We start from the raw sequence: 54,173 nt of genomic DNA, 5'->3' as shown, positions 1-54,173 counted from the left end.
CCTTTGGGAGTTTCACCGTGTTCCCACTACGTTGTTGCGCTAATTTATAAGGTACCTACATTACCGCATTAACGCGCCTAGTATTGAAAACACGGTGAAGCTCTGAAACACGGATCTTCAAGTTGAATGGGTATAATAAAAACGGCGAGAGTTTTCGCATCATAATAAAGGGGACAGTATTATGGAAAAAGTTTGGCTAGAAAAGAGTTATCCGCCTGGGGTTGAGTTTGAAATCGATCCAGATAAATACAACTCGTTAGCAGAATTGTTTTTGAAATATACCAAGCAGTATGCAAGTAACACGGCATTTATCAATATGGATGTCAGCATTACTTATCAACAACTCGAACAACAAGCAAAAGAGTTTGCGGCTTACTTGCAAAACGATTTAGGTTTAGTCAAAGGCGACAAGTTTGCCATTATGATCCCAAATGTACTGCAATATCCTATCGCCTTATTTGGCGCATTAATTTCAGGCTTAACCGTTGTTAACGTTAACCCTTTGTACACCGCGCGTGAATTAGAACACCAACTTAAAGACTCTGGTGCAAAGGGCATTCTTATATTAGAAAACTTTGCCCATGTATTGCAGGCTGTTATCAATAAAACAGATGTTAAACATGTCATTACCACCAGTGTTGGTGACAGGTTGGGTATGATTAAAGGTGCGTTAATTAACGGCGCCATTAAGCACCTTAAAAAACAAGTCCCGCCTTTTGATTTACCCAACGCAGTTAAGTTTAATGACGCAATGGCCAAAGGCAGTAAAAGTCAGTTTACGCCAGTCGACGTAGTGGGGGCTGATTTAGCCTTTTTACAATATACCGGCGGTACTACAGGTCCTTCAAAAGGTGCCATGTTGACGCACCGTAATATGGTTGCCAACCTTGAACAATCAAATGCAGTAACCAAAAACGTATACGAAATCGGCAAAGAGTTTATGGTTACGGCACTGCCGCTTTACCATATCTACGCATTAACCTCTAATTGCTTGGCATTTTTACCTTTTGGCGGCCAAAATCTACTGATCACTAACCCACGCGATATGCCGGGGTTTGTTAAAGAGTTAGCCAAGTATAAATTTACCGTTATCACAGGGGTAAATACCTTATTTAACGGCCTACTTAATACCCCAGGTTTTGATCAATTGGACTTTAGCGCACTTAAAATGGGCTTTGGTGGCGGTATGTCGGTACAACGTCCAGTCGCTGAACATTGGGAGCGTGTAACTCACTCTAAATTGTTAGAAGGTTACGGTTTAACTGAATGTGCACCATTGGTGACAATGAGTCCGTATAATCAAGAAAAATATAATGGTTCTATTGGCTTACCTGCATCATCGACTGACATTCGTTTGGTTGGCGCTGATGGCGAAGATGTTGCCTTAGGCGAACCTGGCGAAATGTGGGTTAAAGGTCCACAGGTGATGAAAGGCTATTACAATCGCCAAAAAGCCACCGACGAAGTATTAAGAGACGGTTGGTTAGCCACCGGCGATATTGCCACCATGGATGAAAATGGTTTCTTTAGGATTGTAGATCGTAAAAAAGACATGATTATTGTGTCTGGTTTTAACGTATTCCCTAACGAAATTGAAGAAGTCATCGTATCTCATGAAGGCGTGCTCGAGGCTGCTGCTGTGGGTGTTTCTTGCGATGCGACTGGTGAGCGCGTTAAAGTTTACATTGTGCGTAAAGATCCTAATCTGACTGAGCAAGATATTTTTGATCATTGCGCCGAAATGCTAACTAATTATAAACGCCCTAAAATCATTGAATTTATGGATGAATTACCTAAAAGTAATGTCGGTAAAGTATTACGCAAAGACTTGCGTAGTCAGGCATAGCTTATCAACAGCGCTGAGTCAGCTTTATAGCGACTCAGCGTGTCTTTACACCAAAATCAACATCAGTTATCACAATGCAATAGGTCATCTAAGTGTTAATCACATTCACTTTGCCATTGAGTCGCTGTAAGAGTAAGTAATCATTATTTTATGTTAGAAATTTATGCCGGTAACACGGCCTTAAAAACAATCCAACAACGGGGATTTTCACCAGAGCTATTTAGCTCTTTTTTGGGTGCCAGTGGCGGCCCTAAATGGTTTACATTGTTGGGGTTAGATAAATATTTATTTGGCGAATTTTTTAAAGACAGACAACAGCCATTAAACCTTATCGGCTCAAGTGCTGGGGCATTTCGTGCTGCATGTTTTGCACAAAACGACCCTGTTGCAGCAATACAGCGTTTGGCTAAAAACTACAGCGAAACTGTGTATTCAGATGATAAAAAGCCGCAGCCATTAGAAATCACCACCAAGGCTTTTGAATTACTTGAGGTGTTATTTGGCGCAACAGGCGCTGATGAAATCGTCAATAACCCCGTATTTAAAGCGCATTTTATTGTGGCGAAATGCAATGGCTTGGTGGCTTCAGAAAACAAGCTTAAACAAGGGGTTGGGTTAACTAAGAGTTTTATCAACAATGCGTTGAGCAGACCATTACTTAAAAGTCAGTATGAACGGTTTATTTTTCAACATCATCAAAGTGATTTGTTGTTAAACGATCCAGATAACTTACCGACAACTTCGGTGAACTTGAACTCAAATAATATTAAACGGGCCTTGTTAGCATCGGGGTCTATCCCGATGGTGATGCAAGGGATTAAAGATATTCCTGATTGCCCACCGGGTATGTACCGTGACGGCGGCATTATTGATTACCACTTTGACTTTGATATTCAAAATGCAGGCTTAACCTTATATCCTCATTTTAGTTCAACCTTAAAAGCAGGTTGGTTTGATAAAAATTTGTCGCGTAAGGTGAGGTTGCAACATTACGATAAAACGGTGTTGCTTTGTCCCTCTGCCGAGTTTGTTGCGTCATTGCCTTATCAAAAAATTCCCGACCGCAAAGATTTTATTGAATTAACACCCGAGCAACGAATCAAGTATTGGCGACAAGTGTTTGTTGAAAGTGAAAATTTAGCGCTGCATTTTAAACATTTTTATCGTCACCAAGATATCAATAGCATTAAAAAAATTAGCCAGCTTGTGAGCTAAAAAACCTATAAATAACGCCTGATATTGGCGCCTAATCAACTAAAAATGAGAGTGTACACATGAGCACATTTACCGCAATTAACCTTATCGCTCGCCCACAAGGCGGCCCAGTAGGCCCAGAATTATTTGAAGTAGTGCAAAAGCCAATGCCAACGGTTGCCGATGGACAATTCCTTGTTAAGCAAAGCCATATGTCGTTAGACCCAGCCATGTTTGGCTGGATGAGCCCTGATACAGAAAGTTATATCCCGCCGGTTGAGTTAGGCGAGGTGATGCGCAGCTCAGGGATTGGTGAAGTCGTTGAAAGCAAGCACCCAGATTTTAAAGTGGGTGATCGGGTAATGGGCATGATGGGGTGGCAAGAATACTTTTTAAGTAATGGTCCAGGGTTAAACAAAGTGACCGCGCCTTTACCCGATGAAGCCATATTATCTGTGTTTGCGTTACCCGGTTTAACAGCTACCCAAGGGCTTTTTAATGTTGGTAAACCTCAAAAAGGTGAAACCATTGTTGTGTCTGGCGCCGCTGGTTCGGTGGGCTCAATTGTGGGGCAGTTGGCCAAAGCCGATGGCTTAACGGTAATAGGTGTTGTCGGTAGCGATGAAAAAGCAGATTGGATTGTTAATGAGTTAGGTTTTGACGGGGCGGTTAATTACAAAACCGATGATATTGAAGCCAAACTCGCTGAGTTAACGCCAAAGGGTGTTGATATTTATTTTGAAAACACCGGCGGTCCTATTCAGCATCATGTGTTTGCCAGAATGAATGCCCATGGCCGTATTGTGGTGTGTGGCATGATTGCCGATTACCCAAAAGCGGTACCTGATTTAGGCCCAAATTGGATTCAGGTGATTAAAAAGCGTTTGACTATTCAGGGCTTTACTATGCCAGACCACTTTGGTGACGTACCGGCGTTATTACAAAAGCTGACGCCCTATGTCATGAACGGACAAATTAAACATCGCGCGCATGTGTTAGATGGGCTTGAATCAGCTATGACCGGACTTAATTTGTTTTTTACCGGTGCCAACAAAGGCAAATTAATCGTTAAAATTTAACCGTTAATCCATCAGCACAATTTTACAGATTGTGCTGTTTTTTTATGTCTGGCCGAGCAGGTAAATAATATGAGCGAAATCAATACCCATTATCGAAATTGCAATATCTGTGAGGCCATGTGTGGCTTAGAAATTAGCTATCAAGATAAGCAAATTATCTCTATTAAAGGCGATCAACTTGACCCATTTAGTCAAGGTTACAATTGCCCCAAAGCATTAGCGTTAGAAGACTTTTATACCGACAACGATCGATTAAAAACCCCAATTAAACGCACCGCAACGGGTTGGCAAGCGATCAGTTGGGATGATGCCTTTAGCGAAATCGTCAACAAAATTAAAACTATCCAACAGCAACATGGCAATAATGCTCAGGCCGTTTATTTAGGTAACCCTAATGCCCACAGTTTAGGCAATGCGTTATTTCTAAAACCGTTTATGAAGTCACTTGGCACCCTTAATCGGTTTAGCTCCGCTTCTGCTGACCAATTACCACACCATGTGGCCGCTAATTTTATGTTTGGTGCAGGCATGTTAATCCCGGTGTCTGATATTGACCGAACCGATTTTATGTTAATTATTGGCGCGAATCCTGTCGTCTCTAATGGCAGTATGATGACCGCGCCTAATGTGATTGGCCGCTTAAAAGCCATCCAAAAACGAGGTGGCAAAGTGGTGGCGGTTGACCCACGCAAAACCCGCACCGCAAAAATAGCCGACCAACATGTGTTTATTCGCCCTGAAAAAGACGCCTTTTTATTGCTGGCACTCATTCATTGCGTGTTTGCTGCTAATAAAGTCAATTTGCGTCATTTAAGCGATAAGGTTGATGGGTTAGATGAAATCGAAAATTTAGCAAAAGATTTCTCGCCACACGTGGTCAGCCCGTTAGTAGGTATTGAGGCTGAGGTGATTGAAACCTTATCAGCGCAAATGCTCGCAGCAGACTCTGCGGTGTGTTACAGCCGCATGGGCGCATCTACCCAATCGTTTGGCGGCATTTGTTTATGGCTCACCAACGTGCTTAATATTATTACCGGTAACTTTGACCGTGCAGGCGGGGCAATGTTTCCTCAACCAGCATTTGATTTATTGCGTAATCACCAAGCGGGTCATAAAAGCTCATTTGGTCAACATCAATCACGCGTGCGCAAATTACCGTTTTTTAATGGTGAGTTTCCGGTCGCAGCGCTAGCGGAAGAAATCCAAACCCCGGGTGAAGGCCAAATTAGAAGCTTAATTACCGTTGCAGGTAATCCGGTGTTATCTGCACCGAGTGGTCACCAACTTGCGGCTGCATTTAGTGAGCTTGATTTCATGGTGTCGATTGATATTTACCTCAACGAAACCACCAAATACGCAGACATTATATTACCGGGCACGACTGGCGTCGAAAATTCACATTTTGATATTTTCTTCAACTCATTTTCGGTGAGAAACACGGTTAAATATTCAGCACCATTATTTGAAAAGCACAGCGAACAACGCAGTGATTGGCAAATACTCAAAGAGATTTCAGCGCGCATGCTCAATGTGCCTGCTGACGACCCAATGCAGCAGGTTACCCCTGAAATGATATTGGATATGGAACTTAAAAAAGGGCCATATGGCAAACAGGGCATGAGTTTACAAAAGTTAATTGATAATCCACACGGCATTGATATTGGTCCGCTTATGCCGTGTTTGTCTGAGCGGATTAAAACCGCGAATGGCAAAATTGATTTGTTTCCTGCTGTTTATCAAGATGATTTACCGAGATTAAACGCTGTCATGACGCAAAGCGCTCGTGATAATCAGTTTCCATTTGATTTAATCAGCCGCCGTTTAGTGAAAAGCCATAACACCTGGACTCAAAATTCACAGCGGCTAATCAAAGGTAAAAATCCGTGTACTTTAGAAATACACCCACATGATGCACAAGCCCTGGGGGCCAAGACTGGCCAGCAGGTAATCGTCAGCTCAGCGGTTGGTGAAATTAAAATAGACATTGTGATTACCGATGACGTGCAACCCGGTGTGGTTACCATGCCGCAAGGTTGGGGTCATAATCAACAGGGCACCAATATGTCGATAGCAGCCACTCAACCCGGTGTGAGTATTAATGATTTAACAGATGCTAAACGAGTTGATATGCTGACAGGAAACGCGGCTTTCAATGGCACACCGGTAGCGATTAAGCTTGCTTAATGATTGAACGTATTATCAAAAATAACGAATAAATAGAAAGGCTAACCATGTTTAAAAGTACCCAAAACTACATTGCATCAAACGATCTCACATTAGCGGTTAATGCAGCCATTGCACTCGAAAAACCGTTATTGATAAAAGGGGAGCCAGGTACAGGTAAAACACAGTTAGCAGAAGAGTTAGCGCGCTCGCTTAATTGTAAACTGTATCAATGGCACATTAAATCGACCACCAAAGCCCAACAAGGTTTGTATGAGTACGATGCAGTATCACGCCTGCGTGACAGTCAATTAGGTGATGCTAGAGTGCATGATATTGGCAACTATATCGTCAAAGGTAAGCTATGGCAGGCGTTTGAAGAAGAACAACGCCCCATTTTATTAATTGATGAAATTGATAAAGCTGACATTGAGTTCCCTAACGATTTACTGCAAGAGCTCGATAAGATGGAGTTTTATGTTTATGAAACTCAGCAAGTGATCAAAGCAAAACAGCGTCCCATTATTATCATCACGTCTAATAATGAAAAAGAGCTGCCAGATGCGTTTTTACGTCGCTGTTTTTTCCATTACATTAAGTTCCCAACCAAAGCGGAAATGGAAAAAATCATCGATGTGCATCATCCAGATGTAAAGCAAACCCTGTTAACTCAGGCTTTAGATGTGTTTTTTGATTTGCGCGAAGTTAATGGCATTAAGAAAAAACCTTCAACATCTGAGCTCATTGATTGGTTAAAACTACTGATCTCCGATGACATTTCGCAGCAGACATTACTCGATAAGCAATCTGATATTATTCCGTTATTTGGCGCATTACTAAAGAACGAACAAGATGTGTCATTGATTGAAAAACTGGCCTTTATGAGCCGCAGAAACAGGTAGCATCGCTGTGTTTATTGATTTTTTTCTCACCTTAAAAAAACACAAAGTACCTTGTAGTTTGCGCGAACTACTTGACCTTATCGCCTTGCTTAAAAAAGGTGTAGTATTTGCTGACGTAGAAGAATTTTATAACCTGGCCAAGATTGTCATGGTTAAAGATGAAATCTATTACGACAAATACGACAACGCCTTTGCAGAGTATTTTGAAGGCATTGAACATATTGATATTTTTGACAAATTATTACCAGAGGATTGGCTGCGTAAAGAATTTGAAAAAAACTTAAGCCAAGAAGAAAAAGACCAACTCAAGGCGCTTGGCGGTCTTGAAGAGCTAATGAAGACACTGAAAGAGCGCCTTGAAGAACAAAAAAAACGTCATGCTGGCGGTAATAAATGGGTGGGTACTGGCGGCACATCGCCTTTTGGTGCTTATGGTTATAACCCCGAAGGCATACGAGTTGGTCAGGATAAAAACCGCAATAACAGCGCGGTGAAAGTGTGGGATAAACGCGAATTTAAAAATTTCGACCAGGACCGGGAGCTCGGTACCCGTAATATTAAATTAGCCCTTAAAAAGTTACGTAAATTTGCCCGTACAGGCGCCAGTGAAAAGCTTGATATCAATACCACGATCCGCTCAACCGCCCAAAATGGCGGCTTACTCGATGTGCACATGGAGCCTGAGCGTCATAACGCGGTAAAAGTGCTGATGTTTTTCGATATCGGCGGCTCCATGGATGATTACATTCATACCTGCGAAGAGTTATTTTCAGCCGCGCACAGCGAATTTAAGCACTTACGCTTCTTTTATTTTCATAACTGTTTATATGAAAAAGTATGGCAAGACAATAATCGCCGGTTTGATAAAACCATTGAACTCGATGAAGTGTTACGCACATTCTCATCTGACTACAAAGTGATTTTTGTCGGCGATGCCACCATGGGACCCTACGAAATCATTGCCAAAGGCGGCAGTGTTGAGCATTGGAATGAAAAACCCGGCATAGACTATATGAATCGGCTACTCGGTCATTTTAATAAAGTCGCCTGGTTGAATCCACAGCCAGAACAATACTGGCAGGTGCATCATTCAATTTCGATTATTCAAAAACTGGTTGGCGACAAAATGTACCCGTTAACTGTCGATGGCATAGGCCGTGCCATTAAAGATCTCAGTTAAAAGAAAGATTGTTGTTCACTTAATGAGTTTGGCGAACGGCTCGACTATTGAACGCAGCGAACGATACGACAACATCACTTTACGCTCAACTTAGTGATAATTGATAAAAACACTTAAACAGGAAGGTCAATCATATGGATTTTTTACGCACCGACGACAGTTGTTTTACCCATTTGCCTGATTATCATTTTAACGCCAATTACTTAATGGTCGACGACGCTGAAGGTGGCCAGCTAAGAGTGCATTATGTTGACGAGGGCCCCAAAGATGCTGCACCAATACTCTTGCTGCATGGCGAGCCAACATGGAGTTTTTTGTACCGTAAAATGATCCCTATCTTAGTTAAAGCCGGGTATCGGGTCATCGTGCCCGATTTAATTGGTTTTGGCCGTTCAGACAAACCGACAAAACGCTCAGATTACACTTATCAGCGTCATGTCGACTGGATCACCTCATTGATGTTACAGCTAAACCTCAGTGATATTACTTTAGTGTGTCAGGATTGGGGCGGATTAATTGGTTTACGATTAGCGGCAGAGCACAGCGAACGTTTCGAGCGAATTGTCGCCGCTAACACCATGTTGCCCACAGGCGATCATCAACCCGGAGACACTTTTCTAAAATGGCGCCAGTTCTCACAAGATGTAGAGGTGTTTCCAACAGGTAACTTAATCAATAGTGCTTGTGTATCAAGTTTAACGCCCGAGATCGTTGCCGCGTATGATGCGCCATTTCCTGATGAACGCTACAAAGAGGGCGCGCGTCAGTTTCCTTTACTTGTGCCAATCACCCCAGATGACCCCGCAGCATATAAAAATCGCGCAGCCTGGAAAGTGTTATCACAATGGCAAAAGCCGTTTTTAACCGCCTTTAGTGACTCAGATCCTATTACCAAAGGCGGCGACGCCTTGATGCAAAAGCTCATTCCCGGCACTCAAGGGCAAAAGCACACCACCATAGTCAGCGGCGGACATTTTTTACAAGAAGATAAAGGTGAAGTGTTAGCCGAAGTGGTTGTGCAATTTATTGCTGATAATCAATAATGCCTGAGTGACAAGTGACAAGTGACAAGTGACAAGTGACAAGTGACAAGTGACAAGTGACAAGTGACAAGTGACAAGTGACAAGTGACAAGTGACAAGTGTGACATAAGGTAATGTCAGGAAATGACTTTTAAGGAGCCAATATGTTGTATCACGGAATTTCGATTATGTTGGCCCCAGTGCTTGTGTTACAAGGACTCAAAGTGCGCCGCACCACGCCAAGACTTGCCGAACCAGAAGGTGAACGTGTTGGTCAAACGGGATCACATCCTCAGTTAAGCTTATTGATTTTAGGTGACTCTGCCGCCGCGGGTGTTGGGGTGGCAAATCAAAGCCAGGCGTTACTTGGTCAGGTTATTGAGCAATTAAGCCCAACATTAAATGTTAACTACGCCTTGTTTGCTAAAACAGGTGCAACCACATCAACCACCTTAGAAGCGATACAACAAATTGACACTGATCATCCCGTGCTCGGGCAAGGGCATTATGATGTCATCGTTACCTCATTAGGGGTCAACGATATTACCTCATCGGTGAGTTGTGAGAAGTGGCTTTTACAGCAACAAGCATTGTTTACATTGCTTAAAGAGCGCTACACGCCAAAACAAATTTTAGTGACAGCATTGCCACCCTTAGGACTGTTTCCCGTTTTGCCCAATCCACTTCGGTGGAGTTTAGGCAAACGTGCCAATCAATTTAACCATCGTTTACAGCAATTAATACTTAAGCTCAATCAGCAGCAGGGCAATCAAACGAGTCAATTTACCATGATTACATTGCCGTTAGACAACCCACAACCCGAGATAAGCATGCTCGACTTTATGCGCCAGGTCATGGCTAGTGATGGATTTCACCCAGGCGCACCGATTTACAATGCATGGGCAAGCTTAGTGGTAGAACAAATAGTGGATGGTGTTGTAGCCCCAACATGAGTTTAAACATGTGTTTAGGTTATGGCCTGCGGCCACTAACGTCGTGGCGCTTCGCCCGAAGCAAAATAAGGTAGTAAGTTGCCAACTTACGCAGGATAATTTAATCGTCTTATCGATAATACTGTTGAGCCGGGAGCCAGGTATTTTCCTTTGTCATTTTGCACTTATTGCAACTGCTCACGTATTCTTTTGTAAAGAATCTTCAACGGCCTCAAGTTAAGAGTTGAATGTGGACTGTTGAAAGCAATATACGAAATTAATTTATCTATCTTATTGAATTTTTTGTGACTTTGTTAAATATCAATTTTACAACTATAGGTACGCAACTTTTAGCGTTTTCGCCTGCAGCCTTCGTCTAAAATTAAATCATTATACTATTAGATTGAATTTATCGATTTGAGTAATACTAAATACGTAGGTTATCGGTCAGATGATTAAATGTAATAGTCGTTATGGTTACCTTCATAAATTGGGGTGGCAAGCTTAAAAAATAATATGATGTTCTTGTTCATCAGCTCGCATTCTTTATCATAAGAAGGTCAGCGGCTACCTCCAGTCCAAACCTCCCGATTAAGCCCTTGCCATTCGCTAGTAGTTAACGTTTAATAACTGTATGTTATTTGAACGGTGTTCTTTCTACAGAGAACTTTCACCTCAATAGTTCATGCCCATGCTGGGTGTACACAACGTAATCAACCGGACGGAAAATACTTCTGCTCTAAATTAAAAGCACACTTTGGATATAGTATGACAGAAAACAACGAGATTAGAATTACCAAAAAGCAGACGGAAACTGCGATAGTGAAGATCCCTGAATCGGATTTTATTGATAAACAATATGATGTGGACTATCCACAAAACCTTAAAGGGATCTTTTTTCTTTTGAGCACGCCGCGATCAGGAAGCACCATGATTTGTGATCTTCTTTATAAATTTGGTTTTTGTTTGGCGCATGAGTATTTCCAGCCCTATCAATACTTGCCAATACTTGCGAACAGATGGGGATGTCTTAAAGAAGACTTACTTGATAAGGAGAAGTTCATAAATCAATTGATTCGTTTTCGTACATTGAAAAGTGGATGGCTCGGCATAAACTTGCATGGAAGCCACCTACCTATCTATTACAATTTTAAAGAGTATTTTCCAAGCTCTAAGAAAATCTTTATAAGAATTCGGAGGAGAAATGTCATCGCACAAGCAGTATCATACGAAATTGCTAGTCAAACGGAAAAGTGGAGTAGTAAATTCAAAACCGATGTTACGCCCGTGTACTCTTTCGACAAGATAAAAAGTAAAATTAAGGCGATTAAACAGCAAGAAATTATTACTGATGTTTTCGTTTCGTCATTAAATGAAAACGTGATAGAGATAGTCTACGAAGACTTTATAACGAATCCAAGCGAAGTTTTGTACTCTGTTATTCCTGAAGAGCTTCTAAAAAAGGTAATAGTCGAACCATCCATAAAAAAACAAAGCTCAAATCTTAACAAACTATGGATAGATCAATTTAATCAAGAGTTTTTTAAAACAAATGGCAAAGGTATTCCCGCAAAAAAACAAAAGCTAATTTTACCGATTCGAATCATCAAGAGAGTATTGCCATCTCTAAGAAAATACATAATTCGTTAATTATCTGCGATAAAATCTCACGGTTTAATTTTTTTCAACGCGTAAGAAACGGGAATAATGCCCTAATCGGGTAGCAGGAGGTATAAAGCCTCACTCCCCTGTATGCAGCTACGTACACGACTGAATGGCTAATGATGCTCCAGGCATCAAAATGGCATTCCTCCGCCAACGCTCTTCTTTGCAAATTTTGTCAGAAGCCATAACTGGAAATCCTCAAATAAACGCTTAAATTTACGGATACCGTTGAAGACTTTGCATAAAAACACGTAAACTTGTCATGACCTGTCATGTATATTTTAGCCACGCATATCTTAGCCAAAACTAAAAGCACAACAAACACCAGGATCCCGGCTCAACAGCACTGCCGGGACGACGAGAAAGAGGTTAGTAATTTTCTATCATCTACGAGTTAAGGCTTAACGTGCTGTTACTGCTTGGTATAACTAATCCGATACACTGCATTGGCAAAGTCATCTGATACTAAAATAGAACATAGAACATGGCCACCCAGCCTAAGTGGATGAATATTGTACAACCAACTAGGCTTAGTTACCTTTAACTCTGACAGGTAATCTAAGATGGCCAGACCAAGACAGACAATCGTTAGTCTAGAAGATACACCTTACTATCACTGTTGTTCTCGTGTGGTACGTAAGGCATTTCTTTGTGGAATTGATAACTCAACAGGTGAGAACTTTGAGCATCGGCGTGAGTGGGTTGATGCTCGTATTATTGAATTGGCGACCATATTTGCTATTGATATCTGTGCCTATACAGTGATGAGTAACCACTTGCATGTGGTGTTAAAAGTCGATGCTGACAAAGTTAAAGAGTGGTCAGATAAAGAAGTGCTCATTCAATGGCACAAGGGTTTTAAAGGTACGTTACTCACGCACAAATACCTAAAAGAAGAAGACCTTAACTCATTTGAGCTACAAACGGTTAATGAATGCATTACCGAATACCGTAAGCGCTTAATTGATATTAGTTGGTTTATGCGTTCACTCAGTGAGCCCATCGCCAGAATGGCCAACAAAGAAGATAAGTGCACAGGGCGATTCTGGGAAGGTCGCTTTAAATCTCAAGCACTGCTTGATGAAGCCGCAGTACTCGCCTGTATGGCTTATGTCGATTTAAACCCTGTCAGAGCCAATATGGCTGCAACCCCTGAAACCTCAGATTACACCAGTATTCAGCGACGTATAAATTCAGCAATGAAAGGTGAGCAACCAGCTGAGCTATTACCGTTTGTGGGTAATGAACGACTTAATATGCCTAACGGGCTCATGTTCAGCGTGAAAGACTACATTGTACTGGTTGAAGATACCGGTCGAATTATTCGAGAAGATAAGCGTGGCGCAATTAGCTCAAGCAGTCAGGACATACTGAATAGATTAAACATCCCAGCAGAGAATTGGCTTAAAATCACTACAGAGTTTGGTGCATTATTTAAAGGTGCTGTCGGAGCACTACCTGCCTTAACCGAATATTGTGAGCATTTAGAGCGAAAACGACGACAAGGCGCGGCAAATTGTCAGCGCTGGCTGTGTGCTTAAGTCATCATCCCCAATCAAATTTCAATTCTTCTTATACTTGATTGCTATCAAGTTTTTCTGCTGTACCGAATTTCTTAGATGACAGATAACTTACTCATTTAACGCTAATGATTTAGCCATATCGATTGAAATTAAGTAGTTGAGTACATCAAACATAACTATCGCCAAAGCAATGAAAACGAGTTAGGTTACTTGTACAAATTATGGGTGGCACTTTTCGTTGCACAAATTATGGGTGGCACTTTTCGTTGCACTATGGGTGGCACTTTTCGTTGGTACAAATTATGGGTGGCACTTTTCGTTGCAAGGTTACTTGTACAAATTATGGGTGGCACTTTTCGTTGCACTTTTCGTTCCCTGGCATAATGGCCCAAGTCTTTGGTGAATTTACTCATCTGTCTGGTATTTACCTCGATAAAGGTGAGGACGTTATCTATATTTCTAATCAAATAATACAGGTTAGATGGTTAATGTTTGTGGCCATTATGATCTCGGCATTAGGTGCGGTTATGGACGTTGCTATATCCATCGCGTCAGCTTACAACGAGTTACGAATTACAGACCCTAAACTTTCCCCAACCCAGTTAATGCGTGCCAGTATGAACATTGGTAGAGATATTATGGGAACGATGACCAATACATTAATCTTAGCTTTTGCTGGTAGTTCTCTGACGACTATTATGATGGTTTGGGGGTTAGATATGCCCTTGACACAATTTATTAATACACCAGTGATCGCATTAGCCATAATCCATGCACTTGCAGGTAGCGTTGGTATTGTGCTCACTATCCCTCTCACCGCATGGCTTGCAAGGTATATGCTAAGCCCATCCCGTCAAACGCCAGCAGAGTTAAATAGTACAGCAGCTCAATCTACTGTCACAGATGTCATGGCTCATGACATTAAGCTAGAGCCAAGCGCAGCACTTAACCCAGCAAATGAAAACTGAGAGTCATCAATAGTATAAAAGTGATGGGTGACGCCTTTAAAAACCTTAAAAACATGTGAACAAAATCAATCTAAAAGACTATGTTGAGAAAAATATAGCTATTTTAATATATTAATGTTTTTTGGTTTATTTTTACATTTTATCTTGACACTTTTAGGTGCAATTTAAGTTTTATTTTGAGTGTAAGAATCATTAAATTGCTTTAGTTCAGAGATATAGGAAATGTAGGGTGATGTTAATCAATAACTCAAAGGTCGGCTTTATCGGAGAGCCGTTCAAGCTGTTAGGTGTTTAATACGTCCAACACCTAGAGCATTTCTTTATCTGGGCGAAAAGGTAATAGTATGGCAAAATTAATTGGAATTATTACGATTATCAGTTTGTGGCTATCAGCTAGTGTTTACGCCGCAGATGCGCAGCACTGCGTATCACTTGACGATAACTGGGGAAATAGTTGTGGTTCTCCAGACTCATTGCAAATTAAAGTCAAGAACGGTTGCTCGCAAACGATTTATGTGAAAATGTGCATAGAAAAGAAAAATGGAAAATGGAGTTGTGGAAGTGATTCTACGCTCGCCCCAGGTAGAACGAATACTGGTTTTTACACATGTCATGCTACAAGTAGATACAAGTGGTCTGCGTGCACAGGCGGTTATAAAGAGTGTGGATTTAAGAACCTATAATTAACTTTGAATACTGTGGACAAAAAACGAATTACACAGTTGCACACACGGTTACCACCTAGGTAGCCGTGTAAATTTAATTTAGTGGGTCAGGGTAAAATTTTATAAGAACAGTTTAAAACTTGCCCCTTAAGCTAATTTCTGTCCAAATTAGTCAGAAGCCATGATTGGAAATGCTCAAATTCAACTCTGAACTTGTGGCAGTTGAATACTTTACATAAAAGAACACGTGAACTTGTCATGGCCTTTCACGCATATCTTAGCCAAAACTAAAAGCACAACAAACACCTGGATCCCGGCTCAACAGCACTGCCGGGACGACGAGAAAGGGGTTTAGTAAACTAGCCATGGTTGAAGAGTTAAGTCAGAACATACGTTTATTTCTTGATATAACTAATCCGATACACTGCATTGGCAAAGTCATCTGATACTAAAATAGAGCCGTCTGTTAAAGTCATCACATCCACTGGGCGGCCCCAGCTTTGCTCGCCTTCAAGCCAGCCGGTAGCGAAGGGTTGATAGTCGATCACTTTATTTCCTTCAACGACCACTTGCATAATGCGGTAACCGACTTTGTTCGTGCGGTTCCACGAGCCGTGTTGGGCAATGAATATTGAATGGTGATATGTGGGTGGGAATTGTGTCCCTTGATAAAACTCCATGCCTAATGCCGCAACATGAGCGCCTAAGGTTAATGCCGGAGGTGTGTTCAGTTTGGCGGTTTTGGTGTTGGAAAAATCAGGATCATGAATGACAGTGTTGTGCACATAGGGAAAACCAAAGTGTTGGCCTGTTTGGGTGACATGATTAAGTTCATCATCGGGTAAATCGTCGCCCATCATGTCGCGGCCGTTGTCGGTAAACCATAAGTCGCCGCTAACAGGGTGGAAATCAAACCCCACACTATTACGCACACCTTTAGCGACAATTGTAGTTTGTTTGGTGTCGATATTGAGTTTTAAGATGGATGCGAAAGGCAGCTGACTTTCACACACATTACAAGGTGCGCCTACGGGAATATACAAGTGTCCATCTGGCCCAAAGGCAATGAATTTCCAACCATGATGGGCTTTATTGGGCAGCTTATCGTAAACCAACTCAGGCGTTGGAATATCCGGTAAGCTGTTTTCAATATTAGGGTAACGCCAAATTTTATCGACTTCAGCCACATACAAACTGCCATTATGAAATGCTAAACCCGATGGCATAAACAAATCTTTAGCGATAACGATTTGCTTATCAGCTTTAAAATCCTGGTTGCTGTCTATAAGGGCATAAACATTGCCAGCCTTGCGACTGCCCACAAATACTGTGCCTTTCTCGCCCAGCGCCATTTGGCGTGCGTTTTCGATATTGTCAGCGTAAATATCAATACTAAACCCTTGTGGGAGTTGTATTTTATTTAACGGTAACGCGGACACAGAAAAACTGAAACACAAGCCACAGGTTAGGGCGGTTATCAATGTCGTTGGCTTTATCATTGCTCATTCCTTTTGCTGCTATTTAATCAACACTGACTATCGCTTGTTACCAATCTTTAATAATCTCTTTGACCATGGCAGCGGTGTTTTCAGGTTGCTCTAATGGGAACATATGGCCGCCTTTAGGCAAGGTCTGTAATTCAATATCATTGAGTTTGGCGAAACGCACAAAATGTTTAATCGGAAAGATATTGGTGTTTTCGCCGTAAATTAGTTTAGCAGGCACGGTGAGTTTGTTTTTGTATTTGACCAGGTTGGTCGGTAAATGCCGAAAAATATCGGCTTCAACGGCTGGGGAGAAGGTGAGTTCTAGGCGTTGATTTCGTGCAATCGAGCCTGAATGCACATAGTCTTGTAAACAACGTGGGTCGAAATTTTTAAACAAGGTCTTTTGTGAAAAATAATCAACTAAATTGGTATTTTCTGGCCATTGATGTTGACGTGTTTTCGCTTTACCCGCCGGAGATAATTTATCAATATAGGGCGTTCGTTTAATAACGCTTAACAAATGCGAAAATGCCCCTGTGACCACGGGTGGGTCTAACATCACTAACCCCCGGAATAATTCAGGATGTTGGCAGGCCGCGATAAAGGAAAGAACGCCACCAAAAGAGTGACCAACACAAATTACTGGCTCATGTTGTTTTTTAATAAATTCAACTAGCTCAGTAACAAGGTGTTGCCAGTTACTGTGAATGGGATACATCACGTTGTGACCAAATTGATTGTGGGCAACCGTGCGATAGTCTCCCTCAAATTGAGTTAAAAAGGTATTATAGCTTCCCGCGGGAAAGCCATTAGCATGCACTAGGTTAATTAATGGTTTAGTCATAATGTCTCTAAATGGTTGAACACTTTTTGCTATCAAATTAAATCATCTATAAAGCGTGTTAGTAGCAAAGAGTGCAATAATCCATAATGCTTAGAATATTTTTGATGGATCTATTTGAGTCAACTCAGCAAATTGTGGCTCGCGCTTTTGTGCTTTAGCTGTAAAGATTTCCATCATATCGTTTTGTGGTTGGAACATGCCGCTTTGCCAAACTGACATGTAATTTAAGCTGTCTGCCACACTATGGTCGCGGGCATAGTTGATCATCTCTTTACAACCAGCCACAGCCAAAGGCGAACGCGCCGCCATTTCTGCCGCCATGCCTAATACTGCATCAAGCATTGACTGATGGTCGTCATACACATGATTGACTAAACCAGCTTGTTTGGCTTCATCTGCAGGCATTCTGCGACCTGTGTAGGCAAGCTCTTTGACTAAACCGATAGAGATAAGCTTAGGCAAACGTTGTAATGTCCCGACATCGGCGGTCATGCCGAGTTTGGTTTCTTCGATACTGAAAAAGGCATCAATGGTGCAGTATCGGCAATCGGCGGCGGTGACCATATCTACCGCGCCGCCAATACAACCACCTTGAATGGCCATTAACACGGGCATACGCACAGATTCTAATACCGAGAAGCAGTCTTGCAATTTAAGCACTAAACGGCGTAATTGTTCATGCTTACGGCCCAACTCAATATTATCTGCGCCATTGTTGGCACTAAATACCGCGAGATCCATACCTGCACAAAAATGTTTACCGGTTGATGAAATCACAATGGCACGTGCAGCTGATTGATTATTTATCGTGTCAATGACTTGAGGAAACTCATGCCAAAAATCGACATTCATTGAGTTCAGTTCATCAGGACGATTAAGCACAATGTGGGCGACTTTGTTGTTAATCTCAACGGTGAGAGTGTTATAGCTTTCCTGCAGACTCATGGTGATATCCTTATACTATTTTTGTTGTTAATGCGTCATGTTCAATTGCAGCATCTAAGGCTGTTAAAATGTGCTGACGTTCTTTTAATTTTGTGCCGTGATGGGCTTTCATATTCAGTTGTTGCATTTGGCTTGCAACAGCAAGGCCGGTTTGCATGAGTTGTTCTGGCGCCACAACCTGATCCAAAAAGCCTGCGTTTACGGCGACTTCTGGGCTAAAAAGTTCAGCATTAATAACCGCTCGAGAGAGGTAATTAATAGGAATACGGTTACGGGCGATTTCAATGCCTGCCTGGTGCATTGTCATGCCGATAGCGACTTCGTTTAAGCCAATTTTAAACGCGCCACTACAGCCGATACGGTAATCACAGCTCAGTAATAAAAATGCGCCTTTAGCAATAGCATGACCGCTGCACACGCCAATAATGGGAGTAGGGAAAGCCAACATTCTGCGAGATAAACTCGAGCCTGCTGTGACCAACGCCATTGCCGCTTCTGGGCTTTGTTTCATGGTATTTAAATCGTATCCGCCCGACAAAATGCCGGGCTGACCAGTGAGTATTACCACAGCAGCTTGCTGCTCCGCATCATCAAGCGCGAGGTTTAATTGTGTAATGACCTCGGATGATATGGCATTTACCTTGCCATTATTGAGGCTAATGATATGGACATTATTTTCTATCGTTACATTGATTAATTGCATATTGCACCTAATGGGTTCGTTTATCGTTTTTAGTTTTCAACCACGGAGCGGGTTAACTGCTTCGCTTTTACGTACTTAGAGTTCAACATACCGACTAAAATACCCGCAGTAAATAGCATGGTAAGGGTGTAAATAGCGGGAGTGAACGACATTTTATAATTGGCGAGTAAGGTTAACGCCATAAACATAGATAAAGTACTGTTTTGGAGACCGACTTCGATGGTTATTGAGGTGCGTTGAGCAAAGTTGAGGCCAAAATATTTACTTGAGTAGTAGCCTAATAGCATGGTTGTGATATTGAGAATGACCGACACTGGCCCTGCAGCAATTAATGCGGGTATAACAATATCTTGTTGAATATACGTTAAAAAGATTATCAATAACGTGAGAAATAAAATACCAAATCGTGACACATGCACCTGAGTGCTTTGTGCGATTTTTGGCGCGTAGCGTCTTACCAACATGCCCAGTGCAATAGGCACAATAGTCAGTTTCATTAGGCTTATCATGGTTGCGATAATCGGTAACTGAAATTCACTGCCTTCACCCATAAAGTGGATCAATGAATAATTGAGCACCACGGGTATGGTAAACACCGTAATTAAACTGGCTACTGCGGTCATGGTGACCGACAAGGCAACGTCGGCTTTAGCCAGGTGCGAAAACATATTGGATGTGGTGCCACCTGGGCATAATACTAATAACATCACCCCTACGGCGTATTCAGGTTCTAACGGCATGATATTGGCTAATGCAAATCCAATGATAGGAAGCAGCAATAATTGGTTGGTTAAGCCGATGGCAACCGCTTTTGGGTATTTAACGACTCGCTTAAAATCATTAACCACTAACGATAAGCCCATTCCCATCATAATCAAAAAAATACACACAGGCATAATTTGCGTATTGACAAACGTTATCAGTTCCATATTGTCCATAATAACCTCTAGTAAGTCTTTCTTCGTTTAGGAAACATCCGTTTATAAACGTTATTCATCATTCATTGGGTAGGATTATCTAACCAGTAGGCGCTGCTGCGCTACCGGACAATACGGCTTAATAATTGTTGCTAAATTACTCGAGTTTGCCGGTGTATTGACGTTGTTGTTTAGCCATTGAATAACACAGACTAGATGTTGATTTTGTTGAAGAGTTTTCATAAAGCACCTTTGTGATTATTATTTTGATGAGTTTATAAATTCATTGATTGCCAGATTAACTGCATCAGGCTGTTCATGTTGGAGCCAGTGGCTGGTATTTGGAAATCGTTTGATGGTGCAATCTGGTACGTAATCCGTTAATCCATCTAGGTTTTCATTAACAAATGCCAAATCTAGTTCGCCCCAAAGGACCAGCGTTGGTATGTTTATTCGGATATTGGGGATTTTGATTTCATTGGTAGGCTTTACCTGAGAAGCGCTAGTAGTACGGTGCTCACCATTATCCTGTGCCTCCAGTGTTTCTTTGGCCGCCAGTTGTGGCATAGCGCGATAGTATTGCAGCATGCCATTGACCGCGCCAGGCTGTTGCCAAACTTGACGATATGAGGCGATAACGTCATCGGTAAAAAATGAGCCTTTATCGCACTGTAAAATGTTGTTCGTGAGGTAGTGGTAATTGTCCTGAGTTAATAAGTTTTCACAATCTTTGCCTATAAGCTGATGAATATAGGCACTTTTGTTACGTTGCTGTGGGTTGTTGATCATTTCGCGAGTAAAAGTGCTGGGGTGAGCCGCATTCAATATTACTAATTGTTGAAGAAGGTGGGGTTTAAACGCCGCTAATGGCCATGCTATGGCGCCACCCCAGTCATGTGCCACTAACGTGACGGGACGCTCTGGACTAAGCGCGGCAATCAATTTGCTCATTACACTTATTAGGTTAGGCAGGGCGTAAAAGTCAGTATTGTTAGGCTTATCACTGAGGTTATATCCTGGTAAATCTGGTGCGATAACCCGATAATGTTGACTAAAAAATGCTAGCTGCTTGTCCCATGTTCCCCAAAACTCAGGAAATCCATGTAAAAAGATGATTGTTTCTAGTGGTTGTTGAGCGGCTTTAGGGCCTGACTCAACATAATGAATATTGATATCATCGATTAGTATATGGTTATGCGTCAGTGTCATGTGTAATCTCAACATTCAATATCAATTAGCGTTAAGTCAGTTCAAGTTGCTGTCAGTTAGTCAAAAAATGCCACTGCCGTGTCTAAGGTTTCGCGCTCTGTACGGGTACGGTTAACTGCAGCTTCATCATCGGCATAGCCAAAAGACATCCCAAATAAAATGCCACGATCATCAGGCAGTTGAAGCACTTCACGGACAGGATCAGGAAATTGTCCTAATGCACCTTGCATACAATTAGACACGCCATGGTCAGCCATGATTAGCGATAAGGTTTGCGCATATATGCCTAAATCGACCGCACCCATAATGTCTAGGTATTTGTCCATAGTGAAAAATACCGCATGAGGGGCATCAAAAAACTGCCAATTACGCACCATCGCCATTTGACGGGCTTTTTTGTCTTCACGCGCGATACCGACTGAACTATACAGCGCATTCGCGGAACCGAACTGACGCTCACGATGAACGCCTTGATATTGTGGTAACCAATTAAAATCAGGATTGGGCGTGGCACCACTCATTAAGGTTTCGATAAATTTGGCTTTTAATTTGTCTTTAGTCGAGCCCGATACCACACAAGATTGCCAGGGTTGCACATTACAGTTTGATGGCGACAACTGCGCACTGGAAAAAATCTGTTTAAGTATATTTTCTGGGACGGGCTTATCTTGAAAGGCACGAACTGAATAGCGATTTTTTAATATAGATTCAATAGACATAGTGACAACTCTTATTGTGATTAATCATTCGGTTGATAGTGTTATTGGGTTACACAACGGTTAAAGTTAAAAATCTGCAGCATCAGCCATTGGTATTGCTGATACTGCAGAGTTTATGTTAAACATGTTTTTAAACTAATTATAAAACAATGCTTTAAACTAAGTTTAAATTAAAACTCGTAAGAAATATTTGCTCCAAAGGTGCGTGGTTGGTTTGGATAGCCATTAAAGCTACCTGCCTGAATTGGTGGTGGGAAAGCCGATAGTAGGTACTCATCATTGGTTAAGTTACGCACCCAAACCTGAACACTCACGCCATTATCAAACGCCAGGCCACTACTGGCGTTGACGGTATTCACTTCACGCGTTAATGACTCTGGTGTGTTTTCTGCTACTTTGACGTCGCTTTCATATAAATAGTCTGCGCGTACATAACCATTAGCGCCGTTAAACACTTCAAAGTTGTATACCATACCTGCAGAAATACTCACTTCGTGTATACCAGCAGGTTGCTCACCAGACAGATCAACAGGGCCATCTAAACCCGATGCGCCTTCAAATGAGTCGTAAACTGGATCAAGGAAGGTACCCGCTAAGGTCACTGACCAGTCGTCGGTGATGTTGTAGTTTGAATCGAACTCAAACCCTTGAGTACTTTGCTTACCTGCATTGGCTAACACATAGCCGGTGCCGATAAAGATAGAAGACTGAAACCCTTCAATGGTTTGGTCAAAGATCGTGGCGTTAAACGAGCCGTTTTCAAATTGAGTTTTGATGCCAATTTCATACACCATTGCTTCTTCTGGTGAGGCGTATCGACCACCATACACCTGATTGGGTTGCTCAATGCCAGCAGTTGCCAATGCATCTTGATCTGTGGCAAATGGGCTTGAGTAACGTGACAAGTTCCAAGATGAGGCTTTAAAACCTGTGGCAGCAGTAGCAAACACGTTGATATTATCGTTAATTTCGTAAGCTAAACGCAGTGACCAGGTGGTTTTGCTGTCGTCTGTTTTATTGTTTTCAACACTGTTGGGGAGGCCTAACATTGGCGGTAAAAACTGTAGGCTTTCTAGTGTCGGTACTGCGGGTGCTAATGTAGGAATGCTGCCAATCGGTACACCATAAAGAGTCAATTCGTTTTCAAGATCTAGCGATGAAAACACATCAGTATTATTTTGAGAAATCTTAAGCTCTTTTTGGTCATTGGTATAACTCACCCCAAAGATGGCGGTAAATTGATCGTTAATGTGGTAATCGAAACTGGCAAATAATGAGTAAGCATCATTTTCTTGTTCAAAATCAGAACTAACAGATGAAGTATTTGAAAAGAACGTACCTGGGGCAATACCATATACACCCTCAACACCTTCGAGTAATCCTGGTGCGCCACCAGCAGCCATTAGCACATCAAAATAATTACGAATGTCATTGCCGTAATACAAGGTGTCACCAGTGGTGACTTCTTCATGAAAAATATAAGCACCAAACATCCATTCAAATGTGCGTTCGCCTGTTGAGGCTAAGCGAAATTCTTGGGTCATGGTGTCAATATCGGTATATCCGCCCTCAGTCAAAATGTCTAAGGTGGTGTAGTCAACATCATTCATAAAGTCCGATTCGTTATTACGTATCGCACTAATTGAGGTAAATGCATATCCCTCAAAATCAATATCTATCTGAAATGACACGCCGCCATCTTTAACATTGTTGATTGGGTCAGAGTTAAGGGTAGATTGATAGGCAAACGAACTGGTTTCGTCCAGATCCATGCCTCCTAAAGCGAGAACAGCTGCAGTAGTTGGGCCATTAATCGAGTTTTCGACCGTACAGCAAGCTTCTTCTATTTCACTGTAATCGGCAATAAGGCGCAGTTTTACATCATCTGTAGGTTCGTAAAGTGCCTGGCCGCGTACATTCCAGCGATCACGGTCGTTAACATCGTCTAAGCCAGATACCGACTCTGTGTAACCATCACGAGTGTTAAACCCACCAGACACACTAAAGGCTAAGTTATCGTTGATGCCATTAGTGTAATAACCTTTCATCACTTTTTGATTAAAATTACCAATGCCGGCTTCAATTTTCCCGTGTTCATAATAAGAAGGTTCACGCGTTGTCACACTAATTACACCAGCTGAAGCATTTTTACCAAATAGGGTACTTTGTGGCCCACTTAATACTTCTATTTGCTGCAGCCTTGGTAAATCACCAATTTGAGCTGCGGCGCGAGAGCGATATACACCGTCAATAAATACCCCAACAGAGGGTTCAATCCCGGTATTGTTTGTTCCGTTGCCAAAACCTCGGATGGCAAAATTGGTATTGGTTGAACGTTGAAGTGGGGTAACACGTAAGGTAGGTACTAAGGTTTGAAGATCATCGATGTCCATGACCTTAGCCTGCTCAATGGCTTTGCTGCTTACCACGGTCACGGCAACAGGAGATTCTTGTAATCCTTTTGCACGTTTAGAGGCGGTAACTATAATGCGTTCCATATCCTCTTCTTGCTTCACTTCTTCTTCAGCAGCCATTGCAGAAGAACTAAGCACCCCAAAAACCGCAAGCGAAAGAATAGAGTATTTGAAAATCTGTGATTTATTATTCATTTATTTCCCCAGATAAAGACTAATCGTTATTAAACAAGCTAACTAATACGTTGAATTACCAAAGATATATACGACGCTTAAGCGTTCTTGTTTGTGATTTATAAATATCGATCTTTGTAAAACAGCTTTATTCAATAACAACAAGGGGGAACCTTCAGGTACTGGTTTTCTTAACGAAATTTTTCCTGAAAATACGAAATTACCACTTATAGTGAACAATTAACCGCAAATTCATGCTAGGACGAGTCGCAACATTAAACAAATCAATTATTTTAATATGCAACTATTCATTTAAAGAATAGCGCGTCAGTAAACTAGTGTTTTTACTCAAATTTTGTTCAAATGAAGCATTGCTATTAGCTTTAGGGGTGTTACAAACACATATTTAGCTAAGTGTCTGGAGTCCTTGCTACTGCTACACTATAAATATGGCGAATGTGTACATATAATTAATATGCATTTGGATAATACTTGCGGTTCACTTAGCATCAGAGTTAACCCTTTTATAGTTGATTAGATTTGGTCAACTTTTTTATATGCAATTGGACTGATAAATACCTGGAGAGCAACAATGCCTGAATACAAAGCCCCTGTTCGTGATGTGAAATTTGTGATGCAAGAATTGCTCAACTGTGAGCAACATTACCAACGTTTAGGTTATGACGATGCAAGCCTAGATATGGTTGATGCCATTATTGTTGAAGCTGCAAAACTCACAGAAGAAGTGGTTGCACCATTAAATCAAATTGGTGATCAACAAGGATGCACATGGAATGACGGCGTTGTGACTACACCAGATGGATTTAAACAAGCCTATGACCAGTATGTTGAAGGTGGTTGGCCGACATTATCTCAGTCAGAAGAATTTGGTGGCCAGGGTCTACCTCACTCATTGAATATCAGCATTGCAGAATTGTTTTCAAGTGCTAACCACAGTTTTGCCATGTACCCGGGCCTTAGCCATGGTGCCTTAGCCACCATTGAAGCTCACGGCACCGATGCACAAAAACAACAATTTATGCCAAACCTTGTTGAAGGTAAGTGGACTGGCACTATGTGTCTAACCGAGCCACATTGTGGTACAGACCTCGGCATGCTGCGTACTAAAGCAGAACTGAATGACGATGGCAGTTACTCATTAACGGGCACTAAAATCTTTATTTCAGCCGGTGAACATGATTTGTCTGATAATATTGTTCATATCGTTATTGCCCGTATTCCAGGCTCTCCTGAAGGCAATAAAGGCATTTCATTATTTATTGTGCCTAAATTTAATGTTAATGATGACGGCACTATAGCAGATCGCAATGGTGTAAATTGTGGTTCGATTGAACACAAAATGGGGATTAATGGTAACGCGACGTGTGTGATTAACTTCGACGGCGCTAAAGGTCACCTTATTGGCGAACCTAACCGCGGCTTAAAATGCATGTTTACCTTTATGAATGCAGCCCGTATTGGCGTTGCAAGCGAAGGTGTTGCGGCGGCTGAAGCTTCATTTCAAGGCGCATTGGCCTACGCTAAAGACCGTTTGCAAATGCGCTCAATTAGCGGCGTAAAGAACCCAAATGGCCCTGCAGATCCGATTATTGTTCACCCTGATGTGCGTAGAATGTTACTGACTCAAAAATCTATTGCAGAAGGCGGCCGTGCGTTAGTGTCTTATTTAGCGCAATTGGTGGATATTGGCCATGCTGAAAAAGATGAGGCTATTAAAGCAGACGCTGAAACCAAACTGGCTTTATTAACGCCTATTGCTAAAGCCTTTTTATCTGAGCTAGGTTTTGAATGTACCAGCCACGGCGTACAAGTATTTGGCGGACATGGCTTTATTAAAGAGTGGGGCATGGAACAGCTAATGCGCGACACTAAAATTAGTTGTCTCTATGAAGGGACAACAGGTGTTCAGGCATTAGATTTGTTAGCCCGTAAAATTATTGGTACTCAAGGTGAAGTATTAAAGCCATTTTCTAAAGATGTGACTGTATTTTGTCAGCAAAATATGGATAACCCAGCCATGGCTGAGTTTATTAAACCTATCATGGCTTACGCAAAAGAATGGCATGAAATTACTGTATTGATTGGTGGTAAAGCCATGAAGAATCCTGATGAAATTGGTGGTGCATCGGTTGATTACTTAATGTATGCCGGTTACGTCACACTCGCATTCTTCTGGGCTAAAATGGCTAAAGTTGCGCAAGATAAACTGGCCGCTGGCACCACAGAAACTGCTTTCTATGAAGCTAAAATCAAAACCGCACAATTCTATATGCAGCGTATGTTACCAAGAGCGAAAGGTCATGCGGCGTGTATTGCTAATGGTGTTGATTCAATGATGGCGCTAGACAGTGAAGACTTTGTTTTTTAATCGATAATTAACACTGTGTTGTCATAGGTAATGGCAAACAGCTATTGCCTCAATAAAATCGTAACGTGATGCGTTGCGATTTTTTTTGCCTTCATTTTGGAAAATTCATATCTAGAATAAGGGCAATGAATTCAGCTTAATGATATCGGCCGTAATGCTTGGTGCCGTTTGACGAACCAAAGGCAATAAAAAAGTCCTGTTGTTTGCTTAACATTAGCAAGACAAAGGACTCATTGAGAATATATTGCATGATTGAGTAAGCTAACCGTGAAAGGACAGCTCGTTTCTACATAACAATTAATCTACAGCTAGCATCACGGTTGACGCTTTAATAATCGCGTATGTTGTTGAGCCTACTTTCAAATCTAGTGATTTTACAGCTTGGTTAGTGATAATCGAAGCAATTTGCTCACCACCCGATAATTCAATGGTCACCTCAGAATTAACCGCACCAGTTTCGATAGATTTAACCGTTCCTTTAAGCTGATTTCTAGCACTTATTTTCATGTTGTCTCCGTTAAGGTTTATGAGTGATGTAACCAGTATTTCCAATACTTCAAATCATTGTAGTCTTAATGATTACTGAATTAGTGATTTATATATCAAAACAATAGCATAGGTCACACTTTTTATTTATATAATCGGTAAGCAAACTATTTAAACCCTATAATAAATCAACAAGTTAAACCACAGCTTAAGTGATAATTAGGTGATAAACACAGAGCAAATCAGCATTTGTTTTACGATAAGGCCTGTTTATTTAGTCTGTAGTCATCAACAAGATCAATTTCGGACACAGTCAACCTAAAAAGCGCATACAAACCTGAGCATAAGACATAAATTGTAACCAATTCGTTACTTATCTTAGCCTGTAAACCTTGTCGTGGAGCTTACTTCTTGGGTAATTCCGGTATAGTGAGACTTTATTTATCAAAAAGGGACTTGGACAATGTCAGGCAAAGTGCTCAGTTCAATCATTCCATTGCTTGTATTACTTCCAATGACGGCTACTGCCGATTCTTGGGTTGATGTGAGTAATCAGTACACAAATAAACAAATCGAACTCACCACCGAGTTCCAACCAGAAATGGCCAGCTCGATAGGCATTGTTGAAGCAGATAAACAGTGCAGTAACATTAGTCAGGCACAACAAGATAAGTATTTAACGACTCTTAAAGCCAGTAAAAAGACGTTGCTCGCTGCACTAAAAACCGAAACTTTACTGCCTGTACGTCAAGATTTGAATATTATTATTGATAATATTGACCAAACGATTGCTACCTCAACATTAGACGACAAAAACATGCTGCCTTGGGTTGATGTGCCCTTGATTATCTTTAGAGGCGTGTCAGCGTTATTAGATGGTCAAATGCCAGAAACACGTAAACACGCGGCGATAACTCGTTTAGCCTGTTATGTTGGTAAAACCGGTCAACCTGCATTAACCAAACAAGCGCAAACCCTATTTGAAGCGGCGCTGACAAATAACAAATTGCTTGGCCCCACCAAAGAAGAAGTTGAACAAGCACTGGGCAGAACCGATAAATTACTTGAAGGTTTACAGCAACTATTTGCCGAGCATAAGCTCTCTAAAGCAGAAGGCGATTTAGCACTGTTAAGCCAACAAATCAGCGATTTCCGTCAATGGGCACAAAAAACGGTTATTCCGCACACCCGTAGCGATTATCGTTTACCCGCTGACATCTATGCGTTAAAACTCAAAAATGTCGGAATCGATATTGATCCTAATTTGTTGATTGAGCGCGCTAAAGCCAGTTATATGATCACTAAAGCCAATATGCAGGCTTTGGCACCTTTGGTGGCGAAAAAGTTTGATATGCCTTCAACTGATTACCGCGATGTCATCAAACTACTCAAACAGAATTCGTTAGCAAATGATAAAATTGAAGATCATTACCGTCAAATTAACAGTAAATTAGAGACAATTATCAGCGCGCAACAGGTGGTCGATTTACCTAAGCGTAATATGATTATGCGCTTAGCGACAGAAGCTGAGGCCTCTGGCAGCCCAGCACCGCATATGCAACCACCCCCGTTTATTGGTAATACGGGTGAGCAAGGTCAATTTATTCTCACCACGGGTAATCCTGCATTAACGGGTGACGCCGCCTATGATGATTTTAACTTTGATGCTGTAGCTTACACATTAAGTGCTCATGAGGGGCGACCAGGCCATGAGTTACAATTTGCGGTAATGTTAGAGCAAGGCGTGTCTTTAGCCCGCGTGTATTATGCGTTTAACAGTGTGAATGTTGAGGGGTGGGCACTTTACGCTGAAGCTGAAATGCTGCCATATTTACCCATTGAAGGACAGTTGATTGCCTTACAGCATCGTTTATTACGCAATGCCCGTGCAATGTTAGACCCTATGCTAAACCTTGGGCTAACCACCAAAGAGCAGGCTTATCATTTGTTGAGTGAAGATGTGGTGTTTTCAAAAGCGGCTGTTAAGCAAGAAGTCGACCGTTACACCATGCGCATGCCAGGGCAAGCCGGCAGTTACTTTTATGGATTATCACGATTACTTGAGATCAGAGCGGATGTTGAGTTAGCCCTAGGCGATAAATTTGATCGTTTAGCCTTTAATAACTTTGTATTAGAGCAAGGCTTAATTCCACCAAACTTAATGGCAGAAGCGGTTAAAGCTCGCTTTATTACGCCAGCGGAAAAGGTTAATTAACCTGAATTAGGGTTAGGCCTTAATTAAAAATATCCCATTCAAATTTAATTTGAATGGGATATTTTATTTTTAGGACTATAAAAGCCAAGGTCATTTTTTGGCGTAAGGTAAGCGCGCTAATTGAGTCGTTGTGTGATAACTATCAAGGCCAGAGATAGCGACAGTATCAATGGCGTGTAAATCAATAAAACCATCTGCTTTAACCGCATTTTTATCCACATACACATCTATGATTTCACCTATTACTAATTCGGTTCCATTCACGGCTAAATGTTGATGCTCTACCAGCTTAACGGAATACTTTAGTTGGCTTTGTTTTACAAAAGAGTTTATTTTTCGTGGACTGAGAAAGGCTTATCTTAATAAAAAATACGTGGCTTATTCAGTTAAATATAATTACCAATGCTTTCAGAGATAGGTGGTGTTAGCAAAATGTTGAGAGCTGGCTACTGGCAGCAAACAATTAACTTCAGCGCCTTTTAGGGTAGTGTTCAGCTTAAAAGTTTCAAAAACCAACTTGTGCCAACATTTTTGGCACGAAATGGGCACAAAATTGCAAAAACGCACTTTTATGAGGTCACAGTAACAAATTTTGATTGCGTGATTAAAGCTTCACTAAGCGGTGAGCTGTGGTAGGTGGTGTTTGAATATTTTTGTAACTTTCGGGGTTTAGGCACGAATTATTTTGTTTAGGCACAACATCAACTAAATATAAATTCAGTATTATTTATAATTTGATGTTTTTCAAAGAATTAAATCAAGAAATGGTACACCCGAGTGGACTCGAACCACCGACCCCTACCATGTCAAGGTAGTGCTCTAACCAGCTGAGCTACGGGTGTATTGTATGAATTTCAATGTTTAGACTCTTTGAAAAGAGTGGTACACCCGAGTGGACTCGAACCACCGACCCCTACCATGTCAAGGTAGTGCTCTAACCAGCTGAGCTACGGGTGTATTGTTTACTTTTAATAAAATCTCACTGTTTAAACTCTGTGAAAGAGTGGTACACCTGAGTGGACTTCTCTTTGTTAGAGAATACCGACCCCTACCGCCAGCTTTCAAAAGAGTAGGTAGTGCTCTAACCAGCTGAGCTACGGGTGTATTGTTTACTTTGTAAAATCTCACTGTTTAAACTCTGTGAAAGAGTGGTACACCTGAGTGGACTTCTCTTTGTTAGAGAATACCGACCTCTACCGCCAGCTTTCAAAAGAGTAGGTAGTGCTTCTCTTTTTAGCAGCTGAGCTACGGGTGTATTGTTTACTTTTAATAAAATCTCACTGTTTAAACTCTGTGAAAGAGTGGTACACCCCAGTGGACTTCTATTATTTTAACAGAATACCGACACTTACCATTCGCTTTTGTAAAGAGTGTAGTGCTTTTCTTTTCACCAGCTGAGTTACGGGTGCTTTGTTTGAAGTAAACATTAATAACGTTTTGCTTCAAAGCGGTCGCTATAGTAAGTGGGATAGGCGGTTGCTTGCAAGCAAAAAAATCATTTTTCTGCCTAAATGGTGATTTGCTGTGCAACTTGATTCAAGCTTAGGCAATCCGTTGCCAATAACCTTGTAAAACAGCTACCTTAACCCACTAATTGAAATTTAGCGCCGTGCTTTTGAATATACTTTAAACGAATAGCAAACAATATTGCCGCAACCGTTAACCCTGCGATTAAACCAATCCAAAATCCATGTGCACCAATCGGCTCCACAATGATGTTGGTATAACCTAAAATATACCCGGTCGACATTCCTACAAACCAATATGAAAATAATGTGATGTAAAAGGCACTGCGGGTGTCTTTATAACCTCGCAATGCGCCAGCGGCTACCACTTGGATTGAATCTGATATTTGGTAAAAGGCTGCCAGCATCATTAAGCTGCCCGCTAAGGCAACGACTTCAGGGTTGTCGTTATAAAGCAAAGCGATTTCATGTCTAAAAGTTACCGTTAATAATGCCGTACAAACCGCCAATAATAGCGATAGCCCTAATCCCACCCTTGCTACTAATGCTGCTATTTGTGGCTGATTACGACCCAGATAGTAACCAATACGAATTGAAACCGCTATACCAATAGATAATGGCAGCATAAATACAATAGATGAAAAGTTAAGTGCAATTTGATGGCTAGCAACAACATTTGCCCCTAAAGGTGCGAGAAAAAGTGCAATAACAGCAAATAGACTCACTTCAAAAAACAAAGCCATGGCGATTGGCATACCCAGTTTGATCATTGACCACATACTGGCTAAATGTGGACGGTAAAACTGATGAAATGGCTTAAGTTCTTTAAATGTCTTATCAACTAACATATAAACAATCATGGCAACTAACATGGCCCAAAAAACAATCGCTGTTGCTACGCCACATCCGGCTCCGCCCATCGCGGGTATCCCAAAGCCACCATATATAAACACATAGTTAGCTGGAATATTTACCGCCAAGCCAACAAAACCAATCACCATGGTTGGCATAGTGTAAGAAATACCTTCACTGCAGCCTCGCAGTACTTGATAGAGCACAAAGGCGGGGGCGCCCCACAATATTGCATCGATATAACCTACGGTTAATGCTTGTAATTGCGGTTCTAAATGCATCAAATCGAGTAAATAAGTAGAGGATGCGAGAAAGATCATCACCCCAATAGCACCAATTATGGCAATATAACCGGCTTGAAATATAAGTGATGGGATGACTTGTTGATTATTTGCACCATGATGTTGTGAAAACACTGGCGTGAAAGACATTAACAACCCTTGAACAAATAAAATGGCAGGTAACCATAAGCTGGTACCCACAGCCACTGCGGCCATATCAACTGCACTAACACGACCCGCCATAACGGTATCAATAAATCCCATCATGGTTTGGGTTACTTGTGCAATAAGTACCGGAAGCGCCAAATTGATTAAGCGCTTAACTTGAAAACCTGTATTATTCATTAAAAAGCCTATAACGGAACGAGAAAATATGTTTACTGGTATCGTACAAGCCACTTGCCAAGTGGTTTCTATTCACAAGCAAGCGGGTCTGAAAACATTTGAAGTCGAAATGACACCAGAATTGACCCAAGGGTTAGTGACGGGAGCAAGTGTTGCTAATAATGGCGTCTGCCTGACCGTAACAAAGGTGGTAAATGATAAGGTTTTCTTTGATGTAATGGAAGAAACATTAGCGTTAACAAATCTGGGTCAACTTAGTGTGGGTGATGCGGTAAACATTGAACGTTCATTAACGTATGGTACTGAAATTGGTGGTCATATTATATCGGGGCATGTCCATACTCAAGCGACAGTAAAAGCAGTCAGTAATACTGCTGAACATTATAATATTGAGCTACAGGTCGACCCGCATTGGATGAATTATATCTTTTATAAAGGCTTTGTCGGTATAAACGGCTGTAGCTTAACGGTAGGTAAGATAAGTGAAGATGGCTTTATACTGCATTTAATTCCTGAAACACTAAAACTAACCAATTTAGGTCACTATAAAGCCGGTGACAAATTCAATATTGAAATTGACAGTCAAACGCAAGTTATCGTTGACACGGTAGAGCGCGTACTCGCTAAAAAGCAATTACTCAATAACTGACGCTAAACCATTTTTATTAGCTTACAACATTGGTTGGCATTACGGCTTATGTTTGTAAGCTAATAGATTTGCTCATCATCAGAGTCAACATGCAATTCAATCATCCGCCGATTATCATCTAAATGCATGCGGATATGAATAGGATTACAACAAATTCTGCAGTCATCATAATATTCTTGATCACCCGCGCTGGCATCTAAAGTGACATGTTGGTTGTGCCCACAGTGCGGGCAACTAATTGTGCGTGATAATAATCTCATGTAACTCTCTCCCACAGAGGTATTGATAAACACAGTATAGTGAGAATATTTTAATGTGGATCAGCCATAAGGTTGATTTGCTTTACGGTGAATATTTTTGTTCTAAATTTACTTATATAGAAGAATTATACTGTAAGCTTCTAAATATTATGTTTTTTACTGCTGATTTTATTTAACTCAAAATTCATCAACTGTCATTTTTTTGATGAGTTATAGATTTTCTTCTGTCTAATTATCTGTAAATATTTGAGTTTTTTATTGTTAATTTTTTAACGTTATTCACAAATATTTTTCATTTTTTCGATTTGTTATAAATATATTCCAAATTGACCTTTGTATGGTTGCGCCACAAAGTGCTTATCACATAGAATAACTGTCTACGTTTCTGGGTAACTAAGACTCCTGTACTGTCTTGATTTCATTAACGTGTCATTCGTTCAACTGAACATACTTTATTACCATGTGGCCCTACGTGTGGGTCACCACTGGACAAGGACATTTCATGCCTATTATTACACTGCCTGATGGCAGCAAACGCGAGTTTGCCAACCCTGTATCAACCCTTGATGTTGCATTAGACATTGGCCCTGGTTTAGCCAAGGCTTGTATCGCTGGCCGTGTAAACGGTGAGCTTAAAGATGCAACAGACTTAATCACTGCAGATTCAGAGTTAGCTATCATTACGGCTAAAGACGACGAGGGTGTTGAAATCCTTCGCCATTCTTGTGCGCATTTATTAGGTCACGCGATCAAACAAATGTGGCCAGAAACAAAAATGGCTATTGGCCCTGTTATCGACAACGGTTTTTATTACGACATCGATTTAGAGCACAAGTTAACTCAAGAAGATATTGATGCGCTTGAAAAGCGTATGCAACAGTTAGCTAAAACCAATTATGACGTGGTAAAAAAAGTCGTATCTTGGCAACAAGCGCGTGATGCATTCAGTGAGCGCGGTGAAGAATATAAGATTGCCATTTTGGATGAGAACATCAGTCAAGATGCGACTCCAGCACTATATCATCACGAAGAATATATCGATATGTGTCGTGGCCCGCATGTACCTAACATGCGTTTTTGCCAACACTTCAAATTAATGAGTGTAGCCGGGGCTTACTGGCGTGGTAATTCAGACAACAAGATGTTGCAACGTATATACGGAACAGCATGGGCAGACAAAAAGGCACTTAAAACTCACTTAGTGCGTTTAGAAGAAGCCGCCAAGCGTGACCATCGTAAAATTGGTAAGCAGCTAGATTTATATCATATGCAAGAAGAAGCACCTGGTATGGTGTTTTGGCATAACGATGGTTGGAGCTTATTCCTAGAGCTAGAAAAATTTATCCGTCAAAAGCTAGGTCAATACACTTATCAAGAAGTGAAAGGCCCATTAATGATGGATCGTTCTTTATGGGAACGTTCTGGCCACTGGGACAAATATGCAGATGCGATGTTCACGACCAGCAGTGAAAGCCGCGAATATGCTATTAAACCAATGAACTGTCCAGGCCACGTACAGATCTTTAACCAAGGGTTAAAGTCTTACCGTGATTTGCCACTACGTATGGCAGAGTTTGGTTGTTGTCACCGTAATGAACCATCGGGCTCATTGCACGGTTTAATGCGCGTGCGTGGTTTTACTCAAGATGACGCTCACGTATTTTGTACCGACGAACAAGTACAACAAGAAGTGAGCGCATGTATCCAAATGGTATATGACACTTACGCCACATTTGGTTTTGAAAACATTGTCGTTAAATTATCAACGCGCCCAGAAAAGCGTATTGGTGATGACGATATGTGGGACCGTGCAGAAGAAGCACTTAAGCAAGCTTTAGCCGCAAATAATATTGAATTTGAAATATTACCAGGCGAAGGCGCGTTTTATGGCCCCAAAATCGAATTTACCTTACACGACTGTTTAGATCGTGCATGGCAATGTGGTACAGTACAGCTCGATTACGCATTACCTTCGCGTTTAGGTGCTACTTATGTCGCTGAAGACAACAGTCGCCAGACGCCAGTAATGATCCATCGTGCTATTTTAGGCTCATTAGAGCGCTTCTTAGGCATTTTGATAGAAGAATACGCAGGTAAATTCCCAACATGGCTTGCTCCAATGCAGGTCGTTGTGATGAATATTACCGACAAACAAGCTGATTATGTGGAAGATATTGTAAAATTCTTCAAAGATCAGGGTATTCGAGCATCTTTTGACTTGAGGAATGAGAAAATAGGCTTTAAAATACGCGAACACACACTAAGACGTGTGCCTTATTTGTTGGTCGTTGGTGATCAAGAAATGGAAAATAAGGAAGTCGCGGTGCGTACACGTGATGGTGTCGATTTAGGCAAGTTAAAATTAGAAGATTTCGCCTCTATGATACGTCAACAAATTTCGCTCCGTAGTCTCAAATTGTTGGAGGAATAGGTCATAAAGATCAAAAGAACAGCAGGGCGACAGCCAGCCCCTAATAGAATCAATGAAGAAATCACTGGTGTTCCTGAAGTCCGTTTATCGGATTTGGAAGGTGAAGCAATTGGTATCGTTAGCATTAAAGAAGCTCAGAGTATTGCAGATGAAGCAGGTGTTGATCTCGTAGAGATTAGCCCTAATGCTGAGCCTCCGGTCTGTCGCATAATGGACTACGGTAAGTTCCTTTTTGATAAAGCTAAGGCTCAAAAGGAACAAAAGAAGAAGCAGAAACAGGTCCAGGTTAAGGAAATAAAATTCCGTCCAGGCACTGATGAAAACGACTATCAGGTAAAACTACGCAACCTGATTCGTTTTCTAGAAGATGGGGACAAAGCGAAGATTACGCTGCGTTTCCGTGGTCGCGAAATGGCACACCAAAACCTAGGTATGGATCTTTTGAACCGTATTAAGGCTGATTTGGAAGAGTATGCGGTTGTCGAATCTTTCCCGAAAATGGAAGGTCGTCAAGCAATTATGGTGCTAGCACCTAAAAAGAAATAGTAGGGCAACCTAAAAGTAGCAAAAGTCTCTTGAGGCTTTTGCTCGCCTTACGTTTATTAACGTCCCAATGCGGAGTTTTAGAAATGCCTAAAATGAAAACAGACAAGGGTGTAGCGAAGCGTTTTAAGAAAACCGCTAATGGTTTCAAGCGCAAGCAAGCACACTTACGTCACATTTTGACCAAGAAGAGCACTAAGCGTAAGCGTCACTTACGTGCTAAATGTTTAGTTGCTAAGTCTGATGTGCCAGCAATTGCACGTCAACTACCATACGCTTAATTAAAGGAGAGATAAACAATGCCTAGAGTTAAGCGTGGTGTAACCGCTCGTGCTCGTCACAAGAAAGTACTTAAACTAGCTAAAGGTTATTATGGCGCTCGTAGCCGTACTTACCGTGTTGCTGTTCAAGCAGTAACTAAAGCTGGTCAATATGCTTACCGTGACCGTCGTCAGAAAAAACGTCAATTCCGTCAATTATGGATTGCACGTATTAATGCGGCTTCACGTCAAAATGGTCTGTCTTACAGCCGTTTCATCAACGGTCTGAAAAAGGCGTCTATCGAAATCGATCGTAAGATTTTGGCTGACATCGCTGTATTCGACAAAGTTGTATTTGCAACTTTAGTTGAAAAAGCAAAAGAAGCATTAACTAAGTAATTAGTGAAACGCTTTGGAAAAAGGAACCTTATGGTTCCTTTTTTTATATCTGCTTTTTGTATAAACCACCTATTAATGCTCAAACAGCCAAAGTTGCGTCAATATTGCTAATATTTATAGCAATTACGTGATTTTGTCTCAACAATCAAAAAACTCACTACTCAGCTTGCCCATAGAGTGGTATAACTAAGCAAAATTCGTCTCATCACCTTACTTAGGATAGTTGTAATGATCTTTTCTCAAGTCACTCTTGCTCCAGCAGACCCCATTTTAGGCTTAACCGATGCGTTCAAAGCCGATACTCGTGCTCATAAAGTCAATTTAGGCGTAGGTATTTACAAAGATGAAGCAGGACAAACTCCTGTGTTGTCATCAGTTAAAAAAGCGGAAGCTATTTTATTGGAGACAGAAAAGACTAAGAACTACCTAGGTATTGAAGGTGTTCAAGCATATAACCAGGTTGTTCAAGGTTTATTGTTTGGTGAAGACAGTACCATCATTACCGATAAACGTGCCGCAACAGCACAAGCGCCAGGCGGAACAGGTGCATTACGCGTAGCCTCTGAATTTTTAGTGCGTAACACTAAATCGACAACTATTTGGGTCAGTAATCCTACCTGGGCTAACCATAATAATATTTTTGAAACAGCCGGTTTAACGGTTAAACAGTATCGTTACTATAAAGCTGAAACTCATGATATGGATTTTGAAGCCATGCTAGCGGATCTTGAGCAAGCTCAAGCCGGTGATGTAGTGCTTCTGCATGGGTGTTGTCATAACCCAACCGGTATCGATTTATCTTTAGCTCAATGGCAACAAGTGGCTCAAGTATGTTTAGCTAAAGAGTTATTACCGTTATTTGATTTTGCTTATCAAGGTTTTGGTGCAGGTATTGATGAAGATGCCCAAGGTTTACGCGCTGTCGCAGCTGTCGTACCGGAATTACTTATTGCCAACTCTTTTTCTAAAAACTTTGGCTTATACAATGAACGTATTGGCGCAGTGACTGTGGTTACTGAAGATGAGCAAACAGCCACGAATAGCTTTAGCCAAATTAAAAAGAATATCCGTGCAAATTACTCTAATCCTCCAGCACATGGTGGATTAATTGTCAGCACTATTTTGTCTGATGATGCATTACGACAAGAATGGGAAGCTGAGTTAACTGAAATGCGTCAACGTATCGCAGAAATGCGCACATTGTTTGTCGACAGTTTAAAAGCCGAAGGTGTTGAGCAAGACTTTAGTTTTATCTCACGTCAAAACGGTATGTTTAGTTTTTCAGGGTTGAATAAACAGCAAGTTGCACGTTTAAAAGATGAATTTGCAATTTACATTGTTGGCTCTGGCCGTATTAGCGTTGCAGGCTTAACCAAAAACAATATGCCAGCGGTGTGTAAGGCAATCGCACAAGTACTGTAATAGTGAATCTTTGATTTGCTCCAAGCTCAACATAATAAAGGCTGCTACTGCAGCCTTTATTATTACATCTAATCGTTATCACTCGCTTTGCAAAATACACTCATACCACAGACTGCATGATTAACTGCACCTTAGTAAATGTAATTGCGCTAATCTGAAGTGACAAACTTCTTCAATCGCATCCGCTAAGGCTTGTTTGTCGTGAAGCCCCGGATGATGATCACTCATTAATGGGAATTGATTAAATCTTACCTCATGGCTGTAATGGCTGGCGAGTTGAGGTGTAGTGCCATGTTGAATCACATCCGCAATAACATTTTTACCAATAACCTGGTTAAACCAAACAATTTTATCTTCAATACTAAACGTACTGGCAGGCGAGTACTCTGCAGTTAAATTATCAATTAATACCACGTGTGCATTTGCTTTGCGAATACTGTTGGCTATTTCAGGTAATAACAATGGTGGCATTATACTGGTTAAAAAACTGCCGGGACCAAGAATGATTAATTGCGCTTGTTCAATGGCTGCGCAGGCTTCTGATGTTGCTTGAACTTCAGGCTCAAGTGTTAATGCAATGGGGGCTTCTTTCATGCCATCAACATTTAACTCTCCAAACACTTTATTACCACAATGGCTCAGTGCCACTAAGTGCGTTGAAGCTTCTGACATTGGAATGATTGAAGTTTCAATTTTTAACAAACCACGGATTAAATTAATCGCTTCAAGCGGGCGAACACACAATTGATCAAGAGCATGTAACACCACATTACCTAAGTTATGCCCTGATAGTTCATTGTTGCCAGTAAAGCGATGATCAAACAACATGCTACCTAATGAGGGTCTATGCGCAAGATGAGATAAACAATTACGTAAATCTCCCCAAGCAATGGTTTGCTGATCTTGTCGAAGCCTTCCGGTAGACCCACCATTATCAGTTGTCGCAACAATACCTGTTAATCGTGGACCCAACGAAGACAAAGAAGCTAATATTGTGCCTAAACCATGCCCGCCACCAATGGCTACCACATGATTAAAAGACGTTAATTTTTGATTCAACATAGGTTTTCTCTAAATCCTTGAGCTGTTGAATGGAAGATGACATATCGATAACCAAATATGACTCTTTTACATCGTTCGATTTTACCTGTTTCATGTCATCAAAGTGTAATTAATTTTATGGTTTCGTGATCCTAGGGTTATCATGATCGGCTATAAATTTTTGTAATTCATAATCCTGTGGCTTTACTGCATCATCAGTTATTTATGGTTATAATTACCTTAGTATTTTAATAATTTATCTCACAGGCAGGTCAATTTGAAGATAGGCAATATTGGTCAAATCACATTTGCGTTAGGATTAGCTGTCTTTGCATTATTGGCAATCAGGCTGTTTATTATTCCACAAACTGCGCAAAGCCCTGAAAGAACGCTACTTGGTCATCTGCACAATATTGACTTAGGGGAAATGCCCGAGTTTGCCAATATAAATGACATACCGACTAAAAAAGTCACCTTCTTCAAATATTTGCGGCCAGCCATTGAAGCGCAAAATCAAATCATCATACATGAACGTCAATTTGTTTTAGCGATAATTGAACAGATTGATAATGGTATTGGGTTAAGCTCAGCAGATGAGCAACGTTTACAGTCTATTGTTGATAAATACCAATATGATGTGAAATCATTTACCAGTAGTACATTAAATCCTTTACTCAAACGGATTGATATTATTCCGGTAAATATGGTGCTTGTACAAGCGGCCAATGAAAGCGGTTGGGGCAGTTCACGCTTCGCTACAGAAGGATTTAATTTTTTTGGACAATGGTGCTTTACTGAAGGTTGTGGCTTAGTGCCAACATCACGTGATCAAGGTAAAACCCATGAGGTCGCGGTATTCGACTCACCAAAAGATTCGATTATTGCCTATATGATCAATTTAAACACCCATTCAGCATACCGTCTTTTTCGCTCCATTAGATCTGATTTAAGGGAACAAAAAATTAAACCGACCGCAGAAAAACTTGTCTTCGGTTTGGTTAATTATTCAGAACGTAAACACGAGTACATCGATGAACTTCTTGAAATGCTAAAACATAACAAACCATACCTAACAGGAACTAAAGCCAATGCGTAGTCGTCCGCTCATTAACGGATTCATTTTTCTTTCATCCCTTTTAATCACTAGTAACAGTATTGCAGAAACCGTTTCTTTAGAATACGTAGGCTTTTATGACCGTTTAAAGCAAGTGAATAAACAAAATTACCAACTTGTTGAGCTTGCCTTTAGTGTACCTATTACTTCAGACTGCACCATAAAGTCTGGCAGTATCACCACAGAAAATGCGACATATCCTCTCACTTATACAAAGCAGCAACGACTGTTTATCCCGTTTGATGCGCAGTTAAAGTCTGATCGCGGTTTGGTTAATATTGAAGTTGCGGGTGATGCAAGCCAATGTGCGATAGCGATGCAGGTACGTGCTCGTGAAACACAGCAACACTATACTCAGTCACAATTATTAGCCCTTAATACAGACATGAATCGTTTGTTAGATGGTTTACAAGGTTTTCCGATGAAGTATTTTAGAAAACCCATTGATGGTATCAGTTTCGATTTTTCCGACTCAAATGTGAGCGTGACAATTGATGGTAAAGAGCAAAAAATTGCTAAAAAATTGACTCTCGATCTTGAACAGATTAACCGATTAACGCGGCTAGATTTTAGCACTAAACCCAGTGTCGTTAGCCCATTGGTATTAAATCATTAACGTTTAACTAAGCTCTTGTGAATAAAAAAATGGCGTTGTAATTGCAACGCCATTTTTATTTAGTGCTTTGCTTATGGCTTAAATGTTGCCACAACATCGATACGGTTACTGACATCTAAATTGATATGACCGTTATTATTGATATCAACAAAATCAAAAGCAGGTAAATCTGCATCTGCCACATCGCCTTTATTATCAGCATCAGGGTTTCGCATGAGTGAGATAAAATCAAACTGCTCACGGTCAACACCCTGAGAAGGCGCGGTATTTTGCATCGCTGTAAAAATAGTTTCTAAACGCCCAGGTGCTTGTTTGTCCCAAAGCTTAAGCATATTTTTAATCTCGCCACGCTTAAGGTTTTCTTGTGAACCACACAAGTTACACGGAATAATCGGGAACTCTTTAAGATCTGAATACGCTTCAATGTCTTTTTCACGGCAATACGCTAATGGACGGATAACCATATTGGCACCATCATCAGACAACAATTTAGGTGGCATCGCTTTGAGTTTGCCACCATAAAACATGTTTAAAAACATTGTCTCTATAATGTCATCGCGATGATGGCCTAAAGCAATTTTAGTTGCACCAATGTGCTGTGCAAAACCATATAAAGTACCGCGACGTAATCTTGAACATAATGAACACGTCGTTTTACCTTCTGGAATTTTTTCTTTAACGATTGAATAAGTGTCTTTTTCGAGGATATGATACGCCACACCTAACTTATCTAAATAAGCAGGTAAAATATCTTCAGGAAAGCCTGGTTGTTTTTGGTCTAGATTTACGGCAACAATTTCAAATTTAATTGGAGCACGTTGTTGAAGGTTCATTAAAATATCTAGCATAGTGTAACTGTCTTTACCGCCAGACAAACAACACATAACACGATCGCCATCTTCAATCATGTTGTAATCAGCAATCGCAGAACCGACTTCACGTCTTAGACGTTTTTGCAGTTTATTCATGCGAGTAATATTTTTTTTAGCGAGTGTTTCGACTTCAACGTCAGACATAAAAATGCGCCCAGTAACCAAGTGTTTCAGGGCGCGTATTATTCCAGTAATCGAGGGCAGGGTAAAGGGTTTACCTTACTCTATGTCGACTATTCTTCTAAAGGTGATTTATATCCGTCAGGTTTAATCGCTAATAAGTCACAATTAATACTATCGATAACATGTTCAGCTGTATTGCCTATTAATGCTGCCGAAAATCCAGTACGACCGACAGTGCCAAGTACTACTAATTCGGCATCCAATTTACTGGCTAACTCTGGAATAACATCTTCAGGTAAACCTTCTTCTACATGGCAATTTTCAAGCGGAATATTATATGCCTGAGCGAGATACTGCACGCGTTGCTCATGCTGCATTCTCACGGTATTGTTATAGATGTTGGCATCAAAGTCAGGCAGTTCGATTGCTAAATTAACAGGGGTACCAGGATAACCATTAACGAGATGAACACTCGCAGAGAACTTTTTAGCTAAATTGAGGGCTTGGGAAATGATTTTGCCATTTAATGTTTGATGATCATCATCTTCACTAACCACATTTACGGCACAGACAATTTTACCCGCAACTGGCCAATCATGTTCTTTAACCATCAATACTGGTACCGGTGATTTACGCATTAAATGCCAATCAGTGGGCGTGAATATCACAGCTTTCAGTTTGTCATGTTGATGGGTACTTTTAACGATTAAATCAAAATCGCCATTAATCGCAAAATTTATCACACTTTCAAATGGACGGTTATGCCATACCACTTCGGTGTTTATTGTGAGGTTTTTACTGTTAAACCCACTAATGGCACTCTCTAACCAAGCAATACGTTGGTCAATGACCCCTTGGCGCATTGCTTCGCGTTCTTGGCTAGACAGAATGGAGGTCATTTCATAAGAGAAGTCGAAAATAGATAAAAATGCGGTGATTTCAGCATTACTCTTTGAGGCAAGTTCGACTGCACGTGCTAATGCAGGTTGATGATCAGTCGTTGGATTTATCACCACCAAAATCTTTTTATAATCCTTCATATAACCTCCAAAGCTGTTGAATTTATTTTATTTTAACTAAATATAGTATTACCGTTTACTAATAAATAAACCATGAGGTAGATCATACAAATTAACTTTAAGTTGCGATACGTGAACTGCCGGCTAATTGAGCTAGTGCGTCATTATCGACAATACTGATGTATTTGCCATTCACTTCAATTAAGCCAGCTTTTTGAAAACGGCCAAGCAAACGGCTAATTGTTTCGACAGTAAGACCAAGATAGTTACCGATGTCGCCGCGCGTCATGGTTAATCTAAATTCCTTGTTTGAAAAGCCTCGGCTGCCAAATCGTTTAGCAAGATTACTGATAAATGCTGCAAGACGTTCTTCAGCGTTCTTTTTCGAAAGCAACAGGATCATCTCTTGATCGCTCATGATTTCACTGCTCATTAAGCGCATAATTTGTTGACGTAATTTAGGCATGGTACCGGCGAGGATATCGAGAGTATCAAATGGAATTTCACACACCATTGAGGTTTCGAGTGCTTGAGCAAAACTTTGATGCAATTGAGCATGTATGCCATCAAACCCGATAACATCACCCGCAAGATGAAAACCTGTAATTTGTTCGTCACCTTGTTCTGTAATGGTATAGCTTTTAATGGTGCCTGAACGGATGGCGTACAGTGACTTTAAACTATCACCTGATTTAAAAATGAGATCACCTTTTTGAATGGGCTTTTTACGCTCAATAATATTATCTAGTTTATCAAGCTCATCATTATTCAACGTAAATGGAATACACAATGATTCCATACTGCAATCGTGACAATGAATTGCACAACCGCTGGTTGATGGTCGACGAGCTTTATTTAGATCTGAAGTCATACCCAATCTCAGTTGATGTAAACATTAACATAGTAAACCAAATTGCTATTACTAACTAGTTTAGCTGACTAAAAGCAATATAAAGTGTTTGTAAACCAAAGAGCACTAATAGTAAACCACTCAATAGTCTAACCGCCTTTTTTTGTACCCAATTAGCCAGTGTTTTAGCCGCTACGCCAGCAGCAAGTAAAGCAGGCAATGTGCCAAGGCCAAAGGCAAACATAATCAGGCCGCCTTGGAGTGCACTGCCAGACGCAACAGACCATGTTAAGGTGCTATATACTAGGCCACAAGGCAACCAACCCCATACCATTCCTGCCAGTAAAGCCTGCCGAGGATGTTTAATGGGTAACACTTTACGCGTTAAAGGCTGCAAATAGCGCCACAAAATTTTGCCGAATTTTTCAATATGGACAATACCTGACCAAATTTGCGCGATGTACAAACCAGTACATATCATCATAATGCCAGCAAAAATACGCAATACTAATAAATAGGTATCTGCATCAAATAATTGACCTAGCGCAGAGGCACTCGCACCCACAAACGCACCGGCAAGGGTATAACTTGTAATTCGGCCCAGGTTGTAGCTGAGTAAAAATGTTAATTGGTTGGCTAATTGATTTGTACCACGATTAGGGATATTTGCTGAAAAAGCACCAATCAGGCCGCCGCACATCCCAAAGCAATGAGCAGCGCCCATGAGCCCAACCAAAAAAGCCCCACCGACATTATATTCAATCATAATGTTTACTCTGTTTTCGTTGGTTTTTCATCTGTATTATTAGATGGTTTTATTTGCTCATCATCGAATAGAATTGACACACTTTGACGGTCTAAATCGTCAAACTGTTCAGACTTAACCGCCCAAAAAAAGATCGCAACAGCAATGAGCACAAACAACATTGCAATAGGGATTAATACATAGATGATACTCATAGCTTTATCCTAAGTAGCCTCAAACTGTTACTCACGACAATAAGCGAGCTAACAGACATACCAATAGCGGCAAGGTAAGGGGCAACATGTCCCGTTACTGCTAACGGTAAAATAATCACGTTATAGGCAAACGCCCATAATAAATTTTGGTGAATAATACGCTGTGCTTGTTTAGCTACATTAATCGCATCGTTAAAGCGTGACAAGTGGTCACCAAGCAATATGAGATCAGCATTATTTTTAGCAATCGCACTGCCACTGCCCATCGCAACAGACAAATCGGCACCCGCTAAAACGGGCGCATCATTAATACCATCGCCAAACATTGCCACTTGTTTAGTTTGTTGTAACTGGTTAACCAGCGACAGTTTACCTTGAGGCGACAATCCAGAGTGTACGTCAGTAATTCCAAGCGTTTTAGCCAAATACTCAACATGGCCGGAGTTGTCACCACTGGCAATACTTAATCCAATTTTAGCTTGAGTTAATTTGTCGACCGTGTGTTTACAGTCTATGCGTAATTGGTCGAGCATTTCAATGGTTGCAACCAACTGATTATCTATCGACATGTAAATAAGCTGAGAATGTTGCACATTGTGATCAGATAACGAAGCCTGAGGTAATACAAATTCATGCTTACCGATCCTGACAAGTTGATTATCAACGGTAGCTGCAATGCCTAAGCCAACATGATGCTCCATTTCGGTCACGGTATATTGGTTATTAAAGTAAGGTTTAAATGCTTGAGCGATAGGATGTAACGAGCCTTGCTCTACAGCAGCAGCGAGCGCGAGAATGTATTCAGATTGATAACCCTTTGCGAGCACAATGTCACCAATCGACAATTGCCCGCACGTTAATGTGCCAGTTTTATCAAACACCACATGGTTAATTTGTGTGAGTTTTTCAAACACACCTGCTTTACGGGTAATGATACCTAATTTAGTAAAAATAGCCGTCGCACAGGTAACGGCTGTCGGTGTGGCTAATGCGAGTGCACAAGGGCAGGTCGCCACTAAAACCGATAAGGTAACCCAAAATGCATCTTCTGGAGAAATAAAATGCCAAACAATATAAGTCACTAATGCTATCGATAAAATCGTTGCGGTAAAATATCTTGCCAGTCTGTCGGCAACCAGTGCAATAGCAGGTTTATTGTTTGACGCCAATTCTTGTAAACGGATGATTTCGGCAACAAGCTGATCTTGGCCTAATGCCGTGACTTTAACTTGTAATGGCTGCTCAACGTTAATGGTGCCCGCATAAACAGGGTCATTAAGCTGTTTGGTAATGGGCATTTGCTCACCAGTGAGCATGGCTTCATTGGCACTCGATTGACCAGACACAACAACGGCATCTGCAGCAATAACCTCACCGGGTTTAACTAAAATCACATCGCCAACACGAAGTTGTTTAGCTGCAATTTCAGTCGTTTGTCCGTTGTCGATTAAATGGGCTGTCAGCGGTATCAGTTTATGTAAATTACTCGAGCTAACAGAGGCTTTTTGGCGTGCAGTTTGCTCAAAGTAGCGTCCAAGCAATAAGAAAAAAGTAAACATTGAAACCGATTCAAAATACACTTCGCCATTACCTTGTACCGTGGCAATACAACTGGCAATAAAGGCACCGCCAATAGCAACAGACACAGACACGTCCATATTGAGCCTACCGCTGAGTAAACTGCGCAGAGCACTAAAATAAAAGGGTTGTGCAGAATACAGCACCACAGGGGCGGCAAAAATTAAACTCACCCAGCGGAAATAATCCCTAAATTCGACTTCTAAATCAGTAAAGTAGCCAGTGTATAAGGCAAGGGCAAACATCATTACTTGCATGGTTGCAAAGCCAGCTAAACCTAAACGCAGTAAAAACTTACGGCTGTCAGCTTTAGATTGTTTTTCTTGTTCATCAACTTGATAAGGTGCCGCTTGATAGCCAATTTGGCTAATAAGCTGCAAAATCTCACTTAAATGAATGGTTTTATTATCCCAACTAACTAAAGCGCGTTGAGTGGTGGAATTCACTTGAACATTATTGACACCGGCAACGGGTTTTAGTTTGTGCTCAATTAACCAAGCACAAGCAGCACAGGTTATACCGTCAATAGATAATGAGGTTGAATCAATATCACCTTGTTTATGAACAAAGTCTTGTTGAACTTCAGGCAAATCGTACGCACTGTATTGCGTTAATTGCTCTGGGACTAATGCGGTTTGGCGATTACCGGGCTCACTGCGAAATTGATAATAGCTACTTAAGCCCGCATCCATAATCGCTTGCGAAACGGCCTGGCAACCTGGGCAACACATAGGTTGTGCCTGCCCATTGATGATTGTAGTGAATTGCGTTCCGGTGGTAACGGGTTCATTACAATGAAAACAGAGTATCATGAATTAATTCAGCCAATATTCAACGTCATCTTTAATGTCGATACGTTGTTGAATACGCCATTTGCCATCAAAGCCTTCAATACGTACTTCCCAAGGGCCACTAATTGCCTCTGTTAACGGGATGCGATAAATATAATTGGCATCTGCAGTGGCTTGTACATTGAAATCTTTTTCTTCAATAGTAGGGTGATAAAACTTTACGTTTAATGCTGCACGATATTCTGGGCCACCTTGTTGGGTGATCAATAGCGATTCATCATTCACTTTGATTAAGAATTTCATGCCAATTTGTTGTGCGTATTTAATTTTACGCAGGTCCATATTGATGCCTTTGCCTTCTTTATAATATTCATCTGCCACTAATGAGTCAGAGTTATCTAACGCGATTTTTAATGTGGTCAAACTGGCTATCACTGCACACATTGGTAAAACGATTAAAAACCAAGGCCAAAACTGTTTATACCAAGGGAGTTGCTTCGACATAATACTTCCTAAAAACCAATAAAATTAACCGAGCTATTTTAACGCGTAACGGCTTAATAATCACTTAAAAAAAAGGCCTCGATTAAATCGAGGCCTTATTATGAGTATTGTTAACTATTTGTTTGATAAGCTATAAACATAAGCTGCAATCACATGCACTTTCTCTTCACCGAGAATGTCTTTCCAAGCTGGCATTACACCTGCGCGGCCATTAACAATCGATTCAGAAATCACGCCACGGCTTCCGCCATATAACCACACATTATCTGTTAGGTTAGGGGCACCCATGAACTTGTTACCTTTTGCATCCATACCATGACATGCAAAACAACCTTTCATAAATGAACCTTGACCTTGTGCAGCTAAGGCTTCGTCGTGCTCACGACCAGACAGTTTAACGACGTATTCAGCTAGACCTTCAATCTCGCTGTCTTCGATAGGTAAACCACCTTTAGGCGGCATCATACCGTTACGACCGTTCATAAGCGTGGTTTTAATCGTGGCTAAATCGCCACCGTATAACCAATCGCCATCTGTTAGGTTAGGGAAACCTTTTGAGCCACGAGCATCAGAACCATGACATTGAGCGCAATTTTGTAAAAACAAACGACCGCCCACTTTCAATGCTTCTTCGTCTTTAACTAACTCTTCTAAAGGGGTAGCTAGGTATGCCGCGAAAATAGGACCATATTTTTCGTCAGCTTGCGCGACTTCACGGTCATATTGTGACAGACGATTTTCAGCTTTAGCAGCTTCTAGTGCTGCCGCTGAATCAGCTTTAAGACCTTGTTCAGTACCAATACTTTGATTAGAACTTGTCCAACCAAACAAACCTTTGTAATTACCTAGGCCTGGGTATAGAGCTAAATAGATCACACCGAACACGATAGTAAGGTAGAACATATAAGCCCACCACTTTGGCAGTGGGTTGTTTAGTTCTTCAATTCCATCAAACTCGTGGCCCATTGATTTACCTTCTTCAACACCGGTGTAGTTTTTATTCACCAGTTTAAGAAGGATAAAACAACCAACAATGACCACAATAGTCAGTACAGAAATCCAAATGCTCCAGAAGTTACTCATAATCATTACTTCTGCTCTCCTGAGTCTTTAGACATTTTTGCCAGTTCATCATCTGAAAATACTAAGTTAGCGGCTTCGTCAAATTTTGACTTGCTGTGCTTACTGTATGCCCAGTAAAAAATACCGACAAATGTCACCATTACAATAATGGTTAAAATGCCTTGAAAAGTACCGTAATCCATTATTGCCTCCTACTTGAGTGCGTGACCCAAAGATTGCAAATACGCGATTAGTGCTTGTAATTCAGTTTTGCCTTCAACCGCTTTTTGAGCGCCAGCAATTTCTTCGTCAGTGTAAAGATCGCCACCTTTGTAACCGCCTTTGTGCAGATTACGCAGGATAGACATCTTGTCACCGGTCAATTCGCCGTCTAGCGTGTTTTCAGCTAACCAAGGGAAAGCAGGCATGTTTGATTGTGGTACCACATCGCGAGGGTTGATTAAATGCACTTCATGCCATTTATCACTGTAACGACCACCTACACGTGCAAGATCTGGCCCTGTACGCTTAGAACCCCATTGGAAAGGGTGGTCCCAAACAGATTCACCCGCAACAGAGTAGTGACCATAACGTTCAGTTTCTGCACGTAATGGACGGATCATCTGGCTGTGACAGTTATAACAACCTTCACGCACATAGATATCACGACCTTCAATCTGCAGAGCAGTGTAAGGGATTAACCCTTCAACGGCTTGAGTGGTATCCTTTTGGAAAATCAGCGGCGTAATTTGCACCAAACCACCAAAACTAATGGCAATCACAGTGAAAATAGCAAGCAGACCCACATTCTTTTCAATTAATTCATGATTAAATTTCATCGAATCTGCTCCTTAAGCTTCTGCTAACGCTGGTAATGATTCTTTAGGCGCTTTAACAGTGCGTAACACGTTATAAGCCATAATCAACATACCGGTTAAGAAGAAACAACCACCAAGAAAGCGTACAAAGTAGAATGGGTAAGATGCTTCTAAACTCTCAACAAAGCTGTACGTTAACGTACCGTCAGAGTTTACTGCACGCCACATAAGACCTTGCATAACACCAGAAATCCACATACTTACGATGTATAAAACGGTACCGATAGTGGCCAACCAGAAGTGGACATTCACTAGCGAGGTGCTATACATACGACCATGGCCAAATAACACTGGCACTAGGTGATATAGCGAACCAATTGATACCATTGCAACCCAGCCTAGCGCGCCAGAATGAACGTGACCAACGGTCCAGTCAGTGTAATGAGATAACGCATTTACCGTTTTGATTGCCATCATTGGGCCTTCGAAGGTAGACATACCATAGAAAGACAATGAAACAACTAAGAAACGTAACACTGGGTCTGTACGTAGCTTATGCCAAGCACCAGATAGCGTCATAATACCGTTAATCATACCGCCCCAAGATGGCGCGAATAAGATTAATGACATCACCATGCCTAAAGACTGAGTCCAGTCAGGTAGGGCAGTGTAATGTAAGTGGTGAGGACCGGCCCAAATGTATAACGCAATCAATGCCCAAAAGTGAACAATCGATAAACGATAAGAATAAACAGGACGTCCAGCTTGCTTAGGCACGAAGTAATACATCATCCCCAAGAAACCAGCAGTAAGTAAGAAGCCTACAGCATTATGTCCGTACCACCACTGAACCATTGCATCGACCGCACCTGAGTACAGCGAGTAAGACTTAAACAGACTTACAGGTACTGCCATTGAGTTCACAATGTGCAATACTGCAACAGTGATGATAAAGGCACCAAAGAACCAGTTAGCCACATAAATATGGGAAGTAGTTCGTTTAGCGATTGTGCCAAAGAAAACGATTGCATAGCTGACCCAAATTATCGTAATTGCGATATCAATTGGCCATTCTAATTCTGCATACTCTTTACCTTGGGTGTATCCCATTGGTAAAGTGATTGCAGCTGCAATAATAACTGCCTGCCAACCCCAAAACGTAAATGCGGCTAATTTAGGCGCAAATAGACGGATTTGACAAGTACGTTGCACAACATAGTAGGATGTAGCGAAAAGGGCTGATGTTCCGAACGCGAAAATCACCGCATTGGTATGTAAAGGTCGTAAACGACTAAACGTTAACCAAGGTGTTTCAAAGTTCAGTTGTGGCCAGATTAACTGAGCCGCAATCAATACACCCACTGCCATACCAACGATTCCCCACAAAACTGTGGTGAGTGCGAATTGGCGGACAATAGTGTAGTTGTAATCAGCGCCTGTAGACTGGGAATGGTTCATCATAATGCTTCCACGGCTTATTACTTTTACTTTTAATATTTAGTAAAGCGAGCTTTACCAGTTAAGTTGACAAATGGTTACAAAACAAACCAAGAAGGTTATTTTTACAACAGTTTGTCAAGGTGTTACCTCGTTTTTGTTGTCTCTATCACGAGGCGATGTAATGATACTTGAGCTGAGTCAAAAAAGATACTTAACAACATGACTCAAATTTGATTTAGATCAATATATCCCAGTTAAAACGTTCAATATTTCACAAAAGGTTAATAGCAGTGCCTAAAATAATCAAAATGGTTTCAGTAGTATTTTTCTTAATGTTTTTAATGGCATGTGATAATAAAAAAAATATCGAAAATTCTTCATTTGCAATCGACACCACACTCTGCCAATTTTCTGTGGGTGAATGTTATAAAAAAGTTGCTGATTTAAACGTAGGTTTAATGCTCGATCCTGTGCACACACCAAGTGAAAAACCACTTAATCTTACGCTCAAATTTAGTCAAGCGATCACTAATATTTCAGTAAGAGTAGAAGGGCGCGATATGTTTATGGGAGTAATACCTGTGACATTATCTGCTATAGAAAACAATCAAGCACACGGCACACTCATATTTGGCTCGTGCAGTAGTGATTACATGGTATGGCGGGTATTTGTCACTTTTGATTACCAGGGGCAGCAGCGCACATTAATGTATGATTTTTTAGCGGATAATCCACAACACTAAAAAGGTGAGAAAGTCGTTTCTCTTTTACGATAAAGAGTAGGGCACAACAGACATAGCGACTACTGGGCAAAAGGTAACGAATAGTGTTTGTCATATCAAGATTAAATTACTGTGCTTATTTCACTCTTTATGGTTCAAACAAGTTGATTTTGTTTTTAGAGAGTTAGGGTAACGGTATCATTTTTAGCATTGTGTTATGTCAATAGTCCACAATATCAATACCAAGCAACGCTCTAGAAGGTGAGTTGTTTAGTTCACAAAAATAAACACAGCACCAAAATCTAATTGATAATCATTCTCAACAATGTATAGTGATATATAAGATACATTTGAATGAGAAGGCGATATGTCTAGAGTCAATGTCACAATCGATACGGCTAAAGTGGCTCAATTGATAAAAGCAGGTCACTTGTGTGCAGCAGATTTACAGTGTTTAGACAGAGACAGCAAACAAACCTTGTGGCAATTATGTCTATGGAGTTGCCAACATCGTGTGGATTGTCAAAATACTCAGTGCCAACATCCGTGTAACGCAGACAAAAACCGACAACACTCAACCAGCAAACCAATTTCGATATTAAATTATGTCGAGTCATAAATTTCTAATCAATTGGTGCCGATAAATAACGTTATCGGCACCAGTCATAAAACGCTATAATAGTCATTAAAACAATAACCTAAACTTTAAAGTATTCGCTATGACAACAGAGCCATTGCCTCCAGTATTACCACTTTTTGACGCTGCAGAATATGTATTGCAAGGTAATCCCACTGTAAATCAATACATAACGCGCATATCTATCAGTAAAGTGACAGACGCAGGCCTTATTATAGAGCACTGTGCCGACTGGTTATTTGAGCAAAAACAATCTGAAAACAACTACAAAGCATACCGAAGCGAGCTCACCACATTTCTACATTGGTGTTTTGACGTTGTGGCATTATCGCCAATTGCCGTCACACGCAAAGACATTGCTAAATACATCGATTACTGCCAATCACCACCAAATCATTTAATTGGCTATTTTAATGTCGCGCAATTTAAACTCGACAAAGCCAGTGGTGAACGTCAGCCAAACCCACAATGGCGGCCGTTTATCGGTAAAAAGCAACTCGGTAAATGCCTGCCATATCAATTAAGTGATAACGCACTTAAAACCAAAATAGCGATATTATCGTCATTTTACGGTTACTTAATTAGCGAAGAATACACAGAGCGTAACCCGGCACAGCTTTGGTTAAAGCACAGTAGATTTGCCATTAAGCGGAAATTCACCCTAAACGAAGACAGCAATCACCACGCATTTACAGAATTACAATGGTCTTATGTTGTCAGCACCGTAAAGCAATTAGCGCAAACACAACCAGAACAACATCAGCATAGTTTATTTTTAATTACACTATTATATAGCTGCTATTTACGCATATCTGAAATCAGCGCGCGTGCAGGTTATGCACCCATGATGAGTCAGTTTCGGCAAGATCCGCATTCCAGAGTGTGGTATTTTCATGTGCCATATTCTAAAAGTGGCAAAGCCCGCAATATCGCCATATCCAAAGTGTTATTGACTAGCTTAAGTGAATATCGTCGATACCTAGGGTTAAGTGATTTACCAGGCATCAACGATCAACAGCCAATATTTGTTCGTCATAAGGCTGCAGCACACGGCCGAGAATCCGGAGTCATTAACGCCAATCTCGGCATAAGGCAAATACGTGATGAAATCGACAAGTTAATTAATCTTGCAGCAGACAATGCGGCAAAAGATGGGTTTGAGCATGACAGTCATTTAATGAAACAACTCAGTGCGCATAACATTCGTCACACAGGGATAACGCACGACATCAACATTAACCGCCGGCCGTTATCACATGTCCAGGCTGATGCAGGCCATGAAAGTATCGATACCACGTCGCAGTATTTACACACCACACAAACCGAACGTCATCAAAGTGCCGTAAATAAACGTAAACGTCTAGCGAACGGCACCTAGCAATTTATCTTTGCTTGATATTCCACGGCAATAATGACTCAACCTCGGATGAGGTCTCTGCCAAGCCTTGCAGGCACTTGGCGATATACTCATGCACGA

At 41.0% G+C, this 54,173-nt stretch carries 49 protein-coding genes, 3 tRNA genes and 1 pseudogene; 25 read left to right on the top strand and 28 right to left on the bottom strand.

Translation table 11 applies throughout. The features are described from left to right. Positions 1 to 181 precede the first annotated feature (181 nt). From IEY48_RS14610 to IEY48_RS14555, 12 genes are all read left to right on the top strand, one after another. On the top strand, positions 182 to 1,846 hold the full coding sequence (locus tag IEY48_RS14610) for an AMP-binding protein (RefSeq protein WP_188921573.1): 1,665 nt from the start codon (positions 182 to 184) through the stop codon (positions 1,844 to 1,846). Positions 1,847 to 1,996: 150 nt separating this feature from the next. Next, entirely contained in the window at positions 1,997 to 3,061 is a 1,065-nt protein-coding gene (locus IEY48_RS14605; RefSeq protein ID WP_188921571.1) for a patatin-like phospholipase family protein, read from the top strand. 59 nt (positions 3,062 to 3,120) lie between these two features. Further along, a complete protein-coding gene (locus IEY48_RS14600) occupies positions 3,121 to 4,119 on the top strand; it encodes an NADP-dependent oxidoreductase (protein WP_188921569.1) in 999 nt (332 codons plus the stop codon). A gap of 69 nt (positions 4,120 to 4,188) precedes the next feature. Next, the gene (locus IEY48_RS14595; RefSeq protein ID WP_188921567.1) at positions 4,189 to 6,303 is read left to right on the top strand and encodes a molybdopterin-dependent oxidoreductase; all 2,115 of its coding nucleotides are present in this window, start codon (positions 4,189 to 4,191) and stop codon (positions 6,301 to 6,303) included. A 47-nt stretch (positions 6,304 to 6,350) separates the two neighbouring features. Next, positions 6,351 to 7,184: an AAA family ATPase gene (locus IEY48_RS14590; protein WP_188921565.1), complete on the top strand. Its 834-nt coding sequence runs from the start codon at positions 6,351 to 6,353 to the stop codon at positions 7,182 to 7,184. A 7-nt stretch (positions 7,185 to 7,191) separates the two neighbouring features. After that, the gene (locus tag IEY48_RS14585) at positions 7,192 to 8,364 is read left to right on the top strand and encodes a vWA domain-containing protein (protein WP_188921563.1); all 1,173 of its coding nucleotides are present in this window, start codon (positions 7,192 to 7,194) and stop codon (positions 8,362 to 8,364) included. Positions 8,365 to 8,498: 134 nt separating this feature from the next. After that, positions 8,499 to 9,407: a haloalkane dehalogenase gene (locus IEY48_RS14580; protein WP_188921561.1), complete on the top strand. Its 909-nt coding sequence runs from the start codon at positions 8,499 to 8,501 to the stop codon at positions 9,405 to 9,407. 143 nt (positions 9,408 to 9,550) lie between these two features. Next, the gene (locus IEY48_RS14575) at positions 9,551 to 10,339 is read left to right on the top strand and encodes an SGNH/GDSL hydrolase family protein (RefSeq protein WP_188921560.1); all 789 of its coding nucleotides are present in this window, start codon (positions 9,551 to 9,553) and stop codon (positions 10,337 to 10,339) included. Between the two features lie 747 nt (positions 10,340 to 11,086). After that, positions 11,087 to 11,968 carry a Stf0 family sulfotransferase gene (locus tag IEY48_RS14570; protein WP_188921558.1) on the top strand — a complete coding sequence of 294 codons (882 nt, stop codon included), beginning with the start codon at positions 11,087 to 11,089 and terminating at the stop codon, positions 11,966 to 11,968. Positions 11,969 to 12,546: 578 nt separating this feature from the next. Continuing rightward, entirely contained in the window at positions 12,547 to 13,524 is a 978-nt protein-coding gene (locus tag IEY48_RS14565; protein WP_188921556.1) for a transposase, read from the top strand. Between the two features lie 341 nt (positions 13,525 to 13,865). After that, positions 13,866 to 14,474, top strand: coding sequence for a YibE/F family protein (locus IEY48_RS14560; RefSeq protein WP_229786494.1), 609 nt, complete (start codon positions 13,866 to 13,868; stop codon positions 14,472 to 14,474). 344 nt (positions 14,475 to 14,818) lie between these two features. Next, positions 14,819 to 15,157, top strand: a complete 339-nt coding sequence (locus tag IEY48_RS14555) for a hypothetical protein (RefSeq protein ID WP_188921554.1) — start codon at positions 14,819 to 14,821, stop codon at positions 15,155 to 15,157. A gap of 377 nt (positions 15,158 to 15,534) precedes the next feature. Here IEY48_RS14555 and IEY48_RS14550 read toward each other — a convergent pair whose 3' ends face one another. The 9 genes from IEY48_RS14550 to IEY48_RS14510 form a co-directional block, all read right to left on the bottom strand. Then, positions 15,535 to 16,638, bottom strand: coding sequence for a PQQ-dependent sugar dehydrogenase (locus tag IEY48_RS14550; protein WP_188921552.1), 1,104 nt, complete (start codon positions 16,636 to 16,638; stop codon positions 15,535 to 15,537). A 46-nt stretch (positions 16,639 to 16,684) separates the two neighbouring features. Beyond that, the gene (locus IEY48_RS14545) at positions 16,685 to 17,470 is read right to left on the bottom strand and encodes an alpha/beta fold hydrolase (protein WP_188921550.1); all 786 of its coding nucleotides are present in this window, start codon (positions 17,468 to 17,470) and stop codon (positions 16,685 to 16,687) included. A 90-nt stretch (positions 17,471 to 17,560) separates the two neighbouring features. Continuing rightward, positions 17,561 to 18,415: a crotonase/enoyl-CoA hydratase family protein gene (locus IEY48_RS14540; RefSeq protein ID WP_188921548.1), complete on the bottom strand. Its 855-nt coding sequence runs from the start codon at positions 18,413 to 18,415 to the stop codon at positions 17,561 to 17,563. Positions 18,416 to 18,425: 10 nt separating this feature from the next. Continuing rightward, a complete protein-coding gene (locus tag IEY48_RS14535; RefSeq protein ID WP_188921546.1) occupies positions 18,426 to 19,118 on the bottom strand; it encodes a crotonase/enoyl-CoA hydratase family protein in 693 nt (230 codons plus the stop codon). Positions 19,119 to 19,147: 29 nt separating this feature from the next. After that, the gene (locus IEY48_RS14530) at positions 19,148 to 20,047 is read right to left on the bottom strand and encodes a bile acid:sodium symporter family protein (RefSeq protein ID WP_229786493.1); all 900 of its coding nucleotides are present in this window, start codon (positions 20,045 to 20,047) and stop codon (positions 19,148 to 19,150) included. Positions 20,048 to 20,131: 84 nt separating this feature from the next. Next, the gene (locus IEY48_RS14525; protein WP_188921542.1) at positions 20,132 to 20,278 is read right to left on the bottom strand and encodes a hypothetical protein; all 147 of its coding nucleotides are present in this window, start codon (positions 20,276 to 20,278) and stop codon (positions 20,132 to 20,134) included. Positions 20,279 to 20,296: 18 nt separating this feature from the next. Then, positions 20,297 to 21,244, bottom strand: a complete 948-nt coding sequence (locus IEY48_RS14520; RefSeq protein ID WP_188921540.1) for an alpha/beta fold hydrolase — start codon at positions 21,242 to 21,244, stop codon at positions 20,297 to 20,299. Positions 21,245 to 21,300: 56 nt separating this feature from the next. After that, complete coding sequence (locus tag IEY48_RS14515) at positions 21,301 to 21,963, bottom strand: nitroreductase (protein ID WP_188921538.1); 663 nt, start codon at positions 21,961 to 21,963, stop codon at positions 21,301 to 21,303. 170 nt (positions 21,964 to 22,133) lie between these two features. Continuing rightward, entirely contained in the window at positions 22,134 to 24,572 is a 2,439-nt protein-coding gene (locus IEY48_RS14510; RefSeq protein WP_188921536.1) for a TonB-dependent receptor, read from the bottom strand. Positions 24,573 to 25,143: 571 nt separating this feature from the next. Here IEY48_RS14510 and IEY48_RS14505 point away from each other — a divergent pair. After that, positions 25,144 to 26,940: an acyl-CoA dehydrogenase C-terminal domain-containing protein gene (locus tag IEY48_RS14505; protein WP_188921534.1), complete on the top strand. Its 1,797-nt coding sequence runs from the start codon at positions 25,144 to 25,146 to the stop codon at positions 26,938 to 26,940. 297 nt (positions 26,941 to 27,237) lie between these two features. Here the strand turns inward: IEY48_RS14505 and IEY48_RS14500 are convergent, their stop codons facing one another. Beyond that, positions 27,238 to 27,447 (bottom strand): TOBE domain-containing protein, encoded by a 210-nt coding sequence (locus IEY48_RS14500; protein ID WP_188921531.1) that lies wholly within the window; start codon positions 27,445 to 27,447, stop codon positions 27,238 to 27,240. A gap of 442 nt (positions 27,448 to 27,889) precedes the next feature. Between IEY48_RS14500 and IEY48_RS14495 the strand changes: the two genes are divergently transcribed. Beyond that, positions 27,890 to 29,641 carry a DUF885 domain-containing protein gene (locus IEY48_RS14495; protein ID WP_188921530.1) on the top strand — a complete coding sequence of 584 codons (1,752 nt, stop codon included), beginning with the start codon at positions 27,890 to 27,892 and terminating at the stop codon, positions 29,639 to 29,641. 90 nt (positions 29,642 to 29,731) lie between these two features. Here IEY48_RS14495 and IEY48_RS14490 read toward each other — a convergent pair. The 5 genes and pseudogenes from IEY48_RS14490 to IEY48_RS14470 all read right to left on the bottom strand — a co-directional run. Next, positions 29,732 to 29,965, bottom strand: a pseudogene (locus IEY48_RS14490) (flavin oxidoreductase); the annotation flags it as partial. Between the two features lie 441 nt (positions 29,966 to 30,406). Beyond that, a tRNA-Val gene (locus IEY48_RS14485) sits at positions 30,407 to 30,483 on the bottom strand. Between the two features lie 38 nt (positions 30,484 to 30,521). Next, a tRNA-Val gene (locus IEY48_RS14480) sits at positions 30,522 to 30,598 on the bottom strand. Positions 30,599 to 30,645: 47 nt separating this feature from the next. Further along, a tRNA-OTHER gene (locus IEY48_RS14475) sits at positions 30,646 to 30,745 on the bottom strand. Positions 30,746 to 31,223: 478 nt separating this feature from the next. Continuing rightward, a complete protein-coding gene (locus tag IEY48_RS14470) occupies positions 31,224 to 32,585 on the bottom strand; it encodes an MATE family efflux transporter (protein ID WP_188921528.1) in 1,362 nt (453 codons plus the stop codon). 28 nt (positions 32,586 to 32,613) lie between these two features. On the opposite strand from IEY48_RS14470, the gene IEY48_RS14465 reads away from it, so the two are divergent. Continuing rightward, a complete protein-coding gene (locus tag IEY48_RS14465) occupies positions 32,614 to 33,234 on the top strand; it encodes a riboflavin synthase subunit alpha (RefSeq protein WP_188921526.1) in 621 nt (206 codons plus the stop codon). Positions 33,235 to 33,293: 59 nt separating this feature from the next. Here the strand turns inward: IEY48_RS14465 and IEY48_RS14460 are convergent, their stop codons facing one another. Further along, positions 33,294 to 33,494, bottom strand: a complete 201-nt coding sequence (locus tag IEY48_RS14460) for a CPXCG motif-containing cysteine-rich protein (RefSeq protein WP_188921524.1) — start codon at positions 33,492 to 33,494, stop codon at positions 33,294 to 33,296. A 502-nt stretch (positions 33,495 to 33,996) separates the two neighbouring features. Between IEY48_RS14460 and thrS the strand changes: the two genes are divergently transcribed. The 5 genes from thrS to IEY48_RS14435 all read left to right on the top strand — a co-directional run bounded on the left by thrS (position 33,997) and on the right by IEY48_RS14435 (position 38,549). Next, complete coding sequence (gene thrS, locus IEY48_RS14455; RefSeq protein ID WP_188921521.1) at positions 33,997 to 35,925, top strand: threonine--tRNA ligase; 1,929 nt, start codon at positions 33,997 to 33,999, stop codon at positions 35,923 to 35,925. A 3-nt stretch (positions 35,926 to 35,928) separates the two neighbouring features. After that, a complete protein-coding gene (infC, locus tag IEY48_RS14450) occupies positions 35,929 to 36,471 on the top strand; it encodes a translation initiation factor IF-3 (protein ID WP_248947833.1) in 543 nt (180 codons plus the stop codon). A gap of 83 nt (positions 36,472 to 36,554) precedes the next feature. Further along, a complete protein-coding gene (rpmI, locus tag IEY48_RS14445; RefSeq protein WP_011496149.1) occupies positions 36,555 to 36,749 on the top strand; it encodes a 50S ribosomal protein L35 in 195 nt (64 codons plus the stop codon). A gap of 18 nt (positions 36,750 to 36,767) precedes the next feature. Next, on the top strand, positions 36,768 to 37,127 hold the full coding sequence (gene rplT, locus IEY48_RS14440) for a 50S ribosomal protein L20 (RefSeq protein WP_011637486.1): 360 nt from the start codon (positions 36,768 to 36,770) through the stop codon (positions 37,125 to 37,127). Positions 37,128 to 37,355: 228 nt separating this feature from the next. Continuing rightward, positions 37,356 to 38,549 (top strand): amino acid aminotransferase, encoded by a 1,194-nt coding sequence (locus tag IEY48_RS14435; RefSeq protein ID WP_188921519.1) that lies wholly within the window; start codon positions 37,356 to 37,358, stop codon positions 38,547 to 38,549. Positions 38,550 to 38,669: 120 nt separating this feature from the next. Here the strand turns inward: IEY48_RS14435 and yvcK are convergent, their stop codons facing one another. Beyond that, positions 38,670 to 39,611 (bottom strand): uridine diphosphate-N-acetylglucosamine-binding protein YvcK, encoded by a 942-nt coding sequence (gene yvcK / locus IEY48_RS14430; RefSeq protein WP_188921517.1) that lies wholly within the window; start codon positions 39,609 to 39,611, stop codon positions 38,670 to 38,672. 256 nt (positions 39,612 to 39,867) lie between these two features. Between yvcK and IEY48_RS14425 the strand changes: the two genes are divergently transcribed. Both IEY48_RS14425 and IEY48_RS14420 read left to right on the top strand, forming a co-directional pair. Next, positions 39,868 to 40,686: a glucosaminidase domain-containing protein gene (locus IEY48_RS14425; protein ID WP_188921515.1), complete on the top strand. Its 819-nt coding sequence runs from the start codon at positions 39,868 to 39,870 to the stop codon at positions 40,684 to 40,686. Then, positions 40,679 to 41,320: a DUF2987 domain-containing protein gene (locus IEY48_RS14420; RefSeq protein WP_188921513.1), complete on the top strand. Its 642-nt coding sequence runs from the start codon at positions 40,679 to 40,681 to the stop codon at positions 41,318 to 41,320. Before IEY48_RS14425 ends, IEY48_RS14420 begins: the two co-directional genes overlap by 8 nt. A gap of 71 nt (positions 41,321 to 41,391) precedes the next feature. Here the strand turns inward: IEY48_RS14420 and ttcA are convergent, their stop codons facing one another. The 11 genes from ttcA to ccoN form a co-directional block, all read right to left on the bottom strand. Beyond that, complete coding sequence (gene ttcA / locus IEY48_RS14415; RefSeq protein ID WP_188921511.1) at positions 41,392 to 42,336, bottom strand: tRNA 2-thiocytidine(32) synthetase TtcA; 945 nt, start codon at positions 42,334 to 42,336, stop codon at positions 41,392 to 41,394. 89 nt (positions 42,337 to 42,425) lie between these two features. Next, positions 42,426 to 43,355, bottom strand: coding sequence for a universal stress protein UspE (uspE, locus tag IEY48_RS14410; RefSeq protein WP_188921509.1), 930 nt, complete (start codon positions 43,353 to 43,355; stop codon positions 42,426 to 42,428). A 97-nt stretch (positions 43,356 to 43,452) separates the two neighbouring features. Beyond that, entirely contained in the window at positions 43,453 to 44,205 is a 753-nt protein-coding gene (etrA, locus tag IEY48_RS14405; RefSeq protein ID WP_188921507.1) for an electron transport transcriptional regulator EtrA, read from the bottom strand. 55 nt (positions 44,206 to 44,260) lie between these two features. Then, positions 44,261 to 44,950 (bottom strand): sulfite exporter TauE/SafE family protein, encoded by a 690-nt coding sequence (locus IEY48_RS14400; protein WP_188921505.1) that lies wholly within the window; start codon positions 44,948 to 44,950, stop codon positions 44,261 to 44,263. A gap of 5 nt (positions 44,951 to 44,955) precedes the next feature. Next, positions 44,956 to 45,144, bottom strand: a complete 189-nt coding sequence (gene ccoS / locus IEY48_RS14395; RefSeq protein ID WP_188921503.1) for a cbb3-type cytochrome oxidase assembly protein CcoS — start codon at positions 45,142 to 45,144, stop codon at positions 44,956 to 44,958. Next, complete coding sequence (locus IEY48_RS14390) at positions 45,141 to 47,534, bottom strand: heavy metal translocating P-type ATPase (RefSeq protein WP_188921502.1); 2,394 nt, start codon at positions 47,532 to 47,534, stop codon at positions 45,141 to 45,143. The genes ccoS and IEY48_RS14390 overlap by 4 nt, the downstream gene beginning before the upstream one ends. Positions 47,535 to 47,537: 3 nt before the next feature. Then, positions 47,538 to 48,017, bottom strand: a complete 480-nt coding sequence (locus IEY48_RS14385) for a FixH family protein (RefSeq protein ID WP_188921500.1) — start codon at positions 48,015 to 48,017, stop codon at positions 47,538 to 47,540. A gap of 114 nt (positions 48,018 to 48,131) precedes the next feature. Then, complete coding sequence (ccoP, locus tag IEY48_RS14380) at positions 48,132 to 49,100, bottom strand: cytochrome-c oxidase, cbb3-type subunit III (RefSeq protein ID WP_188921575.1); 969 nt, start codon at positions 49,098 to 49,100, stop codon at positions 48,132 to 48,134. A 5-nt stretch (positions 49,101 to 49,105) separates the two neighbouring features. Continuing rightward, complete coding sequence (locus IEY48_RS14375; RefSeq protein WP_188921498.1) at positions 49,106 to 49,282, bottom strand: cbb3-type cytochrome oxidase subunit 3; 177 nt, start codon at positions 49,280 to 49,282, stop codon at positions 49,106 to 49,108. Between the two features lie 9 nt (positions 49,283 to 49,291). Further along, positions 49,292 to 49,918: a cytochrome-c oxidase, cbb3-type subunit II gene (gene ccoO / locus IEY48_RS14370; protein WP_188921496.1), complete on the bottom strand. Its 627-nt coding sequence runs from the start codon at positions 49,916 to 49,918 to the stop codon at positions 49,292 to 49,294. Between the two features lie 12 nt (positions 49,919 to 49,930). Further along, a complete protein-coding gene (ccoN, locus tag IEY48_RS14365; RefSeq protein ID WP_188921495.1) occupies positions 49,931 to 51,358 on the bottom strand; it encodes a cytochrome-c oxidase, cbb3-type subunit I in 1,428 nt (475 codons plus the stop codon). A gap of 269 nt (positions 51,359 to 51,627) precedes the next feature. Between ccoN and IEY48_RS14360 the strand changes: the two genes are divergently transcribed. From IEY48_RS14360 to IEY48_RS14350, 3 genes are all read left to right on the top strand, one after another. Continuing rightward, the gene (locus IEY48_RS14360) at positions 51,628 to 52,080 is read left to right on the top strand and encodes a hypothetical protein (RefSeq protein ID WP_188921493.1); all 453 of its coding nucleotides are present in this window, start codon (positions 51,628 to 51,630) and stop codon (positions 52,078 to 52,080) included. Between the two features lie 346 nt (positions 52,081 to 52,426). Further along, on the top strand, positions 52,427 to 52,678 hold the full coding sequence (locus IEY48_RS14355; protein ID WP_188921579.1) for a hypothetical protein: 252 nt from the start codon (positions 52,427 to 52,429) through the stop codon (positions 52,676 to 52,678). A 100-nt stretch (positions 52,679 to 52,778) separates the two neighbouring features. Further along, on the top strand, positions 52,779 to 54,074 hold the full coding sequence (locus IEY48_RS14350; RefSeq protein ID WP_188921481.1) for a tyrosine-type recombinase/integrase: 1,296 nt from the start codon (positions 52,779 to 52,781) through the stop codon (positions 54,072 to 54,074). Positions 54,075 to 54,173 lie beyond the last annotated feature (99 nt).

Origin of the sequence: Shewanella saliphila (genome assembly GCF_014648295.1) — a bacterium.
Lineage (GTDB): Bacteria > Pseudomonadota > Gammaproteobacteria > Enterobacterales > Shewanellaceae > Shewanella > Shewanella saliphila.
Note: the sequence above shows the minus strand (reverse complement) of the source record. Positions and strands in the feature narration are given on the sequence as shown.

What these genes read in the sequence shown, in the direction of transcription:
- IEY48_RS14610 (WP_188921573.1), top strand. Translation starts at nt 182, where the DNA reads ATGGAAAAAGTTTGGCTAGAAAAGAGTTATCCGCCTGGGGTTGAGTTT.
- IEY48_RS14605 (WP_188921571.1), top strand. Translation starts at nt 1,997, where the DNA reads ATGTTAGAAATTTATGCCGGTAACACGGCCTTAAAAACAATCCAACAA.
- IEY48_RS14600 (WP_188921569.1), top strand. Translation starts at nt 3,121, where the DNA reads ATGAGCACATTTACCGCAATTAACCTTATCGCTCGCCCACAAGGCGGC.
- IEY48_RS14595 (WP_188921567.1), top strand. Translation starts at nt 4,189, where the DNA reads ATGAGCGAAATCAATACCCATTATCGAAATTGCAATATCTGTGAGGCC.
- IEY48_RS14590 (WP_188921565.1), top strand. Translation starts at nt 6,351, where the DNA reads ATGTTTAAAAGTACCCAAAACTACATTGCATCAAACGATCTCACATTA.
- IEY48_RS14580 (WP_188921561.1), top strand. Translation starts at nt 8,499, where the DNA reads ATGGATTTTTTACGCACCGACGACAGTTGTTTTACCCATTTGCCTGAT.
- IEY48_RS14575 (WP_188921560.1), top strand. Translation starts at nt 9,551, where the DNA reads ATGTTGTATCACGGAATTTCGATTATGTTGGCCCCAGTGCTTGTGTTA.
- IEY48_RS14570 (WP_188921558.1), top strand. Translation starts at nt 11,087, where the DNA reads ATGACAGAAAACAACGAGATTAGAATTACCAAAAAGCAGACGGAAACT.
- IEY48_RS14565 (WP_188921556.1), top strand. Translation starts at nt 12,547, where the DNA reads ATGGCCAGACCAAGACAGACAATCGTTAGTCTAGAAGATACACCTTAC.
- IEY48_RS14555 (WP_188921554.1), top strand. Translation starts at nt 14,819, where the DNA reads ATGGCAAAATTAATTGGAATTATTACGATTATCAGTTTGTGGCTATCA.
- IEY48_RS14550 (WP_188921552.1), bottom strand. Translation starts at nt 16,638, where the DNA reads ATGATAAAGCCAACGACATTGATAACCGCCCTAACCTGTGGCTTGTGT.
- IEY48_RS14545 (WP_188921550.1), bottom strand. Translation starts at nt 17,470, where the DNA reads ATGACTAAACCATTAATTAACCTAGTGCATGCTAATGGCTTTCCCGCG.
- IEY48_RS14540 (WP_188921548.1), bottom strand. Translation starts at nt 18,415, where the DNA reads ATGAGTCTGCAGGAAAGCTATAACACTCTCACCGTTGAGATTAACAAC.
- IEY48_RS14535 (WP_188921546.1), bottom strand. Translation starts at nt 19,118, where the DNA reads ATGCAATTAATCAATGTAACGATAGAAAATAATGTCCATATCATTAGC.
- IEY48_RS14530 (WP_229786493.1), bottom strand. Translation starts at nt 20,047, where the DNA reads ATGGAACTGATAACGTTTGTCAATACGCAAATTATGCCTGTGTGTATT.
- IEY48_RS14525 (WP_188921542.1), bottom strand. Translation starts at nt 20,278, where the DNA reads ATGAAAACTCTTCAACAAAATCAACATCTAGTCTGTGTTATTCAATGG.
- IEY48_RS14520 (WP_188921540.1), bottom strand. Translation starts at nt 21,244, where the DNA reads ATGACACTGACGCATAACCATATACTAATCGATGATATCAATATTCAT.
- IEY48_RS14515 (WP_188921538.1), bottom strand. Translation starts at nt 21,963, where the DNA reads ATGTCTATTGAATCTATATTAAAAAATCGCTATTCAGTTCGTGCCTTT.
- IEY48_RS14510 (WP_188921536.1), bottom strand. Translation starts at nt 24,572, where the DNA reads ATGAATAATAAATCACAGATTTTCAAATACTCTATTCTTTCGCTTGCG.
- IEY48_RS14505 (WP_188921534.1), top strand. Translation starts at nt 25,144, where the DNA reads ATGCCTGAATACAAAGCCCCTGTTCGTGATGTGAAATTTGTGATGCAA.
- IEY48_RS14500 (WP_188921531.1), bottom strand. Translation starts at nt 27,447, where the DNA reads ATGAAAATAAGTGCTAGAAATCAGCTTAAAGGAACGGTTAAATCTATC.
- IEY48_RS14495 (WP_188921530.1), top strand. Translation starts at nt 27,890, where the DNA reads ATGTCAGGCAAAGTGCTCAGTTCAATCATTCCATTGCTTGTATTACTT.
- IEY48_RS14470 (WP_188921528.1), bottom strand. Translation starts at nt 32,585, where the DNA reads ATGAATAATACAGGTTTTCAAGTTAAGCGCTTAATCAATTTGGCGCTT.
- IEY48_RS14465 (WP_188921526.1), top strand. Translation starts at nt 32,614, where the DNA reads ATGTTTACTGGTATCGTACAAGCCACTTGCCAAGTGGTTTCTATTCAC.
- IEY48_RS14460 (WP_188921524.1), bottom strand. Translation starts at nt 33,494, where the DNA reads ATGAGATTATTATCACGCACAATTAGTTGCCCGCACTGTGGGCACAAC.
- thrS (WP_188921521.1), top strand. Translation starts at nt 33,997, where the DNA reads ATGCCTATTATTACACTGCCTGATGGCAGCAAACGCGAGTTTGCCAAC.
- rpmI (WP_011496149.1), top strand. Translation starts at nt 36,555, where the DNA reads ATGCCTAAAATGAAAACAGACAAGGGTGTAGCGAAGCGTTTTAAGAAA.
- rplT (WP_011637486.1), top strand. Translation starts at nt 36,768, where the DNA reads ATGCCTAGAGTTAAGCGTGGTGTAACCGCTCGTGCTCGTCACAAGAAA.
- IEY48_RS14435 (WP_188921519.1), top strand. Translation starts at nt 37,356, where the DNA reads ATGATCTTTTCTCAAGTCACTCTTGCTCCAGCAGACCCCATTTTAGGC.
- yvcK (WP_188921517.1), bottom strand. Translation starts at nt 39,611, where the DNA reads ATGTTGAATCAAAAATTAACGTCTTTTAATCATGTGGTAGCCATTGGT.
- IEY48_RS14420 (WP_188921513.1), top strand. Translation starts at nt 40,679, where the DNA reads ATGCGTAGTCGTCCGCTCATTAACGGATTCATTTTTCTTTCATCCCTT.
- ttcA (WP_188921511.1), bottom strand. Translation starts at nt 42,336, where the DNA reads ATGTCTGACGTTGAAGTCGAAACACTCGCTAAAAAAAATATTACTCGC.
- uspE (WP_188921509.1), bottom strand. Translation starts at nt 43,355, where the DNA reads ATGAAGGATTATAAAAAGATTTTGGTGGTGATAAATCCAACGACTGAT.
- etrA (WP_188921507.1), bottom strand. Translation starts at nt 44,205, where the DNA reads ATGACTTCAGATCTAAATAAAGCTCGTCGACCATCAACCAGCGGTTGT.
- IEY48_RS14400 (WP_188921505.1), bottom strand. Translation starts at nt 44,950, where the DNA reads ATGATTGAATATAATGTCGGTGGGGCTTTTTTGGTTGGGCTCATGGGC.
- ccoS (WP_188921503.1), bottom strand. Translation starts at nt 45,144, where the DNA reads ATGAGTATCATCTATGTATTAATCCCTATTGCAATGTTGTTTGTGCTC.
- IEY48_RS14390 (WP_188921502.1), bottom strand. Translation starts at nt 47,534, where the DNA reads ATGATACTCTGTTTTCATTGTAATGAACCCGTTACCACCGGAACGCAA.
- IEY48_RS14385 (WP_188921500.1), bottom strand. Translation starts at nt 48,017, where the DNA reads ATGTCGAAGCAACTCCCTTGGTATAAACAGTTTTGGCCTTGGTTTTTA.
- ccoP (WP_188921575.1), bottom strand. Translation starts at nt 49,100, where the DNA reads ATGAGTAACTTCTGGAGCATTTGGATTTCTGTACTGACTATTGTGGTC.
- IEY48_RS14375 (WP_188921498.1), bottom strand. Translation starts at nt 49,282, where the DNA reads ATGGATTACGGTACTTTTCAAGGCATTTTAACCATTATTGTAATGGTG.
- ccoO (WP_188921496.1), bottom strand. Translation starts at nt 49,918, where the DNA reads ATGAAATTTAATCATGAATTAATTGAAAAGAATGTGGGTCTGCTTGCT.
- ccoN (WP_188921495.1), bottom strand. Translation starts at nt 51,358, where the DNA reads ATGATGAACCATTCCCAGTCTACAGGCGCTGATTACAACTACACTATT.
- IEY48_RS14355 (WP_188921579.1), top strand. Translation starts at nt 52,427, where the DNA reads ATGTCTAGAGTCAATGTCACAATCGATACGGCTAAAGTGGCTCAATTG.
- IEY48_RS14350 (WP_188921481.1), top strand. Translation starts at nt 52,779, where the DNA reads ATGACAACAGAGCCATTGCCTCCAGTATTACCACTTTTTGACGCTGCA.